Origin of the sequence: Mesorhizobium sp. WSM4307, from assembly GCF_007003945.1 — a bacterium.
Classification (GTDB): Bacteria; Pseudomonadota; Alphaproteobacteria; order Rhizobiales; family Rhizobiaceae; genus Mesorhizobium.
Map to the genome: position 1 here is coordinate 1 of NZ_VFTB01000016.1, position 57,671 is coordinate 57,671.

48 protein-coding genes and 1 pseudogene (1 of these 49 running past the window's edge) are annotated in these 57,671 nt (G+C 61.1%); 29 read left to right on the plus strand and 20 right to left on the minus strand.

Features of this window, described 5'->3' with window-relative positions:
* From FJV83_RS36760 to FJV83_RS31185, 3 genes are all read left to right on the plus strand, one after another.
* On the plus strand, window positions 1–252 hold a 252-nt coding region (locus FJV83_RS36760), incomplete at its 5' end, for a hypothetical protein (RefSeq protein ID WP_210248241.1).
* Between the two features lie 98 nt (window positions 253–350).
* Entirely contained in the window at window positions 351–1,346 is a 996-nt protein-coding gene (galE, locus tag FJV83_RS31180) for a UDP-glucose 4-epimerase GalE (RefSeq protein ID WP_095775209.1), read from the plus strand.
* A gap of 101 nt (window positions 1,347–1,447) precedes the next feature.
* A complete protein-coding gene (locus FJV83_RS31185) occupies window positions 1,448–2,698 on the plus strand; it encodes a D-amino acid dehydrogenase (RefSeq protein ID WP_142886962.1) in 1,251 nt (416 codons plus the stop codon).
* A 7-nt stretch (window positions 2,699–2,705) separates the two neighbouring features.
* On the opposite strand, the gene FJV83_RS31190 is transcribed toward FJV83_RS31185, so the two are convergent.
* Window positions 2,706–2,915 carry a hypothetical protein gene (locus tag FJV83_RS31190; protein WP_095775211.1) on the minus strand — a complete coding sequence of 70 codons (210 nt, stop codon included), beginning with the start codon at window positions 2,913–2,915 and terminating at the stop codon, window positions 2,706–2,708.
* Between the two features lie 144 nt (window positions 2,916–3,059).
* Between FJV83_RS31190 and FJV83_RS31195 the strand changes: the two genes are divergently transcribed.
* Window positions 3,060–4,886, plus strand: coding sequence for an alanine racemase (locus FJV83_RS31195; protein ID WP_095775212.1), 1,827 nt, complete (start codon window positions 3,060–3,062; stop codon window positions 4,884–4,886).
* On the opposite strand, the gene FJV83_RS31200 is transcribed toward FJV83_RS31195, so the two are convergent.
* The 7 genes from FJV83_RS31200 to FJV83_RS31230 form a co-directional block, all read right to left on the minus strand.
* A complete protein-coding gene (locus tag FJV83_RS31200; RefSeq protein WP_142886963.1) occupies window positions 4,887–6,263 on the minus strand; it encodes an FGGY-family carbohydrate kinase in 1,377 nt (458 codons plus the stop codon).
* Window positions 6,260–6,577: an L-rhamnose mutarotase gene (gene rhaM, locus FJV83_RS31205; RefSeq protein ID WP_095775214.1), complete on the minus strand. Its 318-nt coding sequence runs from the start codon at window positions 6,575–6,577 to the stop codon at window positions 6,260–6,262. The genes FJV83_RS31200 and rhaM overlap by 4 nt, the downstream gene beginning before the upstream one ends.
* Window positions 6,577–7,572, minus strand: a complete 996-nt coding sequence (locus tag FJV83_RS31210; protein WP_142886964.1) for an ABC transporter permease — start codon at window positions 7,570–7,572, stop codon at window positions 6,577–6,579. The genes rhaM and FJV83_RS31210 overlap by 1 nt, the downstream gene beginning before the upstream one ends.
* Window positions 7,569–8,546, minus strand: a complete 978-nt coding sequence (locus tag FJV83_RS31215; RefSeq protein ID WP_095789797.1) for an ABC transporter permease — start codon at window positions 8,544–8,546, stop codon at window positions 7,569–7,571. The genes FJV83_RS31210 and FJV83_RS31215 overlap by 4 nt, the downstream gene beginning before the upstream one ends.
* Window positions 8,543–10,084 (minus strand): sugar ABC transporter ATP-binding protein, encoded by a 1,542-nt coding sequence (locus FJV83_RS31220; protein WP_142886965.1) that lies wholly within the window; start codon window positions 10,082–10,084, stop codon window positions 8,543–8,545. The genes FJV83_RS31215 and FJV83_RS31220 overlap by 4 nt, the downstream gene beginning before the upstream one ends.
* Before the next feature lie 84 nt (window positions 10,085–10,168).
* The gene (rhaS, locus tag FJV83_RS31225) at window positions 10,169–11,164 is read right to left on the minus strand and encodes a rhamnose ABC transporter substrate-binding protein (protein ID WP_095775218.1); all 996 of its coding nucleotides are present in this window, start codon (window positions 11,162–11,164) and stop codon (window positions 10,169–10,171) included.
* A gap of 55 nt (window positions 11,165–11,219) precedes the next feature.
* Window positions 11,220–12,023, minus strand: coding sequence for a DeoR/GlpR family DNA-binding transcription regulator (locus tag FJV83_RS31230; RefSeq protein ID WP_142877423.1), 804 nt, complete (start codon window positions 12,021–12,023; stop codon window positions 11,220–11,222).
* A gap of 184 nt (window positions 12,024–12,207) precedes the next feature.
* Between FJV83_RS31230 and FJV83_RS31235 the strand changes: the two genes are divergently transcribed.
* From FJV83_RS31235 to ggt, 3 genes are all read left to right on the plus strand, one after another.
* A complete protein-coding gene (locus FJV83_RS31235; protein WP_142877424.1) occupies window positions 12,208–14,310 on the plus strand; it encodes a bifunctional rhamnulose-1-phosphate aldolase/short-chain dehydrogenase in 2,103 nt (700 codons plus the stop codon).
* A 99-nt stretch (window positions 14,311–14,409) separates the two neighbouring features.
* Complete coding sequence (gene rhaI / locus FJV83_RS31240; RefSeq protein ID WP_142877425.1) at window positions 14,410–15,702, plus strand: L-rhamnose catabolism isomerase; 1,293 nt, start codon at window positions 14,410–14,412, stop codon at window positions 15,700–15,702.
* 99 nt (window positions 15,703–15,801) lie between these two features.
* Window positions 15,802–17,541 carry a gamma-glutamyltransferase gene (ggt, locus tag FJV83_RS31245; RefSeq protein WP_142886966.1) on the plus strand — a complete coding sequence of 580 codons (1,740 nt, stop codon included), beginning with the start codon at window positions 15,802–15,804 and terminating at the stop codon, window positions 17,539–17,541.
* Between the two features lie 45 nt (window positions 17,542–17,586).
* On the opposite strand, the gene FJV83_RS31250 is transcribed toward ggt, so the two are convergent.
* The 6 genes from FJV83_RS31250 to FJV83_RS31275 all read right to left on the minus strand — a co-directional run bounded on the left by FJV83_RS31250 (window position 17,587) and on the right by FJV83_RS31275 (window position 23,272).
* Window positions 17,587–17,928, minus strand: a complete 342-nt coding sequence (locus tag FJV83_RS31250; RefSeq protein ID WP_095775222.1) for a hypothetical protein — start codon at window positions 17,926–17,928, stop codon at window positions 17,587–17,589.
* 382 nt (window positions 17,929–18,310) lie between these two features.
* Window positions 18,311–18,799, minus strand: coding sequence for a hypothetical protein (locus tag FJV83_RS31255; RefSeq protein WP_179296538.1), 489 nt, complete (start codon window positions 18,797–18,799; stop codon window positions 18,311–18,313).
* A 253-nt stretch (window positions 18,800–19,052) separates the two neighbouring features.
* Window positions 19,053–19,493 (minus strand): hypothetical protein, encoded by a 441-nt coding sequence (locus tag FJV83_RS31260; protein WP_095775223.1) that lies wholly within the window; start codon window positions 19,491–19,493, stop codon window positions 19,053–19,055.
* Window positions 19,494–19,706: 213 nt separating this feature from the next.
* Window positions 19,707–20,531, minus strand: coding sequence for an alpha/beta hydrolase (locus FJV83_RS31265; protein ID WP_095793833.1), 825 nt, complete (start codon window positions 20,529–20,531; stop codon window positions 19,707–19,709).
* Between the two features lie 10 nt (window positions 20,532–20,541).
* Window positions 20,542–22,029: an NAD-dependent succinate-semialdehyde dehydrogenase gene (locus FJV83_RS31270; protein ID WP_142886967.1), complete on the minus strand. Its 1,488-nt coding sequence runs from the start codon at window positions 22,027–22,029 to the stop codon at window positions 20,542–20,544.
* A gap of 16 nt (window positions 22,030–22,045) precedes the next feature.
* The gene (locus FJV83_RS31275) at window positions 22,046–23,272 is read right to left on the minus strand and encodes an iron-containing alcohol dehydrogenase (RefSeq protein ID WP_142886968.1); all 1,227 of its coding nucleotides are present in this window, start codon (window positions 23,270–23,272) and stop codon (window positions 22,046–22,048) included.
* Window positions 23,273–23,475: 203 nt separating this feature from the next.
* On the opposite strand from FJV83_RS31275, the gene FJV83_RS31280 reads away from it, so the two are divergent.
* From FJV83_RS31280 to FJV83_RS31320, 9 genes are all read left to right on the plus strand, one after another.
* The gene (locus FJV83_RS31280; RefSeq protein ID WP_142886969.1) at window positions 23,476–24,177 is read left to right on the plus strand and encodes a GntR family transcriptional regulator; all 702 of its coding nucleotides are present in this window, start codon (window positions 23,476–23,478) and stop codon (window positions 24,175–24,177) included.
* 11 nt (window positions 24,178–24,188) lie between these two features.
* Window positions 24,189–24,413 (plus strand): hypothetical protein, encoded by a 225-nt coding sequence (locus FJV83_RS31285; RefSeq protein ID WP_142886970.1) that lies wholly within the window; start codon window positions 24,189–24,191, stop codon window positions 24,411–24,413.
* Window positions 24,379–24,972 carry a DJ-1/PfpI family protein gene (locus FJV83_RS31290; protein ID WP_095775227.1) on the plus strand — a complete coding sequence of 198 codons (594 nt, stop codon included), beginning with the start codon at window positions 24,379–24,381 and terminating at the stop codon, window positions 24,970–24,972. Before FJV83_RS31285 ends, FJV83_RS31290 begins: the two co-directional genes overlap by 35 nt.
* A 478-nt stretch (window positions 24,973–25,450) precedes the next feature.
* Window positions 25,451–26,116 carry a hypothetical protein gene (locus FJV83_RS31295; RefSeq protein ID WP_095775313.1) on the plus strand — a complete coding sequence of 222 codons (666 nt, stop codon included), beginning with the start codon at window positions 25,451–25,453 and terminating at the stop codon, window positions 26,114–26,116.
* A gap of 7 nt (window positions 26,117–26,123) precedes the next feature.
* Entirely contained in the window at window positions 26,124–28,781 is a 2,658-nt protein-coding gene (locus FJV83_RS31300) for an OmpA family protein (protein ID WP_142886971.1), read from the plus strand.
* An 11-nt stretch (window positions 28,782–28,792) separates the two neighbouring features.
* Window positions 28,793–29,287: a Rab family GTPase gene (locus tag FJV83_RS31305; RefSeq protein WP_095775314.1), complete on the plus strand. Its 495-nt coding sequence runs from the start codon at window positions 28,793–28,795 to the stop codon at window positions 29,285–29,287.
* 3 nt (window positions 29,288–29,290) lie between these two features.
* Entirely contained in the window at window positions 29,291–30,361 is a 1,071-nt protein-coding gene (locus tag FJV83_RS31310; protein WP_142886972.1) for an adenylate/guanylate cyclase domain-containing protein, read from the plus strand.
* A 183-nt stretch (window positions 30,362–30,544) separates the two neighbouring features.
* Window positions 30,545–31,612 (plus strand): cyclic nucleotide-gated potassium channel, encoded by a 1,068-nt coding sequence (locus FJV83_RS31315; RefSeq protein WP_142886973.1) that lies wholly within the window; start codon window positions 30,545–30,547, stop codon window positions 31,610–31,612.
* Between the two features lie 853 nt (window positions 31,613–32,465).
* The gene (locus FJV83_RS31320; protein WP_095775231.1) at window positions 32,466–33,635 is read left to right on the plus strand and encodes a porin; all 1,170 of its coding nucleotides are present in this window, start codon (window positions 32,466–32,468) and stop codon (window positions 33,633–33,635) included.
* A gap of 73 nt (window positions 33,636–33,708) precedes the next feature.
* Here FJV83_RS31320 and FJV83_RS36650 read toward each other — a convergent pair whose 3' ends face one another.
* The 3 genes and pseudogenes from FJV83_RS36650 to FJV83_RS31330 all read right to left on the minus strand — a co-directional run bounded on the left by FJV83_RS36650 (window position 33,709) and on the right by FJV83_RS31330 (window position 35,618).
* Window positions 33,709–34,068, minus strand: a complete 360-nt coding sequence (locus tag FJV83_RS36650; protein WP_185973465.1) for a hypothetical protein — start codon at window positions 34,066–34,068, stop codon at window positions 33,709–33,711.
* A gap of 20 nt (window positions 34,069–34,088) precedes the next feature.
* Window positions 34,089–34,396, minus strand: a pseudogene (locus FJV83_RS31325) (transposase); the annotation flags it as partial.
* A 295-nt stretch (window positions 34,397–34,691) separates the two neighbouring features.
* A complete protein-coding gene (locus FJV83_RS31330) occupies window positions 34,692–35,618 on the minus strand; it encodes a RelA/SpoT domain-containing protein (RefSeq protein ID WP_246691942.1) in 927 nt (308 codons plus the stop codon).
* Between the two features lie 897 nt (window positions 35,619–36,515).
* Between FJV83_RS31330 and FJV83_RS31335 the strand changes: the two genes are divergently transcribed.
* Genes FJV83_RS31335 through FJV83_RS31345 form a run of 3 tightly spaced genes read left to right on the plus strand, consistent with a single transcriptional unit; the run spans window position 36,516 to window position 40,166 of the window.
* Window positions 36,516–37,730 (plus strand): glycosyltransferase family protein, encoded by a 1,215-nt coding sequence (locus FJV83_RS31335; RefSeq protein ID WP_095775233.1) that lies wholly within the window; start codon window positions 36,516–36,518, stop codon window positions 37,728–37,730.
* 1 nt (window position 37,731) lies between these two features.
* On the plus strand, window positions 37,732–38,973 hold the full coding sequence (locus FJV83_RS31340) for a glycosyltransferase (RefSeq protein ID WP_095775234.1): 1,242 nt from the start codon (window positions 37,732–37,734) through the stop codon (window positions 38,971–38,973).
* Entirely contained in the window at window positions 38,970–40,166 is a 1,197-nt protein-coding gene (locus FJV83_RS31345; RefSeq protein WP_095789781.1) for a glycosyltransferase family protein, read from the plus strand. Before FJV83_RS31340 ends, FJV83_RS31345 begins: the two co-directional genes overlap by 4 nt.
* 107 nt (window positions 40,167–40,273) lie before the next feature.
* Here the strand turns inward: FJV83_RS31345 and FJV83_RS31350 are convergent, their stop codons facing one another.
* The gene (locus FJV83_RS31350) at window positions 40,274–40,945 is read right to left on the minus strand and encodes a class I SAM-dependent methyltransferase (protein ID WP_095789807.1); all 672 of its coding nucleotides are present in this window, start codon (window positions 40,943–40,945) and stop codon (window positions 40,274–40,276) included.
* Window positions 40,946–41,107: 162 nt separating this feature from the next.
* On the opposite strand from FJV83_RS31350, the gene FJV83_RS31355 reads away from it, so the two are divergent.
* The 3 genes from FJV83_RS31355 (at window position 41,108) to FJV83_RS31365 (ending at window position 45,544) form a co-directional block, all read left to right on the plus strand.
* Window positions 41,108–43,822 (plus strand): ABC transporter ATP-binding protein, encoded by a 2,715-nt coding sequence (locus FJV83_RS31355; protein WP_142886974.1) that lies wholly within the window; start codon window positions 41,108–41,110, stop codon window positions 43,820–43,822.
* 282 nt (window positions 43,823–44,104) lie between these two features.
* Entirely contained in the window at window positions 44,105–44,554 is a 450-nt protein-coding gene (locus tag FJV83_RS31360) for a cyclic nucleotide-binding domain-containing protein (RefSeq protein WP_142886975.1), read from the plus strand.
* 135 nt (window positions 44,555–44,689) lie between these two features.
* Window positions 44,690–45,544 (plus strand): MBL fold metallo-hydrolase, encoded by an 855-nt coding sequence (locus FJV83_RS31365; RefSeq protein ID WP_142886976.1) that lies wholly within the window; start codon window positions 44,690–44,692, stop codon window positions 45,542–45,544.
* A 1-nt stretch (window position 45,545) separates the two neighbouring features.
* Here FJV83_RS31365 and FJV83_RS31370 read toward each other — a convergent pair whose 3' ends face one another.
* A complete protein-coding gene (locus tag FJV83_RS31370; protein ID WP_142886977.1) occupies window positions 45,546–46,310 on the minus strand; it encodes a polysaccharide deacetylase family protein in 765 nt (254 codons plus the stop codon).
* Window positions 46,307–47,395: a glycosyltransferase family 4 protein gene (locus FJV83_RS31375; RefSeq protein ID WP_142886978.1), complete on the minus strand. Its 1,089-nt coding sequence runs from the start codon at window positions 47,393–47,395 to the stop codon at window positions 46,307–46,309. The genes FJV83_RS31370 and FJV83_RS31375 overlap by 4 nt, the downstream gene beginning before the upstream one ends.
* A gap of 91 nt (window positions 47,396–47,486) precedes the next feature.
* On the opposite strand from FJV83_RS31375, the gene FJV83_RS31380 reads away from it, so the two are divergent.
* The 7 genes from FJV83_RS31380 to FJV83_RS31410 form a co-directional block, all read left to right on the plus strand.
* Entirely contained in the window at window positions 47,487–48,647 is a 1,161-nt protein-coding gene (locus FJV83_RS31380) for a DUF3095 domain-containing protein (protein WP_245318313.1), read from the plus strand.
* A 110-nt stretch (window positions 48,648–48,757) separates the two neighbouring features.
* Window positions 48,758–50,101, plus strand: a complete 1,344-nt coding sequence (locus tag FJV83_RS31385) for a nucleotide sugar dehydrogenase (RefSeq protein WP_142886979.1) — start codon at window positions 48,758–48,760, stop codon at window positions 50,099–50,101.
* A 234-nt stretch (window positions 50,102–50,335) separates the two neighbouring features.
* Entirely contained in the window at window positions 50,336–51,676 is a 1,341-nt protein-coding gene (locus FJV83_RS31390; RefSeq protein ID WP_095789806.1) for an adenylate/guanylate cyclase domain-containing protein, read from the plus strand.
* A gap of 157 nt (window positions 51,677–51,833) precedes the next feature.
* Complete coding sequence (locus tag FJV83_RS31395; RefSeq protein ID WP_142886980.1) at window positions 51,834–53,729, plus strand: ABC transporter ATP-binding protein; 1,896 nt, start codon at window positions 51,834–51,836, stop codon at window positions 53,727–53,729.
* The gene (locus FJV83_RS31400; protein ID WP_142886981.1) at window positions 53,726–55,624 is read left to right on the plus strand and encodes an ABC transporter substrate-binding protein; all 1,899 of its coding nucleotides are present in this window, start codon (window positions 53,726–53,728) and stop codon (window positions 55,622–55,624) included. The genes FJV83_RS31395 and FJV83_RS31400 overlap by 4 nt, the downstream gene beginning before the upstream one ends.
* Before the next feature lie 2 nt (window positions 55,625–55,626).
* Window positions 55,627–56,625, plus strand: a complete 999-nt coding sequence (locus tag FJV83_RS31405) for an ABC transporter permease (protein WP_095775245.1) — start codon at window positions 55,627–55,629, stop codon at window positions 56,623–56,625.
* A protein-coding gene (locus FJV83_RS31410) for an ABC transporter permease (protein ID WP_095775246.1) crosses the window boundary here: on the plus strand, window positions 56,622–57,671 show its 5' portion. Its footprint extends 132 nt past the window's final position; only the first 1,050 of its 1,182 coding nucleotides appear in the window; the start codon lies at window positions 56,622–56,624; its stop codon lies off the right edge, out of view. The genes FJV83_RS31405 and FJV83_RS31410 overlap by 4 nt, the downstream gene beginning before the upstream one ends.

Genomic DNA, 57,671 nt, shown 5'->3' on the forward strand with positions numbered 1-57,671 from the left:
GGCGAAGACACGATAGCGCCGCTCCGCGTGGAGCTGGTCGATCGCTTCTTCGAAGAACCGCTGGTAGTTCATGTCCGCTTCCCAATTTTGCGCGGGATCATAATCATTGGCCTATTGGTCGTCCACCGGGCCGTTTTGGTCAAAATGCCACGCCCCGCACCTGTTCCTAACGATGACGGATCGTGGCCTATTCCCACTCCACGACACGCTTTGTGGATCACTTATGTTTCAGCACGATGCCACATTTGGTGAACGCCGGTTACCAAGGGTTCTAATGGCCATGCGGCAGGCTTTCCAGTAAGGCGGTGTTTGAGACAGTTTCCGATAAATCTTGAGATGCGAGGATGCGGATGACGGTTTTGGTGACAGGCGGCGCCGGCTATATCGGCAGCCACATGGTCTGGGAATTGCTGGATGCGGGTGAAAGCGTGGTCGTGCTCGACCGGCTTTCCACCGGCTTCGAATGGGCGGTGGCGCCGGAGGCAAAGCTCGTCGTCGGCGATGTCGCCGACAAGGAATTGGTCGGCGGGATCATCAGGGACAATCATGTCGATGCGATCATCCATTTTGCCGGTTCCATCGTGGTCCCCGAATCGGTCGCCGACCCGCTCGCCTACTACGAGAACAACACCTCGAAGACACGCACGCTGATCGAAACCGCGGTGCGCGAGGGCGTGTCGCATTTCATCTTTTCCTCGACCGCCGCCGTCTATGGCGGCGCCGGGCTGGAGCCGGTGCGCGAGGATGCCCGCCTGGCGCCGGAATCGCCCTATGGCCTGTCCAAGTTGATGAGCGAGTGGATGTTGCGCGATGCCGGCCTCGCGCACGACATCCGTTACACGGCGCTGCGCTATTTCAACGTTGCCGGCGCCGACCCCAGGGGTCGCACCGGCCAGTCGACTCCGGGCGCCACCCACCTCATCAAGGTCGCCTGCGAGACCGCGCTCGGCAAGCGTCCCTTCATGCAGGTGTTCGGCACCGACTACCCGACGCCGGACGGCACCTGCATGCGCGACTATATCCATGTCAGCGACCTGGCAGCTGCGCATCGCCTGGCGCTGCAGCGGCTGCGCGCCGGGGGACAGAGCCTCGTCGCCAATTGCGGCTACAGCCATGGCTATTCGGTGCTCGAGGTCATTGAGAGCGTGCGCCGCGCCTTTGGCCGGGATTTCGAGGTGAAGATGGGCGACCGGCGCCCTGGCGACGCCGCTGCGGTGGTCGCCAATTCAGACCTTGCCCGCGCGGAACTCGGCTGGACGCCACAACGCGACGATCTGGACCAGATCGTTGCCGACGCACTCGCCTGGGAACGCATCCTGACCAGCAAGAACTCCGCCCGCGGCTAAGCCAGCCCCCCAAGGGCTCGCAAGGCGCGCGGCGACGCGCTATGGAAGCAGTCGCGACGCGGCGTGGAGGCGCCGTGCCGCCGAGAGCTTTGGGGGATGGCATGAAGATAACGATGCTCGGCGCCGGCGTTGTCGGCACGGCAGCGGCCTATTACCTGGCCGCCGACGGCCACGAGGTCAACGTGATCGAGCGCCATGCGGCGCCGGCGCGGGGCACCAGCCAGTCCAATGCCGGCCTGGTTTCTCCGGGCGACGCCACCGCCTGGGCCTCGCCAGCGGCGCTGAAGACATTTCTGCGCGGGCTCTACAATCATGATCTCGGCATCAAGGTGCGGCTGCGCTTCGATCCCTATTTCCTCGCCTGGAGCCTGCGTTTCCTGCGCCAATGCACGGTGGCCCGCCTGCGCGCCAACAGCCAGGTCAAGCTGCGCCTGGCGCTCTATTCGCGCGACTGCATCAACGCCATCTCGGCCGACACCGGCATCCACTATGACGAGCGCAAGAAAGGCATCCTCTATTTCTTCCGTTCGCAGCACAGCCTCGACACCGGCACCGACAATTACCGCTATCTGGCCGAGCATGGCCTGCCGATCGAGATCGTCGGCCGCGACCGGCTGGTCCAGCTCGAACCGGGCCTTGCCGGGGTGAAGGAGAAGATCGCCGGCGGCGTCTATTCGCCGATCGACCAGACCGGTGATTCCCGGCAGTTCGTGGAAAAGCTCGCCGCCCATGCCGCCGAAAAGCTCGGTGTGAAATTCCTCTACGGCACGACGGTCGAGGGTCTCGACATTGAGGGCGACCGGGTGCGGTCGGTGATGACTTCGGCCGGACCGGTGACGGGTGATGCCGTGGTCATCTCGATGGGGCCGGAAAGCGGTCTGCTCGGCCGCCGCTACGGTATCGACCTGCCGGTCTATCCGGTGAAGGGCTATACCGCGACCATTCCGCTGGAAGACGAGAGCAAGGGGCCGACCATGGGCGGCGCCGACGAGGACCAGTTGATGGCCTATTCGAGGCTCGGCAACCGGTTGCGGCTGGCTTCGACCGCCGAATTCACCGGCTTCGACCGCACCCACAAACCCAGCGACTTTGTCACCATGTTCAGGACTGCCAGGGACCTCTTCCCCGGCGCATTCGACGAGAAGAAGGCGGAGCTCTGGGCAGGGCTGCGGCCAATGATGCCGGGCTCCGTGCCGGTCATCGGTCAGGCGCGCTACAAAAACCTCTATCTCGACACCGGCCACGGCCATGTCGGCTGGACGATGGCCTGTGGCTCGGGAAAATTCCTGGCCGACCTCGTTGCCGGCCGCAAGCCCGAGATCGACCCGCAGGGACTTGTCTACGTCAACTGATGGAGCACTAGTCGTCGTGCTGGCACCGCGTCCATTGGCCCTGCACCCATTCAGCAAGCCAACCACGCTCAAGCCGCCCAATCTGTGCCAGATTGTCCTGCGTGGTGGTCAGATGGCCGAGGCCGACGACTTCGAAATCTTCGCAGTCCGCAGGATGATCATGTGCGCCGCATGTCAGTTGCCACTCGCCATCGGAATGACGGACGACCAGTGCCACCGGTCTCTCCAATCGAAAGACGTGCCCACATACAATTGCTCTGGTTTCCAACATTGAGACCGTCACTTCTGGCTTTGACAGGTATCAGAAGATGATCTTGAAGATGCACCTGGCCGATAGATTATACAAACCCTGAGAGGAAAAATGTCGGGACCGCAAGTCGCCATCGACCTCGGCCGTATCGAGCGCAACGCACGCACCATTGTTGACCGCTGCGCTTTGTCCGGCATCAAGGTGTTCGGCGTCACCAAGGGCACCTGCGGCATGCCGCAAGTGGCGCGCGCCATGCTGCGCGGCGGCGTCGCCGGCATTGCCGAATCGCGTTTCGAAAACATTCGCCGGCTGCGCGACAGCGGCATCAGCGTGCCGATCATGCTGCTGCGCAGCCCGCCCATGGCGCGCATCGAGGAGGTGGTGCGCACCGTCGACATCAGCCTGCAGTCGGAACTCGCCACCATCCGCGAGATCTCGCGCATCGCCGAGCGCATGGGCCGCGTCCACGACATCATGCTGATGATCGATCTCGGCGACCTCCGCGAAGGCATCTGGCCGAGCGACCTGATCCCCACCGTTGAGCGGATCCTCGAGTTCAAGGGCGTGCGCATCGCCGGCATCGGCACCAATCTCGGCTGTTTCGGCGCCATCATGCCGACGCCGGAAAATCTTGGGCAACTCGTCGCCCACGCCTACAAGACGGAGCGCCTGTCGGGCAAAAGTCTCGACTGGATCTCCGGCGGGGCTTCGTCGTCGCTGACGCTGCTGCTCGAAGGCACACTTCCGGCCGGCATCAACAATCTCAGGGTCGGCGAGGCGATCCTGCAAGGCGGCGTCGAAACCTTTCGCGATGTGCCATGGGATGAACTCGAGCCCGACGCGTGCCGCCTGACCGGCGACATCATCGAGGTCAAGCTCAAGCCGTCGCGGCCGATTGGCGAGTCCGGCTACGACGCTTTCGGCAACCAACCGGTCTTTCCCGACGAGGGCGACAGGCTGCGCGCCATCGCCAATATCGGCCGCGAGGACGTGCTGGTCGAAGGGCTGACGCCGATCGCCAGGGGGATCAGGGTGCTCGGCGCCTCCAGCGACCATCTGCTGCTCGACGTGCAGGACGCCGACCCGCGCCCCGCTGTGGGAGATCGCGTCGCCTTTCGCATGAGCTACGGCGCCATGCTGCTGGCGATGACGTCGGAGTATGTCGAGAAGGCGCCGATGCATGACGTCGCGGACTTTTCCGGCCGCAAGATGGTGTCGATCTCGGCCGAACAGGAAGCCGCCGGCATTCTTGCCCGCGAGGGGACCGGCGCGCGGCTGGAGGCGATGAATTTCGACGTCGTGGAACTCACCGATGTCGAGCGGCCGCCCTCGGGGCTGATCCGGCTGAGTGCCGGCGCCGATCGCCGTATCGCCCACAAGGCGCTGACTGCGACGGGGCGCGCAACGCATTCCTTCGGCCTGATCTGGATCGATTCCATCGCCGCGCTGATGCCGGAAGACGAAGAGGGCATCGACCTGCCGGAAGGTTCGGTGCTGGCCCGTACCCTCGGCCTCGATCACAAGGCCGGCGCGCTGCAGCCGCAGCTGTCGCCGGAAAATGTCGTCATCGTGGGTCTGCGCCATGCCGATCCGGCGGAGGCGCGGGTGCTGAAGGATTCGCGCGTGTCGGCCTTCACCATGACCGATATCGACGCCATGGGCATGCGCGACCTTATGCATGAGGCGATCCGCATCGCCACGTCGGGCACACAGGGCTTTCATCTCAGCTATTCCCCAACGGCGACCGAATTCGCCGGCTGGGCGGCCGGCTCCGGCGGGCTGACCGTGCGCGAGACGCATCAGGCGATGGAGGCGATCGCGCTGTCGGGCGGGCTTTTGTCGATGGATGTTTCGGGGCTGAGCAAGGATATCGAGCCCAGGATCGGCGCTGACACCGTGAACTTCGTCATGTCGGCCTTCGGCAAGCGGATCCTGTGATCAGCCCCGCGACTCGACCGCCGCGCGCCATGCACTGGCATAGTCGGCCCAGGCCGGGTCGGTCGGCGGTTCCGGTCGCTCGCCTTTGCCGTGCGCCGTGACCAGATCGGACGCCAGCAGTGCCGCGCCGATGCTAGTTCCCGTGGCGGCTTCGGAGGCGACCACGGCGCGGCCTGTGCTTGCGGCCAGCATGCCGACGAACAGGCGATTGCGGGCAAACGGGCCTTCGACGGTGGTCGGGCCATCGCCGCCGATCAGGTCGAGGCAGGTCGCCGTCATCAGTGCCAGGTAGAACGAGATGGAGGCAAAGCGCTGGCCATTGTTCATGCCGTCGGCATTGAGCCATGTCGCGGCCTGATGCGGGAACGGCCCTGATCCCTGTTGCGTCGACGGCAGCAGCAATGTCTTCCGCGCGAGCACGGCCCGGACATCATCGTCGGTCCAAGTCTCCGGCCGGCCTTCCGTCAGCACGGAAAACTCGCGGCCGCCCATGAAACGGGCCGAGAGGACGGGGTCGCCCAGCGCATTGACATTGACCAGCGTATCGCGCGCCGCATCCAACGCAATCTCTCTGCCGCCGACCGCCATCGACACCACCCAGGTGCCGGTCGAGACGACCGAGAAGGGTGGCGCGTCGGACAGGAGATGCGGCAGCAGCGAGGCGTTGGAATCGTGCAGGCCGCAGAACACTGGGGTTTGCGCATCAAGGCCGGTGCGCGCGGCAAGCGCTGGCAGGATCGGACCGAGGCGATCCCTGGCCGGCCGCACCGGTGCCATCAGGCGGCGCCAATCCAACCGATCGACCAGCGACGAAAAGTCAGCATGCCATGGATTCCACAGATCGGTGTGGCAACCGAGCGAGGTCACTTCGTTGGCGGCAACGCCGGTCAGGCGCAGCGCCCAGTATTGCGGGTACATCAGAATCGCGGCCGCATGCGCGAACGCGGCCGGAAAGCATTTCTGCTGCCAAAAAAATTGCGCGCCGAGATTGAGGCCGAGCGGCAGGCGCGGTGTGCCGGTCTCGGTGAAGGGCGGTCGAACAGCGTCATAGTCCGCCGCCAGCCTGTCGGGGCCGTCGAACTCATAGTCGAGCATCGGCAGCACCAGTTCGCCAGAGGCGTCGACCAGCGCACCTGTCGCGCCATGCGTGGTGATCGAGATGGCGGCGATCGGCTGTTCGCGGTTGAGATCGGCAAGGCTGTCGAGAATGAATGTCCATAGCGCCTCGACATCGTGATGCGGGTAGGGCGCTTGCCGCACCGGCGCATTCGCCATCCGGCGCAGCGCTACCTCGCTCAAGGTTGCGAGGTCGACCAGCGCCACCTTGGCGTTGGTCTTGCCGATGTCGATGACGGCGATGTGGCGCAGAGCACTCATGCCATCTGGAACACAGTTTCCAGCGGCACGGCCACCGGCTCGTTGTCCGGCTTCGTTTCCATGATGTCGGCCATGTGAGCCCACCAGCGCTGCATCACAGGATGCTTCGGCAATTCGGCCATGCCGTGATCGTCGCGCCGCCACAGCACGCCGAACAGGATGTTGGTCTCTTCGTCGAGATGGATCGAATAGTCGGACACGCCGGCCTGTTTCAAGAGCGCGACCAGCGACGGCCAAATCTCGTCATGGCGCTTCCTGTACTCGGCCTTCATGCCCGGTTTGAGCTTCATCTTGAACGCGTATTTCTCAGGCATCAGCTGCTACCCCGCAGCCGCCGCCAGACGATCGGCAGCGCGATGACGATGATCAGCAGCACGCCGATGAAGATCGACATGACGATGCCGGGCACGTTGAGCAGGCCGAGCCCGAATGTCACCAGCCCCATGATGAACGCGGCGAGCACGACGCCGACAATGCTGCCGGCGCCCCCCAGAATGCTGACGCCGCCGAGCACCACCATGGTGATGACTTCCAGCTCATAGCCTTGCGCGATCGACGGCCGTGTCGAGCCGAGCCGCGAGGTGATCAGCACCGAGGCTATACCCGACATCAGCCCGGTCAGGCAGAACAGGATGAATTTGATACGCCCGACGCGCACGCCGGAAAACTGCGCCGCGACCGGATTGTTGCCGATGGCGAAGACGCGGCGGCCGAAACTCGTGCGATGCAGGAGGAACCAGTAGACGACGGCGGCGACGAGGAAGAGCACCAGCTCGAACGACACCACCCACCAGACATAGCCCTGGCCGAAGAAGGCGAAGCTTTCGGGATAGCCCTTGTAGGCCTGGTCGCCGAGGATGATGAAGGCGATGCCGCGGAACAGGCTCATCGTGCCGATGGTGACGACGATGGACGGCAAGCCGAGCCGTGTCACCAACAGCCCGTTGAAGGCGCCGCAGCCAAGCCCGACCACAATGCCGATCAGCACCAGCACCGGTGTACCCGCACCCGCCTGCACCGCCATGCCCATCATGGTCGATGCCAGCGCGATGATGGCGGCGACCGACAGGTCGATTTCGCCGGAGATGATCAGCAGCGCCATGGCAAAGGCGATCAGGCCCTTCTCAGTGAAGTTGAAGGTCAGATCGGACAGCGAATAGGGATCGAGGAAATAGGGCGAGGCGAAGCTGTTGATGGCGAAGATGGCGACGGCCACCACGACCAGCAGTGCCTCCCAGGAAAAGATCGCCGAAGACAGCGGCCTGTCGAGCCGGTCGGGAATATGGCGTGGGGCAGGGATGTCGGTCATGCCGCCTCCGCCTTTCTCAGGATGATCCGGCCTTGCTGGCGTTCGCCGCGCGCGTTGAGCACGACGGCCAGGATGATGGCACTGCCCGAAATCGCCATCTGCCAGAAGGGCGAGATGTTGATGACCGGGAGCGCGTTGGAGATGATGCCGAGGAACAACGCGCCAAGCACCGCGCCGCCGACCGAGCCGATGCCGCCGGCGATCGAGATGCCGCCGATGACGCAGGCGGCGATGATGTTGAGCTCATAGCCGTTGGCGACCTCGACCGAGGCGATGACGTAGCGCGAGATCCACAGGTAGCCGGCAAGCCCGCCGATCATGCCGGAGATGCAGAAGACAATGAATTTCGTGCGGCCGACATCGATGCCGGTATAGACCGACGCCGTCGGGTTGACGCCGATCGCATAGATCGAGCGGCCGAGCGCGGTGCGCGTCATCAGCACGAAGAACAGCGCGATGACCAGTATGGCGATCCAGGACAGCACCGGAATGCCGAGGAAGGCGGCGCGCTGGAAACCGATGAAATCCGGGCTCATCTTGTCGGCATTGACCCAGGCGCCGCCTGACAGGACGAAGGTGGCGCCGCGATAGATGGTGAGCGTCCCCAAAGTGACCACGATCGAAGGGATGTTCAGCCGCCATACCAGAAGGCCGTTGATGGCGCCGAGCACCAGCCCGACCGTCAGCGCGATGACGATCAGTGCCGGGATCGGGATTGCCGGGTGTGCGGCGTTCAGCATCGCCACCACCATGCCGGTGAAGCAGAGATTGGAGGCCATGGACAGGTCGATCGACCGCGTCAGGATGATCACCATCTGGCCGAGCGCCAGGATCATCAGGATAGAGGTGTCGTTGAATACCTGGCGCAGGTTGCCGGGGTCGGCGAAGGCCGGGAAGCGGGTCGAGATCAGCCCGATCAGCACGATGATGGCCGCGGCCAGCCAGATCTCGCGGTATTTCAGAAAGGCTTTCATGCCGCGATCCCCGCTGCCGTCCGCACCAGCGTCTCGGCGTCCAGCCCCTTATTGTCATAGACCGCCGCGACAAGGCCCTCGCGCATGACCACCACCCGGTCGGACATGCCGAGTATCTCCGGCAGTTCCGACGACACCATGATCACCGACAGGCCCTGCGCCACCAGCTCGGCCATGAAGCCGTGCACGGCGGCCTTGGAACCGATGTCGATGCCCTTGGTCGGCTCATCGAGGATGATCACCTTGGGCGCGGTCGCCAGCCATTTGGCGATGACGATCTTCTGCTGGTTGCCGCCCGACAGCGTGCCGACATCCTGGCTGAGCGACGAGGCCCTGAGATCAAGCCGCTCGGTGTAGGAACGGGCGAGCGAAAATTCTTCGGCCAGCCGCAGCAAGCCAGATTTGGAGGTGCGCTTGAGCGAGGGCAGCGAGACGTTCTGGAAGATCGGCAGGCCGATCACCACGCCTTGCTTGCCGCGCTCTTCCGGCACATAGACGATGCCGGCCTCGATCGAATCCGCCGCCGATTTCGGCGCGATCGTCTTGCCTTCCAGCGTGATCGTGCCGCCCGTGGTGCGGGTGATGCCTGAAATCGCCTGCATCACCTCGCTGCGGCCGGCGCCGACGAGGCCGTAGAAGCCGAGTATTTCGCCTTTGTGTAGTTCGAAGCCGATGTCGTTGAACTCGGTCGGGTGCGACAGGCCGGCGACGGACAGCACCGGCGCACCGATCTCGGCCTTGCGCTGCGGGAAAATATGATCGACCGAGCGGCCGACCATCATGCGCACGATCTGGCTCTGGCCGGCATCCTTGATCAGGCCTTCGCCAACCATCTCGCCGTCGCGGAACACCGTGTAGCGGTCGGCGATGCGGTAGATCTCGTCGAACTTGTGGCTGATGAACAGGATCGCCTTGCCTTCCTCCTTGAGGAATTCGATGAGCAGGAAAAGCTCCTCGATCTCCTTCATCGAAAGGGCGGCTGTCGGCTCGTCCATGATGACGATCTGCGCGTCGATCGACATGGCGCGCGCCACCGCGACCAGATGCTTGTTGGCGATGCCGAGGTCTTTCAGACGCGCATCGGCCTCGATATGGCCGGCATGCATCGTGTCGAGCACTTCGCGGGCATTCTTACGCATCGTGCGCCAGTCGATGGTGCCTAGCCGCGTGCGCGGCGCGTGGCCGAGAAAGATGTTTTCGGCGACGCTCAGATCGTCGAACAGCACGGTTTCCTGATGGATGGCGGTGACGCCATGGCCGAAGGCGGCATGCGCGCTGGGCAAGCTGACGGCCCGGCCGTCGATGCTGATCGTGCCCGAATCCGGCTGGTAGATTCCGGTCATGATCTTGACCAGCGTCGACTTGCCGGCGCCGTTCTCGCCGATCAATGCCGTCACCTGGCCGGGATAGAGCGACAGGCTGACATTGTGCAGCGCGCGCACGCCGGGAAAGCTCTTGGAGATGCCGGACAGCGTCAGCCGTGGCGTGGAGGCCGCTGGCCTCTGCTTAACCGTGCCGTGCTGGGCTGTCGTGTCCATGGTCGTATCAAGCCCTGAAACAAGGTCCGTCTAAAATCGCGGCGGGACGTGAGCCCCGCCGCGACGGCTTGAGAGGGTCCCAGATCAATAGATCTTGGAGAACTTCTCGATGTTGGTCTTGTCGAACTGGAAGGGCGGAGCCATCGCAGCCGAGTTGGTATCGTCGAGCGTGACCTTGCCGACGCGGCCGATCGACAGCGTGGCACCGGGCTTGGCCTCTTCCTTCTTCACCGCCAGGTCGTGGGCGAGGTAGACGGCCGAGTAGCCGAGGTCGATCGGGTTCCACAGCGCAACCGCCTGGCTGGCGCCGTTGTCGATGAACTTCTTGAACTCGGACGGCAGCGCAAGGCCGGTGACATTGACCTTGCCGATCAGCTTCTCGTCGGTGACGACCTGGGCGGCGGCAACGACGCCGACGGTGGTCGGCGCGATGATCGCCTTGAGGTTCGGATAGGACTTCAGCAGGCCCTTGGCTTCGTCGGTGCTCTTGGCCGAATCGTCATCGCCATAGACGGTGGCGACAAGCTTGATCTTGGGGAACTTCTCCGGCAGCACCTTCTTGGCCGCGTCGATCCAGGCGTTCTGGTTGGTCGCGGTCGAGGAGGCCGACAGGATGGCGACATCGCCGCCTTCCGGCAGATAATCGGCGGCAAGCTTGATGATGGTCTCGCCGATCAGGCCGGTGTCGGACGGGTTGAGGTGAAGCTGGCGGCCTTCCTTGGCAACGCCCGAATCCCAGGAGATGACGGTGATGCCGCGCTCCATGGCCTTCTTCAGCACCGGCACCAGCGCGTCGGCGTCATTGGCCGAAATGGCGATGGCGTTGACCTTCTGCGCGATCAGCGAATTGACCACTTCGATCTGCGCTTCGGCGGTTGCCTTGGTCGGGCCGGTGTAGATGATGTCGACATCGCCGAGTTCCTTGGCCGCCTCCTCGGCGCCCTTGTTGGCGGCGTCGAAGAAGCCGTTGCCGAGCGACTTCACCACCAGTGCGATCTTGACGTTCTCGGCATAGGCGGCATTCACGAACATGGCGGCCGAGAATGCGGCCGTCACCATCAATTTCTTCAAAAAGCTCATCGCATATCCTCCCTTGAGCGTTGCATTCCATCGCCGCTGCGGGCGTGAGTTGGTCTCAGGCCTGCAGTGAAGATTCTTCCTTTGCCGTCTTGCGGGCGACGATCAGCGTCACGCCCGCGGTCTCCAACATCTTGGCTTCGTGATCCTCGATGCCGTCGTCGGTGATGACGGTGGCGATGCGCGACAGCCCGCACAGGATCAGGCTGGAGCGCTTTCGGAATTTCGAGGAATCGACCAGCACCACCAGCTCGTCGGCCTGGTCGATCAGCTTCTGCTCCGCCTGGATCAGCAGCGGGTCGCCTTCCATCAGGCCGAGCGGTCCAAGCCCTTGGGCGCCCATGAACATGCGGCGCGCGTAGAAATTGCGGGTCACGTCATTGTCGAAGGGCGACAGGATGATGTTCTGCTCGCGATAGATGGTGCCGCCCGACAGCATCACCGTGTTCTTCGAGTGCTTGAGCAGATGCTCGGCGATCGGGAACGAATTGGTGAAGATCGGCATGCGCCGCCCAGTCAGGAAATGCACCATCTGGAAGGTGGTGGTGCCGCCATTGATGATGATCGGCTCGCCATCCCCGCACAATTCGACCGCCTCGCGAGCGATCGCCCGCTTCTGTGAAGCGTTGATCGTTTCGTTGACGGAAAAGGGCCGACCGGCCAAGCCGATGAATTGCGGCGGCGAGATTGCCTCGGCGCCACCGCGCACCCGGCGCAGGCGCTTCTGGACGTGCAGAGCCGCGATATCGCGCCGGATCGTCGCCTCGGACGACTCCGTCAGGTCGACCATCTCCTGCACCGTCACCACAGGCTTTTCCTGGACGGCGGACAGAATGATCCTGTGGCGCTCTTTTTCGTGCATGGTTCCTCCCTGCCTGGCCATCTAGGCACTCAAAACGAGCAGTGTCAATCATTTCCGATCAAATAATTTCATTGTGCAGTGCAATATGATCGATATTGATCGTTTATGATTGACAAGCGAGGCGCTTGCGTAGACATTCCCGGCAAAATGGACTGCGGCTTTTGCGTCCCAGGGAGGATAACCTATGCTCGACAAGCGCTCCGGCTCGCGCCTTGCCAATTTGTGGGACGATGCGAAGGCCAAGGGGATGAGCGATCCCGAGCTTCTGGTCTATCGCTCGAACACGCTCGGTTCCGACAAGCGCGTCACCAACTATGGCGGCGGCAACACCTCCTCCAAGATATGGCAGAAGGATCCGCTCAGCGGCGAGAACGTCGAAGTGCTGTGGGTCAAGGGTTCGGGCGGCGACAGCGCCTCGATCAAGCTCGACGGTTTTGCCACCCTCTACATGGACAAATTGCGCGCGCTGAAAGGCCTTTATCGCGGCGTCGAGCATGAGGACGAGATGGTGGGATATCTGCCCCACTGCACCTTCAACCTCAATCCGCGCGCGGCCTCGATCGACACGCCGCTGCACGCCTATGTGCCGAAGCCTTTCGTCGACCACATGCATCCCGATGCCATCATCGCCATTGCCGCGGCGAAGGATTCCGAAGCGCTGACCAAGGAGATCTTCGGCGACGCCATCGGCTGGCTGCCATGGAAGCGGCCGGGCTTCGAACTCGGCCTTTGGCTGGAGAAATTCTGCCTCGAACATCCCGCCGCCAAGGGCGTCATCCTCGAAAGCCACGGCCTGTTCACCTGGGGCGACACGCCCAAGGAATGCTACGAGACGACGATTTCGGTGATCAACCAGGCGATCGAGTGGTTCGAACGCCGCTCCGAGGGCCTCGCCATCTTCGGCGGCGAAGTGGTCAAGTCGCTCGATGCCGCTACCCGCCGCGCCATCGCGGCGAAACTGATGCCGAAAATCCGCGGCCTGATCTCGGAAAAGAGCCACAAGCTCGGCCATTTCGACGATTCCGCCGCCGTGCTCGAATTCGTCAACTCCAGGGATTTGCGCCCGCTGGCGGCACTCGGCACTTCTTGCCCGGACCATTTCCTGCGCACCAAGATCCGCCCGCTGGTCATCGAGTTCGATCCGGCGAAGCCCGATGTCGATGCGGTCATTGCACGCCTCGCCGACGACATCGCCGAATACCGCGTCGGCTACCAGGCCTATTACGACAGCTGCAAGCATCCAGACTCGCCTGCCATCCGCGATCCCAACGCCGTGGTCTATCTGATGCCTGGCGTCGGCATGTTCACCTTCGCCGGCGACAAGGCGACGGCGCGAATTTCCGGCGAATTCTACGTCAACGCCATCAACGTCATGCGCGGTGCCTCGACCGTTTCATCCTATGTCGGCCTGCCCGCCCAGGAAGCCTTCGACATCGAATACTGGCTGCTCGAAGATCTGAAGCTGCAGCGCATGCCGAAGCCGAAATCGCTCGCCGGCCAGATCGCGCTAGTCACCGGTGGCGCCGGCGGCATTGGCCGGGCGACCGCCAACCGCCTGCTGCGCGAAGGCGCCTGCGTGGTGCTGGCCGATATCGATGAGGCTGCACTGGCCAGCGCCAATGAGGAACTGGCGAAGGCCTATGGCAAGGATTTCGTCCGCCCGGTGGTGATCAACGTGACCGCGGAAGACCAGGTGGTCTCGGGCTTTGCCGAGACGGCGGTCGAGTTTGGCGGCATCGACATTCTGGTCTCCAACGCGGGTCTCGCCTCCTCGGCGCCGATCGAGGAGACGTCGCTGGCGCTGTGGAACAAGAACATGGACATCCTGTCGACCGGCTATTTCCTGGTCTCGCGGGAAGCGTTCCGGCTGTTCCGGGTGCAGAAGATCGGCGGCAATGTCGTCTTCGTCGCCTCCAAGAACGGTCTTGCCGCCTCGCCCAACGCTGCCGCCTATTGCACGGCCAAGGCCGCCGAAATCCATCTCGCCCGGTGTCTCGCCCTGGAAGGCGCGGAAGCGCAGATCAGGGTCAATGTCGTCAATCCGGACGCCGTGCTGCGCGGCTCGAAGATCTGGACGGGCGAGTGGAAGGAACAGCGCGCCGCCGCCTACAAGATGTCTACGGACGATCTTGAAGAGCATTACCGCTCGCGCTCGATGCTGAAGCGCTCGGTCTTCCCGGAAGACATCGCCGAGGCGATCTATTTCTTCGCTTCCGACATGTCGGCCAAGTCGACCGGCAACATCATCAACGTCGACGCCGGCAACGCGCAGAGCTTTACGCGCTGATTTGGAGCGTTTCCCTTCTCCCCGTCTAAGGGGAGAAGGTGCCCGTAGGGCGGATGAGGGGCGGCGCCAGCCGAACACATTCTTGGGAGGAACCAGCACTTGTCCGAAACCATCATTTCCGCCGAAATCGTCGAAAAAGATAACACCGCGCGCAAGCCCGACCTCGAGCGCGACTACGCCTCGCTCGGCGAACGTCTCGACCGCCGCGGCATCGCCATCGACGCCATCCGCGACAAGGTCGAGAAATTTGCGGTTGCCATCCCCTCCTGGGGCGTCGGCACCGGCGGCACGCGCTTTGCCCGCTTTCCCGGCGCCGGCGAGCCGCGCGATATCTTCGACAAGATCGAGGATTGTGCCGTCATCAGCCAGCTGACGCAGGCGACGCCGACCGTCTCGTTGCACATTCCATGGGACAAGACTGACCCGAACCGGCTGAAGCAGGCGGCCTCGCGCTTCGGCCTCGGCTTCGATGCCATGAATTCCAACACATTCTCCGACGCCAGGGACCAGAAACTCTCCTACAAATTCGGTTCGCTGTCGCACGCCGACGCCGGCACCCGCCGGCAGGCGGTTGAGCACAATCTCGAATGCATCGAGATCGGCAAGACGCTCGGCTCCAAGGCACTGACGGTGTGGATCGGCGACGGCTCGAATTTTCCGGGCCAGGTCAATTTCGCCAAAGCCTTCGAGCGCTACCTCGACGCCATGAAGGAGATTTATGCCGGGCTGCCCGCCGACTGGAAACTGTTCACCGAACACAAGATGTACGAGCCGGCCTTCTATTCCACGGTCGTGCAGGACTGGGGCACCAATTACCTTATCGCCAAGGAACTGGGCGACAAGGCTTTCTGCCTGGTCGACCTCGGCCACCACGCGCCCAATGTCAACATCGAGATGATCGTGTCGCGGCTGATCCAGTTCAAGAAACTCGGCGGCTTCCATTTCAACGATTCGAAATATGGCGACGACGATCTCGACGCCGGTTCGATCGATCCTTATCGGCTGTTCCTGGTCTTCAACGAACTGGTCGATGCCGAACTGTCCGGCGCCGAGGGTTTCGATCCCGCCCACATGCTCGACCAGAGCCACAACGTCACCGATCCGATCGAAAGCCTGATGTTGTCGGCGGTCGAGGTGCAGCGCGCCTATGCGCAGGCGCTGCTGGTCGACCGCAAGGCGCTGGAAGTTTTTCAGGACGGCAATGACGCGCTGATGGCGACCCAGACGCTGAAGGCGGCCTATCGCACCGATGTCGAGCCGATCCTCGCCATGGCACGGCTGAAAACCGGGGGCGCCATCGATCCGGTCGCCACCTACCGGGCGGCGGGCTACCGCGCCAAGGTCGCGGCCGAACGCCCGGCTGTTGTTGGCGGCTCGGGCGGAATTGTCTGACACGCCTGACATCTGAATTGATCCGCCTGGCCCACCGTTGGTGGTGGACTCGGCCGCTGCGACGGGCTCTTCTAGGCTTCCCCGCCAGGAGAACCCGCCATGCACCTCACCCGTCGGACACTGATCGCCGCCAGTCTTTCCATCACCTTCGCGCTGGCGCCATTGACGAGCGTCTTTGCCGCGTCGCCAGCACCTGCCAAGGGCGAGCACGGCATGGTGGTGACGGCCCAGCATCTGGCGTCGGAAATCGGCGTCGAGGTCTTGAAGAAGGGCGGCAATGCCGTCGATGCGGCGGTCGCTGTCGGCTATGCGCTGGCCGTCGTCTACCCCAATGCCGGCAACATTGGCGGCGGCGGCTTTATGACCATCCGTTTCGCCGATGGCAAATCGACCTTCCTCGATTTTCGCGAGCGCGCGCCGCTGGCCGCGTTCAAGACCATGTATCTCGACAAGGATGGCAACCCGGTGAAGGGCGCCAGCCTCGACGGTTATCTCGCCGTCGGCGTGCCGGGCTCGGTGGCCGGTTTCGAAATAGCGCGCGAAAAATATGGCACACTGTCAAGACAAGAGCTGATGGCGCCGGCGATCGCCTATGCCAGGGACGGTTTCATCCTCAATCAGGGCGATGCCGCCTCGTTCGCCGGCAACGCTGAAAGGTTGGCGAAGGACCCGGCGGCGGCCGCCGCCTTCCTGAAACCCGATGGCAAGCCCTATGGCATTGGCGAGCGGCTCACCCAACCGGATCTTGCTGGCTCGCTCTCGGCGATATCCGAGAAAGGCCCCGACGCCTTCTACAAAGGCGCCATCGCTGACGCCATCGTCAAGGCGAGCGGCGCCAGGGGCGGCATCCTGGCCAAGCAGGACTTCGAGCAATATGCGGTGCGTGAACTGAAACCGGTCACCTGCTCCTATCGCGGCTATGAGATCACTTCCTCGCCGCCGCCAAGCTCCGGTGGCGTCATCATCTGCGAAATCCTCAACGTGCTGGAAGGCTACCCGTTGTCCTATCTCGGCGCCGGCTCGGCCGAGACCGTGCATGTCATGGTCGAGGCGATGCGCCATGCCTATGTCGACCGCAACTCCGCGCTCGGCGATCCTGATTTCGTCGACAATCCGGTCTCGAAATTGCTGGACAAGAGCTACGCCAAGGACATCCGCGACAAGATCGACCCATTCCGGGCCGGCGTGTCGCAGGACCTGATGCCGAAGGGTTTTGGCGAGTCGAAGGAGACGACACACTATTCCATCATCGACAAGGACGGCAACGCGGTGGCCGTCACCTACACGCTGAACGGCTCCTTCGGGGCCGGCGTCGTCGCGGGCGGCACCGGCATCTTGCTCAACAACGAGATGGACGATTTCACCCAGAAGCCGGGCGTGCCCAACCTCTATGGGTTGGTCCAGGGCGAGGCCAATGCCATTCAGCCGAAGAAGACGCCGCTGTCATCGATGAGCCCGACCATCGTGGCCAAGGACGGCAAGCCGTTCATGGTCATCGGCAGCCCCGGCGGCTCGCGCATCATCACCATCACGCTGGAAGCGATCGTCAACGTCATCGACCACGGCATGAACATCCAGGAGGCGATCGACGCACCGCGCATCCACCATCAATGGCTGCCCGATAAAGTCTATGTCGAGCCGTTCGGCCTGTCGCCGGACACCGAAAGACTGCTGGCCGGCATGGGCTACCACCTCGATCTGAGTGACCAGACCTGGGGGCAGGCGGCCGGCATTCTCGTTGGTGGCAAGAGCCTGGCGGAGATCGGGAAGGGCGGCGGCGCGCGCTACAATGGCGCCATCGACAGCCGGGCGGCCTCTGGCGAGGCGCTCGGATATTGATGCCGGGGTGGGTGCTTGGACAGGGTCGCGGCCCGGCAAGGACCGTCAGGTAACCAGCGTGATGGTCGATGCGATCAGCATCAGGGCGGCGATGCCGACGAACAGCGCGTAGATGCGCGGCCGGTCAAGCAGAAGCGCGTTTCCGGAGATCCATGCCGAGGTGGCGCCGCCGAGCGCGAAGAGGAACCCGTTGCGATGGCCGAAGGTCAACGACGCGGCCATCAGCCCGCCGATGATCAGGGCGCCGAACACGATGATCACGGCGACCGCGTATTTCTCGAAATCATTGTTGCCGATCCCTGGTCCGATCGCATTCAGATTGGGCAGGTCGTCCGGATCGAAAGGGTTCGCCGACCCATATTCGTCTTGACCGATCGATTCTCGCATCACTCGTTCTCCGCAGACCGGCAACAAACCATCAACACTTGCCGAGTGCAACCCGATCGCACGTCCCTCTCTGTGTCGACCGTCACCTTCAACACGTTCCGGCGGCGCTTGTCACCGATTTTCCGGCCGCCTGGGTCGAATGCAACACGTGTCCGCGTTTGGATGGCGCCCCACCATCCTATTCTATTTGGACCATGTTCGCGGGAAAAAGATGATGCCGCGCGTCAATTTCAGCGCCGCAACGTCCTGCGCGACTGCGGCGGGGAGTCGCAGCGCTGCGTGAGGCGGGCAATTGTCGACTGGGAAGGCGTTCGCGGTGCGGGAAAGGAACACCGCCCTTGCTGAACGCCTGCCTCGGTAGGATGGTGGGCACCTCGCGCCCTCATTCCTGTGAAGGGGAGGCGCTCAATCGACGATAGGGCACGCCATCGAAGCTTGCCGTCACAAAATCCGTGACGGACATCTTGCGCTTGCGTCCGTCGCTGCAGGCGTAGACCGGCCAACCGGCATCGCTGCATTCGCTGGCAGCGCAGATACGCGCCAGGCAGTTACCGATAGTCAATCGGAAGCCGCCCTTGCCGGCGAAGCCTTGCAACAAGCTGCCGTCCGCCGAGCGCCAGGTCCGCGCACGGAATTCCGCCCGCAAAAACAATGGTTCGAGAGAGACCGCAAGATTGGTTTCGCCGGCACGTCCTGAAAACTGCAGACGGAAGCGCGCCATTGCAGTCGTGTATGCGGTCACAAGATCCGATTCGCGAAGATAGGAGATCGGCAGGTTGGAGCGGTCAAGCAGATGAGACATGCGCTCGCTTGCCTCTACCGGCGCCAGCAAGACAACAAAGGTAAGAAAGGCGAAGCAGGCTCGCGACATTTTCCAGCAGCCACATCGATCTCGGCCTGCCGGTTTGGCCCCGGTTGCCCCCAGTAACATCCCGCCAATCGTCGCCCCGTGCAAGCCGCTTGCTGAGGCAGTCCAAGGCGGCCGAGAGCGCAATTCGCAAGGCCACCGAGTTAAACCGCTTGGAACCGAAGGGGGGACCCGCATCGACGAATTTGCGCGGGCGATGGCGCGGTATGCTCGGCGTTTGCGGCAAGGAGGAACACATGCCACCAGCCGGGGTTCCTTAGCTGGCGCGGGCCGGCGGCAGCTCAAACAGGTTGGCGCCGTTCTCCTGACCGCGCTCGGCATAGCCGATAATGCCGAACCATCGGGCGACGTCAGGCCCCTGCAGCCAGCTGCGCGAATGGATGGGAAGGTTGCCGGCGAGCGCCTGGATGTGCCTGATATGTCGCTTGCAGAAGCGCACGGTCGAGGCGCGGAAAAAGTCCTCCTGCGCGGCAAACAGCGTATCGGCGGCGTCGCTGTTCTCATGCCAGGCGATGATTGCCACGGCCTTCTCGCCCTCCACCAGCGCGTGCGCCCGGCCTTCCTTCAGATTCATCATCAGATTGTCGTAGGCGATCTTGCTGTCCTTGCCGGCCGCCGCGTACTCCTCCGACATCCGCTTGGACAGGCCATGAAACACATCCTCGAGATCCCCGAGCGTTGCTGCGCGTGCTCTCATTTCACCTCCTGCAGCCCCGGCAGGGAGTTTGCCCTAAGGGTGAGGGATCACCAAGCAAATCGAATCCGCTGAATGGCCAATGAGAGCAAAGCTGTTTCGCTAGGCGAGTCGCCTGGTCGCGCAATAGGGCCAAGTCCCGAGGTTGCGCAACTGCCCACCGAGCGGTGCACATCACACTGCGACCTCCTCATTCGGGTCGGCTCGGCATTGCCTCTAGAAGAGGGTCGTTTCAATCGTCTGCATCAGGCAATCGCCAGCTTGCGTACCGATGATGCCGAGATCCCGTACGCTCGTCATATGGTTCCGGTCATTCAGGCAAAGGTCGCGGACACCGTGCCCCTGCGCGCGCAGGAGCGTTCCGAAGTCGGCCGCCTGCTGGTGAAAAGGGGGCGTTTCCTGGTCCCCGACGAGAATGGTCACTGCCGTCTTCGGGTCATGCTGCCGCGTCATTGGCGTGAAGGCAGCTGCCTCCTCGTCGGTGATGCCGATCAACGGCTCGAGGAAGGATTTCTGCAGGGGCTTCAGGTCGTAGAGGCCACCCAGCAGCAGCGCTGCGTGGATGCGTGACGGCATTGGCGCCTTTTCAAATAGGAATGTGGCCAGGTGCGCGCCAGCCGAATGGCCGCTGACGCTGATCCGGCCTGGATCGCCGCCATGGTCGACGATGTTGTCCAGCACCCATTGTTTGGCGCGCCGGACCTGCTCCACGATCGCCGCCATCCTGAACTCGGGCATCAGCGCATAATCGACGATGACCGCGATCGCACCGGCTTGGGTGACTGTGTTCGCCACATAGGAATAGTCACCCCTTGAAAACATGCGCCAGTAGCCGCCGTGGATGAAAATATGAACGGGAAGATTCTGACGCTCGCCCGGCGGAAAGAACAGGTCGAGCCTCTCGGCCTCGCCGTTGCCATAGGCGACATCAGCCACCATGGGCAGCGTCGCCCGGGTCGTGGCGCTGCGCGCCACGATATCGGCCACGATGTCATCAAAGTCGGCAACGTGGTCGCGGGTGCGGAAGGGGTCTTTCTGCATGGCTGCCCGATCAGAAGGTAACGGCGATATACTTCGCCTCCATGAACTCGGCGATGCCGTGGTGCTGGCCGCCCTCGCGACCCAGGCCGCTCTGCTTGACGCCGCCGAAGGGGGCCGCGGGATCCGACATCAGCCCCCGATTGAGGCCGATCATGCCGGCTTCGATCCGCGATGCCACCCGCAATCCTCGGCCGACATCGCGCGTATAGATATAGGCGGCAAGGCCGTATTCCGTGTTGTTGGCGTGCATGATGGCTTCGGCCTCGGTCTCGAATCGCGTGATGGGCGCTACCGGCCCGAAGATCTCCTCATGCGCCATGTCGGCATCGGACGGAACCTGCGACAGGACCGTCGGCGGATAAAAGAAGCCTTCCGCTTCCGGGATAGAGCCGCCGCAAAGCACCTTGGCTCCCCGGCCCACGGCGTCCTTGACCAGGCGGTCGATCTTGTCGACCGCCTTTCTGGTGATCATCGGCCCGCACTCGGTATCCGCACTCATGCCTGGTCCGACCTTGAGAGCTGCCATGCGTTTGCGAAGGCCGTCGGCGAACGCGTCATGGATGCCCGACTGAACATAGATGCGGTTGGCGGCTGTACAGGCCTCGCCGGCATTGCGCATCTTCGCGATCATGGCGCCGTCGAGCGCGGCATCGAGGTCGGCATCGTCGAAAACGACGAATGGTGCATTGCCGCCGAGTTCCATCGAGCAGGAGACCACATGCTTGGCGGCTTCGCCAAGCAAGGTTCGTCCGACGCCTGTCGAGCCGGTGAAAGAGAGCTTCCTGACGCGCGCATCGGCCAGCATGGCCGAGGTCAGCGGACCGGGACTGGTCGTGGTGAGCACGTTGACGACGCCGGCCGGAACGCCGGCCTCGCTGTAGAGCGCGGCCAGCGCATAGGCCGTCAGCGGCGTCTCGCTGGCCGGCTTCAGGATCACCGTGCAACCGGCCGCCAATGCCGGCGCGATTTTTCGTGTCGCCATCGCGGCCGGAAAATTCCAGGGCGTGATCAGCACGCAGATGCCGATCGGCTCATAGTCGACCACGATGCGGTTGGTGCCGGACGGCGCGGTGCCGAACTCGCCGGTGATGCGAACCGCTTCTTCCGCGTTCCAGCGGAAGAACTCGGCGGCGTACGCAACCTCGCCGCGCGCGTCGCGCAGAGCCTTGCCGTTCTCCAGCGAGATCAGCATGGCGAGCGTTTCCGATCGCTCGACCATGAGTTCGAAACAGCGCCTGAGGATTTCCGAGCGCTTGCGTGGCGCTGTCCCCCGCCATGCCGTCGCCGCCATGGCCGCCGCATCGACGGCTGCCAAGGCATCCTCGAGCGTCGCGTCGGGAACCGCTGCAATGACGGATCCCGACGCAGGATCGACGACGTCGATGACCCGGCCGTCGGAAGATGGTCGCCATCTGCCGTCGATGTAGAGTCCGTGCGAAAAGCCGCGAACATCATAGTCGTCCTGGTCGATCCACAGCGCATTGGGAGGAAGGTTCATGGTCTTGTTCCGTGGATTACATGGCGCAGGCTGCGAGGTCGCCGTCATGGGCGGCCTGGACCAGGCGTCGCATGGCGGTGAGATTGAAGGGGCGCGGGTTGTTCTTGATCAGGCGATCGATGCCGAGCGCCTGATCGGCGGTCCAGTCGAGCTTGTCGGCGGGAAGGCCGAGATCGGCCAGCGTCGGCGTGATGCCGATCGCAATGAATAGCCGTCGGATTTCCTCGATTGTGGCGTCCGCCATCTCCCCGGTGCTCCGCCCCTTGGCCTCAAGGCCAAGCGCTGCGCCGATCTCGGCCATTTCGGCGGCGACCACGCGGCTGTTGTAGGTCATGACGTAGGGCATCATCGTCGCGACGCCCAATCCGTGCGCCGTGTGGGTGAGGGCGCCCGCGGGATATTGCACGGCATGCGCCGCCGCGGTGCCGGCGGTGCCGAATGCGCAGCCCGCCGCCAGCGCGCCCATCATCACATCGGCGCGCGCATCGGCATCGGTGCCGTCGGTGCAGGCTTTCTCCAGGCTGCGGCCCAGCAGTTTTATGGCCAGCAGGGCGAAATGGTCGGTCAGCGCGGTCTTGCCGATGAAGACATGCTGTTGCGCCAGGCTGGGGTCCTCGCCGCGCCGCTTCGCGGTGAAAGCCTCGATCGCATGGGTCAAGGCATCGGCGCCGGCTATCGCGGTCAGGGCAGGGGGGCAGGTCATCGTCAGTTCGGGGTCGCACAAGGCAACCGCCGCGATCAGATAGGGGCTCGATATGCCGACCTTCAGCGTCCGGTCCGGATCGGAGATCACCGCGACGGGCGTCACTTCGGAGCCGGTTCCCGCGGTGGTGGGCACGGCGATCAGCGGCAGCGTCGGGCCGGGCACCTTGAACTCCCCATAGTAGTCCAGAAGCTTGCCGCCATGGCTGAGCAGCAGGCCGGCGCATTTGGCGAAATCGAGGCAGCTGCCGCCGCCGATGCCGATCACCATCTCGGGCTGGAATTTTTCGGCCTCGTCGACGCAAGTGCCGACGCTGTCGCGTGGCACGTCGGGAAGCACGCGGTCATGCACAAGCACCTCGATCGAGGCGGCCTGGAGCGATTTGACAATTTCCGCGAACACCGCCGTGCCGGCGAAACGCTCGTCCGTACAGACCAGGGCGCGCCGGCCGAACCTGCTGGCGACTGTCGGCAGCACATGGCGCTGGCCTTTCCCGAAAAGGATTTCACGCGGAAGCCGGAGGGCGGCGAAGAGGCTCATGATGATCTTTTGTCCTTTGGCGGCGCCTGAACTGGGATGGGTTGTCGCGACGCATCCGCCATCTGTCCGCAACGGCGCCAGGGACATTCTGCAGCACCATGTAACGGCACGAAAAGCATATTCGCCTTAAAATCGTATAGGATATAGGATTGCATCCGTTGGAGCATCGTGTTAGCGGTCCACACTGTCAATAGGTAAAAAAGATGCAGGCCGCGAACCCAATCGACACGACCGAAACGGCCGCCGGCGGCGGTCGCATCCAGCGCTCCAACAGCCTGGTCGAGGATGTCTATGAAGCGATCTTCGCGCAGCTGATGTCGCTGAAGATCGCGCCGGGTTCGCGCATCACCGTCGACAGCCTGGTCAAGGAATTCAACGTCTCGCACACGCCCATCCGCGAGGCGCTCGGCCGCCTCGAAGGCGAAGGCCTGGTGCTCAAGACTCACCTGATCGGCTATCGCGCGGCACCGCAAATCACACGCCGCCGGTTCGACGAATTGTACGAGATGCGCCTTCTGCTTGAGCCGCATGCCGCGGCGAAAGCCGCCGCTGCCATGGATGAAGCCAAGCTCAACATTTTGCTGGAAGCGGCTGGCGTGATGTCACGGCGCGAAGGCAAGGACGATCGCCTGCGTTATTCGAATTTCGCCCGGCAGGACGCGATCTTCCACGACAAGATCATGGAGTTTTCGCAAAACGAACTCATTCGGCAGACGTTGAGCCACCAGCATGCCCACTTCCATATCTTCCGCCTAATGTATCATGCCCGCGTGACCGAGGAAGCGCTCGACGAACACGAGGCGATCCTCGCCGCATTCGGCGCGGCCGATCCCGACGCCGCCCAAGAGGCGATGCGCGTCCATATCGAGCATTCGCGCGATCGCTTGCTTCCGGCCTTCGATTAAGGTCGGACCCGATGTCCATTGCAGCCAATATCGCCGGAGAGGGAGGAAGCGCGCTGCCCACTGGTGCCGTGCCGGGCGCCGTCGAACCGGTGCTGCGCGCCGAGCGCGTATTTCCCGGATTCGCCATTCCGATCCGATCCGATTTCGAAGACAGGCGAGGCGTGATCCGCACCTCGCCCAGCCGCAACAGGAGGAAGAGCCATGCCAGGCAAGAAAATACTGATGCTTACCGGTGAGTTCACCGAGGAATACGAGATCTTCGTCTATCAGCAGGCGATGGAGGCCGTGGGCCACACGGTTCATGTGGTATGCCCCGACAAGAACGCCGGCGACCTGATCAAGACCTCGCTGCACGACTTCGAGGGCGACCAGACCTACACCGAAAAGCTCGGTCACTACGCGCTGATCAACAAGACGTTCTCGGAAGCCGAAAGACAGCTCGACCAGTATCATGCCGTCTACTGCGCAGGCGGGCGCGGGCCGGAATACATCCGTACCGACAAGCGCGTGCAGGCGATGGTGCGCCATTTCCATGAGACCAAAAAGCCGATCTTCACGATTTGCCACGGCGTCCAGATTCTGATCGCCGTCGATGGCGTCGTCCGCGGCAAGAAGGTCGGGGCTCTCGCGGCTTGTGAGCCGGAGGTGACGCTTGCCGGCGGCACTTACATCGACCTGTCACCCACCGATGCCTATGTGGACGGGACGATGGTTTCCGCCAAGGGCTGGACGGCGCTTGCCGCGTTCATCCGCGAATGCTTGAAGGTGTTGGGAACCGAGATCCGCCACGCCTGACGCCAGACGGCGGGTGCGCGCCAGCGCGCCGGCCATCTGAGCAGTTCCCGGAAAAGCACAGCGCGTGCGCAAACACCCGTGGCGTAGTCGTGAGGCGGTTCTTAACGAGCTTGATCGGATCGCCTCCTCGAGCGCGAAACTTGCGACCTGCCGCCGTCGTTATTCGGTTGATCACCTTGCGGTCGAACGCCGGGATGCCGTGAGCGCAGAGATTGCGGGGCGCCACTGCTTCGACGGCTACGCTTACCGCCTTTGATCCCCGACCAGCCGCGGCTGCCGCTCTTGAAATGGCATCGCTACCAACTTCCATTCCTGCGCCGGCGACTCAGCGCGCGGCTGCCTTACGAATCGGCTCAAGTCAAGACGATACCCGCTTGCGAGCCGGGTATTTTGCTGACATGCTGACTTTCTTATATGCCGACTTTCTTATGTATGGGGTTTTGCACTGTGGCAGGTGTTCAAACGGAAGGGCAAAAGCATGGCAAAGGAATCTTCGAATTCCGCTTCTTCAGACAAGAAAGCGGACGGAAATCTGATAGGTAACGCAGAAGGAAACGGTCTGAACTTCATGGGTGTCCAGGCTCGCGAAAACGGGGGTCCCGGCGACGCTGTAGGTGTCGACAAGATACGTGATCTGCTGTTCGGCAACCAGATGCAGGACTATGACCGCCGCTTCTCCAAGCTCGAAGAACGGGTCTTGCAGCGCTTCAAGGATGTCGAATCCGAGGCCAAGCGCAATCTCGACATGTACGAGTCAAATGCAAAGAAGCAGGTCGATTCGCTTGCGGGGCAATTGCGGAGCGAAAAAGATGCACGAGCCGATGCCGACAAGGAAATTGATCGGAATCTTCGCGAGCAAAACCAGGCGCTTGAAAAGCAGGTGCGCGCGTTGTCGGATCAATTGAGCGCGCTTGAGCGCGACGTTGCGGACCGGATAAATCGGAACGATCATTCACTGCGTGAGGAAATCAAGCAGAAGAATGAAGGCGTTCAGATGCTGATAGAGAAAATGTTTGCCGATCTCAGCAACGTCAAGACCGACCGAAATCTTTTGGCTGGCCTGTTTGTCGAGGTTGCAAAATGTCTTAATCAGGATCCCGTCGGCAGCAAGAGCAATTCGGACCGTAGTTGGAAAGCGAGTTGATGGGACCTTGACGTCGACCGTCGACCCGATCAGCCTACCGCAAAGAACAGCCTCGAACGATACAGAGATTGATCGCGAGGCTCTGGCTCGTCTTTTGATCGAAATTGCCCGGAACGTTGATCCGGACTATCGTGCGCGTTTCGACGGAGTTCCAACCGCCGATCCTCGCATGGAAACGCTGCGCCAGTTGCTGGTCAGCCGCGAAATTTCAGAGCTTTCACGAGTCACGCATCTGCTGGACGAACCGGAGCAGCTCGCGGCAGCCATAGGCGACGTTCTTTCCAGTGCGGCCGCGCGAGCGCCTCACGTGCAACTCGGCGAGGCCCTTGCGCCAGCTGTCGAAAGAGCTGTGCAACGGTCAATCCAGAAGAGCCCGCGCACGCTGACGGACATATTATACCCGGTGTTTCTGCCGGCAATTCGCAAGTCGATCGGGGAAAAGATCGACCAGACCTTTCAGTCGCTGAACGAAACTTTAAGACATATATTTACCTGGCATGGTCTCAAGTGGAGATTTGAATCTTGGAGAACAGGTGCTAGTTTTTCGGAAGTTGTTCTGAAGCATTCTCTTGTATATCGAGTGGAACACGTCTTCCTAATTAGCCGAAATTCCGGACTTCTGATGGCGCATGTAGCTGCTGATAATGCAACGAGCGAGGATCCTCAGCTTATTTCTTCGATGCTTAGTGCAATTCAGGACTTTGTGAAGGACTCATTTAACGAAAAAGAACAGAGCAGTCTGGACACGATCCGTTTTGGCGACCTTCGCCTTTGGTCAGAAGTCGGACAGTTCGCGACCTTGGTTTCGGTGATCCGAGGAAATCCGCCAGAGGAATTGCATGAAATAGTTCGCGATGTATTGCTCCGCATCCATGAGGAATGCTCACAGGCTTTAGGGGAGTTTGACGGCGACAGTTCGCAGTTGGCCGGCGTAGAGGCACAATTGCAGACGTGCGTCGAGCTGAAGCAGGAGGAATCAAACCAGGGGTTTCCGTGGCTGGTGGTGGTTGCAGTCCTGCTGCTTTTGATTCCGGCAGGCGGTTGGTTCCTTCTTTCCTGGCAATCCGGGCAGCGCTGGCAGGCTTATGTGTCGCAACTGGAGATCCAGCCGGGCATCATCGTTGCCGAACAAAAGGTACGTTATGGCCAATTCTACATTTCCGGCCTGAGAGACCCGCTTGGCGCTGACCCGCAGTCGCTGCTGTCGGGAACGCAGGTCGATCCCGCCCGCGTTCATTCGCAGTGGAAATTCTATCAGAGCCTTGAGCCGGAGTTCGTATTGAAGCGGCTGACGGCGTCGCTGGCTCCGCCGGATACAGTGCGACTTTCGATCGTCAAGAATCGCATCGTCGCCGAAGGTGAAGCGAGTGCCGCTTGGATCAGCCAGGCACACGCCGCCGCCCAGCAGCTTTCGGCAGGCGGGCCGATGTTCGATATCTCTGGGGTCCGTGACGTAAGCCTCGAAGAACGCGAGGCGGAGCGCTGGCAGGCCTATGTGTCGCGACTGGAGACCCAGCCAGGCATCATCGTTGCCGAGCAAAACATACGCGACGGCCAATTCTATGTTGCCGGCCTGAGAGACCCGCTTGGCGCCGACCCGCAGTCGCTGCTGTCGGAAACACAGGTCGATCCCGCCCGGGTTCATTCGCAGTGGAAATTCTATCAGAGCCTTGAGCCGGAGTTCGTGTTGAAGCGGCTAACGGCGTCGCTGTATCCGCCGGACACAGTGCGACTTTCGATCGTCAAGGATCGCATCGTTGCCGAGGGTGAGGCTCCCGACACCTGGATAGATCAGGCGCGCGCGGCGGCCCGACAGCTTTCGGCAGGCGGACCGGAATTCGACATCTCCAAGGTTCGTGATGTGAGCCCCGAAGCGCGCGCGGCGGAGCATTGGCAGTACTATGTGTCGCGACTTGAGGCCCAACCGGGAATCATCGTCGCCCAGCAAACAGAGAGGGGCGGACATTTCTACATTTCCGGCCTGAGAGACCCGCTAGCCGCCGACCCGCAAGCTCTGCTGCACGGAACGCAGATCGATCCTGCCCGCGTTCATTCACAGTGGCAATTCTATCAAAGTCTTGATCCGAAGTTCGTGGTGAAGCGGCTGGAGGCTTCGCTGACCCCGCCGAAATCGGTTCTGCTTTCGATCATCCAGGGTCGCATCGTTGTCGTGGGGGAGGCTCCTGCCAACTGGATCAACCGGGCGCGGGCCGCCGCCGATCAACTTTCGGCGGACGGAGTGGTTCTGGATATCTCGCAGCTGCATGAGCTGAACCTTGCAGAACTTAATGATTTGCGAGCGGCCATCCAGGCGACCGATATTTTCTTCTATTCCGGCAAAGTTGTGCCGGGACCAGAGCAGACGCCGGTTCTCGACAGATTGGCGGATCAAATAAAGGAATTCGCCGAAAGTGCCCACAAGTCAGGCGTAACTGCGCGGTTCATGTTGACCGGCCATTCGGACGCTACGGGCCGCGAGACGGCCAACGCGTCGATCAGTGCCGCCCGCGCCGAGACAGTTCGTGCGCTTCTCAACAAGCGCGGCGTCGCTCCGGAACTGCTGCTGGTTCGGGGCGCGGGCACCTTTGAGCCGCTGGTGCCTGAAAATAGTCAAACTGGGAGCTCCACCAATCGCCGGGTTTCGATTACGGTAAACTTGGACTAGTGGAGCTCAAGATGTTGCAAAAAAAGATCTGCATGTTGGGCGGGTTCGGTGTCGGAAAGACGAGCCTGGTCCGCAGGTTTGTGCAAAGCATCTTTTCAGAAACCTACTTGACCACGGTGGGAGTGAAAATCGACAAGAAGAGCGTCGCACTACCGGGCAAAACCGTGGATTTGATTTTGTGGGATTTGGCCGGCGAAGACGATATCGGCTCATTCCGCGTCAGCCATGTGCGAGGTGCGACCGGGCTCGTGCTTGTCGTCGATGGAACCCGCGCCGCTACTCTTGCCGCGGCGCTCACGCTACGCGAGCGGGTCGAGGCCGAATTCGGAACGATGCCGTTTGTATTGCTGTTCAACAAATCCGATCTTGCCGATCGGTGGGCAATATCAGATGGTGATATTAACGAGCTGAGGCAACTCGGATGGCAAATCTATCTAACAAGTGCACTTTCGGGCGAACACGTTGACGATGCGTTTCGTCAACTTGCTTCGATGGTTGCTAGATAGACCATGCATAGATTGCCAAAAGAAGTCGGAAGCTGGATTTACAATTTTTTTTACAACGAGCACTCTATCGCGTATCTGAAAATTGACGCCGAGCTTTGCGTAGCTGCGAAGGGCGGCAACGTCAAACATTACGGGCTCTCATCGCTTCGCATTGGTCAGCCGGTGGCCGATCAGCTTGAATTCATGGAAGGTTTGCTGCCTTCCCCGGAGCTTCCATATCATATGGCCATGGTCGAACTGCCCAGCGGGCGTGTCGCGGACCTTCATCTTTTTGCTGACAGTGCCTACGTGTGGCTGCTCTTTCTCGATGCAACCGTCGAACGCGACAATAGGCAGCGTCTTCAGCAGAAGGCTTATGAAATGACGCTCCTGCAAGAGAGGGAGCGTCAGCTCAACGAGAAATTACAATCGGTGAACGAGGCGTTGAGGGAGAGCCAAGAGGGATTGCAGCGTGAATACCAGCGTGCCGAAACCCTGCTCCTCAACATTCTTCCCGCGTCGATCGCGGAGCGGTTAAAAGCGGACGAACAGATTGCAGACAATCACGCAGAGGTGAGTGTGCTTTTTGCCGACATCGTCGGTTTTACGGAAAGAGCGCGGAGCGTCGGAGCCGTGACGACGCTCGCTATTTTGAATTACTTCTTCAAGGCGGCGGATCGGCTCTCGGAACGATACGGTTGCGAAAAGATCAAGACAATCGGCGATTGTGTCATGGTGGTCGCCGGCTTGCCCGCCGCGCGATCCGATCATGCTGAAGCCCTCGCGCGCTATGCGCTTGAACTGCGCAAGGCGGTTAAGCGCGAACGCTTCACAGGAGGACGGCTAAGGCTCAGAATTGGAATTCACTCAGGACCAATCGTCGCGGGCGTCATAGGCAAAAGGCGGTTTGCCTATGACCTGTGGGGCGAGACCGTTAATCTCGCCGCACGTATTCAAACGTCCGCGGAGCCGGATGAAATTCGTATTTCGGATGCAACTCACAAACTGCTTGGGCCAAATTTTGCTTGCGAGCCACTCGCGGAAACGGAACTGCGTGGCACAGGCCGTGTGCGAATGTGGCGCCTCTCGGCTTGATTTGCCGCTTGGCAGTGCCGACCCGCATTGCATCTTGTGGCCTGTCGGTTGACGACCGGTCACGAAGCCATCCCGGACAATTGAGCTCACCGTGGTGATGCACATCGCAGCGACAGCAAGCACCTTTGCGCTTGCCTTGAAGGCATCCTATTCTGGAGAGTAGTAGCCGCTCGTGGGCATAGAATGTCGGTACTGCCTTTCTTAAGAATCTACGCGCCGCTCAACGCGGTGCTGGCTGCGCCTGGGTTGCTGGCGGTGGCTGCGCTCACGATACCAGGCATGTCCGGACGAAGCAGACTGGCTCTGGCTGCTCTGCTCGCTGTCATCTGGGGCGCCTATCTCCTGCAACTGGCCGCGACGCTCCTCAAGCGCCGGGCGGGAGACGTGCGGGACAGGACGCCCAAAATCGCCATCGATGTGCTCGCGGTCTTCGTTCCACTCGCCGCATTTCTGTTCGTCGGCACGCCCGACCAGAGCCTCTACTGTGCTGTCTGGCTGCTGAAACCGCTGCGCGACTCGACCTTCTTCCCGGTGCTGGGCAGGGTCCTGGCCAACGAAGCGCGCAATCTGATCGGCGTCACCACGCTCTTCGGCGTCGTTCTGTTCGCTGTCGCGCTCGCGGCCTATGTCATCGAGCGCGACACCCAACCGGAAAAGTTCGGCAGCATCCCCCAAGCAATGTGGTGGGCGGTCGTCACGCTGTCCACCACCGGCTATGGGGACACTATCCCGCAAAGCTTCGCAGGCCGCGTCCTGGCCGGTGCGGTCATGATGAGTGGCATCGGCATCTTCGGGCTCTGGGCCGGCATTCTTGCCACGGGCTTCTATCAAGAAGTCCGTCGCGGTGATTTCGTCCGCAATTGGCAATTGGTCGCCGCGGTGCCGTTGTTTCAGAAGCTCGGCCCGGCCGTGCTGGTCGAGATCGTGCGCGCGTTAAGAGCTCGCACGGTGCCGGCGGGCGCCATGATCTGCCGCATTGGCGAGCCCGGTGATCGGATGTTCTTCGTCGTGGAAGGGCGCGTCAGCGTCGCGACGCCGAATCCGGTGGAACTCGGCCCTGGCGCCTTCTTCGGCGAGATGGCGCTGATCAGCGGCGAACCGCGTTCGGCGACCGTCAGTGCTACAACGGCGGTCTCACTCCTGTCACTGCACTCGGCGGATTTCCAGATGCTGTGCAGCAGCAGCCCGGAGATCGCGGAAATCATCCGCAAGACCGCGCTCGAGCGGCGCGGCGCGGCGGCGAGCGCTTGACTGTTTCCTCAGCGCTGCTGTGCGGCTGCGCGACGGAGAGAACGTGAGGCTGTGTTCACTTGTAGGCGCTTACCGAGATGCTGGATTTAGCTCCAGCGGAAGCGGCTGTTCGTGGGAAGGCCGAAGCCGATTTTGCCGCTCATCAGGCGCACTGGGATGCCGCCGACAGGCAGATTGGCAACTCGGCGAAGTTGCGCGCCGAACGCGAGTCGGCCGATCGAGCACAGGACCTGCTTGAGCTATAGTCGAACCCCCCCCCGCAGCTTCCCTTGCCCGGTCGCGATTTGCAGCAGATCGGCCGCAAATTCGGTGGCATAATTGGCCCTGTCGTCCTCAACCGTCTTGAATGCTCGCTGCACAGCGTCTGTCTGGCAAACTATTTGAGACACAATAACCGCAGCCAACTCGGATGCCACCTTCATGGCAGGCAAGCGCATCTTCGGCCCCACCTGTTTGCAGGACACTCTCTATCACTGCAGAGAGCGTCTCCTGCAAAGCCTCTCGGTTGGCCAGCTTCTCTCTGTGATGCTCTTTCGACAGACGCCTTCGGCCGCGGCCCGATTCTCGCCATACAAAGATCATGAAGCCGCGCCCAAGCAAGGCGAATTCGTTACCAAATTGTTTATCAGGAGGCGAAAACGTGACGTTTCTGCAACAGGCAGGGCGGATAGGTGCCGGTCAAGGACACTCCCGCGACGATCTCGGTTGATCACGATGCTCCGATGGGTAATGTCGAATTCGAAGGAGCGGCGCGGTGCGCATCTTTTTCGGTAGTGGGGATGGGGCAGGGAACGCTGTCCTTCAGCAAAGAATACCCAGACCCGTTTTTTAACTTTTGACTGGAGGTCAGAAAATGAACATCAAGAGCCTTCTCCTCGGCTCCGCTGCGGCTCTGCTCGCAGTTTCCGGTGCGCGCGCCGCCGACGCCGTCGTCGTCGCCGAGCCGGAACCCGCTGAATACGTCAAGATCTGCGACGTCTACGGCGCTGGCTACTTCTACATCCCCGGCACCGAAACCTGCCTGCGCATCGGCGGCTATGTCCGTTACGACATCGGCGGCGGCGACATCGGCTCGTTCGACGGTGCGACAAGCGCCGATCACGAGGATGGTGGAAGCAACGACACCTGGTTCAAGAAGGCCCGCTTCACGCTGAAGACCTGGACCGGCCAGGAAACCGAACTCGGTACCTTGAAGACCTACACCGAAACCCGCTGGAACTTCGCCAACCATCAGTCCGACCTGGGTGCTGACCCTGACGGCGCCGGTCCGCTCACCAACGAGATCAATGAGGCCGGCAACAGCACCTCGCTGAACTTCGCCTGGATCCAGCTCGGTGGTCTCCGCGTCGGTAAGGACGAATCGGCCTTCAACACGTTCATCGGCTATGCCGGCAACGTCATCCAGGATACGCTGGTTCCCTATGGTGATTTCGACACCAACGTCATCCAGTACTACTTCGACGCTGGCAACGGCTTCTCGGCCGTCCTCTCGCTCGAAGAAGGCGAGGGCGTGAATACGATCGACAGCTACGTCCCGAATGTTGTCGGCGGCGTGAAGTGGACGCAGGGCTGGGGCGCGATCACCGGTGTCGTCGCTTATGACAGCAACTACGAAGAAGTTGCCACCAAGGTTCGCTTGGATGTCAACGTCAATGACGCTGTGCAGCTGTGGGTCATGGGCGGCTACGGCACCGATGACAACCTCTCCGATCCGACCTGGGCTTTCCCGGCCGGCGGCCGCGGCTACTTCAAGCAGTGGGGCGGCAACTGGGCAGTGTGGGGCGGTGGCACCTACAAGTTCAACGAGAAGACCTCGTTCAACGCTCAGATTTCGTATGACGATTGGAAGAATCTCGGCGTCGCCGCGAACATCGCCTACGACATCGTTCCCGGCATGACGATCACGGCCGAAGTCGACTACCTCAATGCAGGCAAGTTCGACGACGCCGACTTCTCCAACTGGACTAACGCGACCAAGAAGAGCAGCGTCGGCGGTCTCCTCCGCTTCCAGCGCTCGTTCTAATAGATTTCGACAAGTCGAGATCGAAGACCCGGCGGGCAACCGCCGGGTCTTTTCTTTTTCGCTTGCGGTCCTGCTATTTGCACAGGGCTGGAGTTGGAAGCGTCATGGCTTCACCATCGTTGGGCGTAGCGACGCGAAGCGGAGTTCTGAACAGGCCGCAGCGCGTCAAGGTCACGGCATAGGTATGGGGTTTCCGACGCGTCACATCGGCTCCTTGCTCCCTCCCCAGAACGAACCAACCCGTTAGAATTTCTGTGCCAGCAAACTTTCTAAAGCGCGTCGCCTTTACCGGATTCGGGATTCCCGTTTTGCCGGTGTGGTGATTCATTGCGGTCGAAAGGAGAGCCGCGATGGGCAAGCCGCATCCGACACAGTTCCATAGTTGTGGGGTTGCGTTGTAGAAAGACCACAGCAACCGGGAGGCGTCGCGCATTTTCGAGTTTCCCCGCGGTTGTGCGTCGCGATGAAAGCGAACCTCATGTCACTTCCCTCGCGAAGTAGGCTGCGGTCTTTTTAGGATGTCGCGCTCCGCCTTCAGCTTCGCGACTTCCTTGCGCAGCTAGTCGATCTCCTGCTGCTCCGGCTTCATCTGCCCCGGGAAAGGCGTGCTGCGGATCCGTCGACAGATCGCGCACCCATTTGCGCAACACATTCTCGTGGACATCGAGGTCGCAGGCGGCCTGGGTCACCGCAACGCCCCGATCCTTGATCAATCTCACCGCCTCAAGCTTGAACTCGCGGCCGAACTTCCTTCTTTGCACTCCCACTAGCCAGTTCCGTTAAACACCTTATCTCGGTGTCCACGAAACCGGCAGCAGGCCAGTGATCCGGCTACTTCAAATGGAAGCGACGCTTAACCCAAGCATAATCGGGCTTGCGGAACTACCAGCTGTTACGGCGCTGGACCGTACTCGATAGCCGAATTTCCCGTGCAGATGGATTTCAGGTTATGAACAAATAGCGAAACGTCGCCGAAGTAATTCGGATAAATTTCAACTAGTTTGTCTACCTCATCTACCTCGACCAGGACAGCATTTAGGTCGAGGCCCCTTATTTCTATTTTTTCTCTATCTCTTCCAATGTTCGCGCACCTGACATAAGCGTCCAGAACGGCTCAATGGTTACGTTATGATCTCTGCCATATTGGAGCAAATAGTATCGAGATTTTTCCGTTAGCCGTACGAACTTCTCTGAGTAGTGGGTAAAATTCTTGATGTCTTCTAGTATTCTGGTCGCACCTATACGCTCGTTGATATCCCGCAATTCTCGCACCCGGTCATTGTGACCCGGAACACCGATATGAACGGGGCACTGCTCAACGTGCGCGAATTCCGCCGACGTAAGCTGGAAAAGGCGCAGCCAATCCTGCTCGCCCTTTCCGTGCTTCAAATCCTGGCCCTGGAACAGCCCAACAGCCTCAACTGCAGTTGCCCATGAGTGCTGAAGTCTGGTCCGAACTTGCAGTTCGATGCGTCGTCCCTCGAAAGCCTCAGTGTCGGCATCTTTGGGTCGGTACTTGAAAACAATATGGTGACTTCGATAACCGTCCGGCTTCGGCTCATCGATATAGTTAAATTCCCCAGTGTGGATCTCGTGGGGGAACTTCTCTCGCATCGATGCGAGAAGCGAGCGAACACCTTTGATGTCGGCCATGATCGCTCGGCAACCGCCGATGTCGTTCATGGTGTCCATATTGGTGGTAGACTCTCGGAGCTTGCGACGAATGGATGCCATGCGCTTCGGGCGGGATGCCATGTCGCCCTTCAGTCGAAGCGCTCTCATGTGGTGACCGACAGAGAACCGAACGCTCCGCATCGGCAGAAAGTGCGAGTCGCGCCAGCTATTGGCGATTGAGAAGATCTCGAGTGTGTCCACGTACTGGCCGACAGTGGTGTCTCGTCCGAACTGAATAGGTTTTGCCAACTGGTAACCTGCCTTGCGAACGGCTTTCATGCTGTAGGCAGGGCGCGGGTACTCAGTCATTGGACCCCATGAAGCCGAGGTAGTCAGCCTCATTCTGGACTGGCGGGAATAGGGAATCAAATCTCCTGGATGATAGGCCTTGGGATATACGAAGGACAATTGGGGAACCCTTCGCTGCGGCGAACTGCCTTCAACGGGATATCGCCGTGCCCCTAAGCCCCTGGCCGACACCCTGGCCGCTCGACAGACCTCGGCATCGGTGCATTGATAGATGGGCTGGGCCCTGATCACGGCTCGAAGCACCAGGCTCTCATCGGGCTGTTGGGCTGCTCGAATTGCGAGGCAGCCGGCCGCGACCGCTGGCCTGTGTTCTTTACCTTCATCCCCGGTTACGAAGGCCAGTAGCGGGCTGGAACCGCAACGGGGCGCTTCCTGGCCGTCGGGGGGTGGCCTCGATATGCGCGCAAAAAGCCGGACATATGAGCGCAAGCGATCCGATCAAACTATCTCAGCCAATACTTGCACGCAGGGGGCCGTCCACATATGAGATCCAGCGGCACAGCGAGGAGCAAGGATCATGCGGAAGACAGCCTGCGGCTCATGGAACTGGCCCGAGATGCCAGCCGTCTGTTTGCTCAACAGGCTCCAAACGAGAAGAAAGGACTCTTGAATCTGGTGCTGTCGAACTGCGAATGGAATCGCGGCGAAGTCGCGCGAACTCCAGGCAACCTTTTGACTTACTTATAGATTCAGCGGCGGCTGCGACACCAAACGAGCCCTCCGGGGCGAAATTGTCCGCAAGGCAGCCAGTTTGGCTGAGCAATCTGCGGTTTTTTGGTAATACAAATTGAAAATTGCGCCCTCATGTTTCACAACAGGTCGGTAGAGTCAGGACGGTTCCGAAGCCTGCGGGTTTGTCACAGTCCTCAAGGCGAGAATTCGAAAAGACGTTCAACTATGACCCAGCACACAGAAAATGCCCGAATTCTCATGTACAGCCACGACACGTTCGGGCTCGGCCACTTGCAGCGCTGCCGGACGATCGCGCATTCGCTGGTCGAGGATTTTCGCGGACTTCAGGTGCTTATCATTTCTGGTGCGCCTATCGCTGGCGCCTTCGACTACCGCGCCCGTGTCGACTTCGTGAAGATCCCCAGCGTCATCAAGCTGCGCAACGGCGAATACACCTCGCTGGAGAAGGATATCGATCTGCATGAGACGCTAAGGATGCGCCAGTCGATCATCCGCCACACAGCCGAGACCTTCCGGCCGGATATCCTCATCGTTGACAAGGAACCGCTCGGCCTGCGCGGTGAGATTGAGGACACGCTGTCCTACCTCAAGACGCGGGGCACCACGCTCGTGCTGGGCCTGCGCGAGGTGATGGACGCGCCGCATCTGCTCGAAGCAGAGTGGGCACGCAGGGATGTGATGCGCAAGATAGGGCTATTCTACGACAAGGTCTGGGTCTACGGTCCGCCGGATTTCTACGATCCGTTGACCGGCCTGTCTGTGCCGCCGGCTGTCAGAGCAAAGATGAAGTTCGTGGGTTTCCTGCAACGGAGCCTGCAGAAGAACGAGTTGCCGGGCCACCGGCCCGAGGGCGAATATATCCTCGTTACCACCGGTGGCGGCGGTGACGGCGGTGAGTTGATTCACGACGTCATCGATGCCTATCAGCAGGATCCGCAATTGCAGCATAGGGCGCTAATCGTGCTTGGGCCTTACATGCCAGCGCGCAAGCGCAACAAGCTGCTCAAAAAGGGGTCCAAGATCCCCTATATCAACATCATCGAGTTCGACAACCGCATGGAAGAGCTGATTGCCGGCGCCAAGGCGGTGGTGGCGATGGGCGGTTACAACACCTATTGCGAGATACTGTCTTTCGACAAGCCGGCGCTGATCGTGCCGCGCGTCAAGCCTCGCGAGGAACAACTGATTCGTGCACGGCGCGCTGCCGAACTCGGCCTCATCGAGATGCTTTTGCCGGAAGAAGCGGAGGATTCTCAGCGGTTTGCCAAGGCCCTGGAAGGGCTGCCAAACCGGCCCCGCCCATCGCAGAGCAATCCGCATCTGAGGCTGGAGGGGCTGCCTCATATTTCCGAAATCGTCGCGGAACTGCTCGACCGGCGGGCCGGCCATCACCTTTCGGTCGTTGAAGGCATGAGCTGAGTTGCAACATCGCAAGATCGTCGTGGTTCTGAAGGGCTATCCGCGGCTGTCGGAAACCTTCATCGCGCAGGAACTGCTCGGTCTGGAGCGTTCGGGTTTCGACCTGATACTCGTCGCGCTCAGGCGGCCGACCGACGCGGGACGCCACCCCGTGCATGACGAGATCAAAGCGCCCGTCCATTATCTGCCGGAATATCTGCATGAAGAGCCGCTGCGCGTGGTTCGCTCGCTGTTTGCTTATCTGCTGCGGCCGGGCTTCTGGCGCGCGCTCGGATCGTTAGCTGCCGATATCCGCCGCGACTTTTCGCGCAGTCGCGTCCGCCGCTTCGGACAAGCGCTCGTGCTGGCGGCCGAATGGCCGGAAGACGCGGGGTGGTTGCATGCACATTTCGCCCACACGCCGGCATCGGTGACGCGCTATGCCAGCCAGCTTCGTGGCCTGCCCTGGAGCTGCTCGGCCCATGCCAAGGACATCTGGACTTCGGCTGACTGGGATCTGGCTGGCAAGCTTTCGTCGGCGCGCTGGACGGTCACTTGCACGAAAACCGGGTTCGACCGTCTGAAAGAACTCGCTAGCGGCAACGCGCGTGTGCATCTTAGTTATCATGGGCTCGACCTTGATCGCTTCGGCAGTTTCGGCGAGGCTCGGAACCAAAATGACGGCTCGACGCCGGACGAACCGGTTATCGTTCTGAGTGTCGGGCGCGCCGTTGAAAAGAAAGGTTACGATACCTTGCTGGAGGCCCTTGCCCTCTTGCCCGGTGATTTGGCGTGGCGTTTTGAGCATATCGGCGGCGGCGAGGAACTGGAACGGCTCAAGGCGCTGGCACAAAAACTTGGACTGGATGGTCGCGTCTCTTGGAGGGGCGCGCTTGCGCAGCAGGAGGTGCTTGAGCACTACCGTTGCGCCGACCTCTTCGCCCTGGCCTGCAGGATCACCGCAAATGGTGACCGGGACGGTCTGCCGAATGTGCTGGTGGAGGCAGCTAGCCAGCGGCTTGCCTGCGTGTCGACCGATATTTCCGGCGTGCCGGAGCTTTTGTCGCCGGATGAAACCGGGCTGCTGGTTCCGACGGAGAACCCAATTGCCCTGGCACAGGCGCTGGAGCGCCTGATCCGTGATCCCGTGCTGCGTACCCGCCTCGGCGAAGCCGCAGAGCGGCGCGTGCGCGACAATTTCGATCATTTGGCAAGCATTGGACAGCTCAAGGAACTATTCGAGCGGGAGTGGGCCTCCGAATGAAGCGGCTGCGGGCTTTCTTCTATGTCCAGCACCTGCTCGGTATCGGCCATCTCGCGCGCGCCAGCCGCATTGCGGCCGCTCTGGTCGATGATGGGTTCGACGTAACCGTCGTGACCGGCGGAGCGCCGATCGCGGGGTTTCCCGGACGGGGGGTAAAATCTGTAACCCTTCCACCTGTCACCTCCGGTGATGAAGGATTTTCCGGACTTGTCGACCTGCAGGGCAAACCCATCGACGATGATTTCAAGAAACGGCGTTCGGAGATGCTGCTGCAGGCATTCCGGGATTGCAGGCCTGATATCGTCATTGTCGAGGCGTTTCCATTTGGACGCCGGCAGATGCGTTTCGAACTCTTGCCGCTGATCGAGGCCATCGACGCGACGTCGCCCAGACCGCTGCTGGCGACGTCCGTCCGTGATATCCTTCAGGAGCGCGTCAAGCTGGGCCGAAACGAGGAAACGGTCGATCTCATCAACAGGCATTTCGACCTTGTCATGATCCACGGCGATCCGGCTTTCGCAACCATCGGCAAGACATTTCCACTGGCTGGGGCGATCAGGGCCGAGGTCACCTACACGGGGCTCGTTGCCGCGCCGCCATCGCCCGCGGCCTCCGAGCGCTACGATGTTGTGGTGTCGGTTGGGGGTGGGGCTGCCGGAAAGAGCGTTGTCAGGTCCACCGTCGCGGCAGCCCGGAATGCCAACAACGGTTGGAGATGGTGTTTGCTCACCGGCCCCAACCTCCCGAAAGACGAGTTCGACGCGATTGCACGCGATGCCTCACCTGTCCTGTCCATCTTCCGGTTCCGCGAGGATTTCGCCAGCCTGTTGACCGGCGCCCGCCTGTCAGTCTCGCAGGCGGGTTACAACACGGTCTGCGATGTCCTGCGCGCGGGTTGTCGCTCGCTGCTCGTTCCATTTGCAGCCGGCGGAGAAACCGAACAGACGGTTCGCGCCCTGATGCTCGAAGAGCTCGGTCTCGCAACGGTGCTGACGGAAAACGACCTGACGCCTGAGGGCTTGGTGCTCGCGATCGAACAGACACTTGCCGGACCGACGCCATCCGCGCATCGTCTCGACCTGGAAGGTGCCCGTCACTCCGCGCAAATCCTGCGCGAACGGTATCGAACATGGTCCCTAAGAATGGGGTCCGGTTTCGGAAAGGAACATGATCAAACGGACGATGGGTCCTAGACTATTCATCGGCTTTATCGCGCATCTTGTCTGGCCAGTACGGCGCACCTCAAGTCCTTGTTTTATGTAGATGTCCCAAAAAACGCTGCGCTTTTGGGCGAAATGCATCAAACGGTCCCGATCAGCATGAAGCGCGTATAGTTTCTTGTCGGCAATTCGCCGGAGAACCGCACCTCGCTTAGCGCCGCCATCGCTTCGAATGCTGCAAGTGAAGCCACGCAGTTGATGTGCGTTGGCTCGCTGAAATAATCGTTCGATTGCAGCAGTACATTCGTGCCCCGCGGAAGCAGGGCAAGCCAGGCGCGCAGATCGGCTATATGTTCGCAGCTGGTATTGACCGTCAAGTCGGGCCGCCCGGCCGCATAATCGAGCGCGTACATATCTGCCGTCAGCGCCCGGAACCGGTCGCATGCTTCCCGGTTGAGGGTCCGGGCGACCGCCGCGACTTCGGGATCGATGTCGATGCTATCGATCGCCGCGATGTCGAAGCGGGCGTCGTTGAAGAGCATTGCCGGCAATACGCCGTACCATCCACCCAGGACCCATATGCGCCCGAACCGGCCACCGCTGCTTTCGAACAGCCTGTCGAGCGCCCATGTCTTGCACGCAACCTGCTTGTGGTTGAAGGCGTTGGCGATATCGGCCTTCGGATGCTTGGCGACGACGCGTGCAAGCCCTGCCACGAGAGGGTTGTTGACATAAGCAGCAATTCCCCTCGTGAGGTCCAGGGTTTGCTCGTGCCCGTCCGTGCCGACATTGCGTGGTTGCGTGACATCCATCATATTCGCCTTGTATGTTGGGATTTCGGGCGACACAACGCAATCTTGCCAGCAAAGCCGCCCCGCAGGCTTCGAACGTGTCGCCGGCGATGATTGCCGATGCGCCGTTCACCAGCCAGCGCTTCCACTTTTGTTCTTTAAACTGAAGGTCCACAGTCGCATATGGAACCCAGCCTAGCCCGCTATATCTGGAGGCACACCAAGAAGCAGCAGCTCTGGATATTGATGGTCGTCCTGCTTTCGATGATCCCGTATTTCATGTCCTTCGACCTGCCGAAGCTGATCGTCAACGGTCCGATCCAAGGTAGGGGCTTCGAGCAGCCGGGCGCGACCCAGGCATTCATGCGGCTGCACTACAACCTGCCGTTCATTGGCGATGTCCTGTTCTTCTCCGGTTTTCAGCTCGACCGCAAGGCGACGCTGCTTGCCCTGAGCCTTGTGTTCCTCTTGCTGGTCGTGATCAACGGCCTGTTCAAACTCTACATCAACACCTACAAGGGTCGCCTCGGCGAACGCATGCTGCGGCGTATCCGCTTCGATCTGGTCGATCGTGTGCTGCGGTTTCCGCCGATTTACTTCAAGCGGGTGAAATCCGCCGAAGTGGCGACCATGGTGAAGGACGAGGTGGAGCCGCTCGGCGGCTTCATAGGCGATGCCTTCCTGCAGCCGGTACTGCTCGGCGGCCAGGCGCTGACCGCCATGCTGTTCATCATGGTCCAGAATGTCTGGCTAGGGATGATAGCGGTCGTGATCGTGGTGATCCAGATCGTGCTCATCCCGCGAATGCGGCGGCGGCTGATCGTGCTCGGGCGGCAACGGCAGCTGACGGCGCGCGCACTTTCAGGCCGGGTTGGCGAAATCGTCGAAGGCATCGGCGCGGTTCACGTCCACGATACCTCAAACTACGAGCGCGCCGACATAGCCGCGAGGCTCGGGCTCATCTTCAAGATCCGCTTCGATCTTTACCAATGGAAATTCATGGTAAAGTTCCTCAACAATTTTCTCGCGCAGATTACGCCCTTTCTGTTCTACATGATCGGCGGGTATCTGGTCATCGAGGGGCGGCTGGATGTCGGCCAGCTCGTGGCCGTGATCGGCGCCTACAAGGACCTGCCCGGCCCGATGAAGGAACTGATCGACTGGGATCAGGATCGGCAGGATGTCCAGGTCAAATATCAGCAGGTCGTCGAACAGTTCACCGTCGACGGTCTGATCGCGCCGAGAATCGGGGCGTTGACGATTGACGATCCAGATCCGATGACCAAGCCCCTGTCGGCGATCGGTCTGTCCATAGCGGACGATAGCGGTGCAATGCTCCTCAACCGCATCTCCCTGCAGGTCAAGCCGGGTGAGACGGTGGCGCTGGTCAGTACAGCAACAGGTGGAGGGGAGGCGCTTGCAGAAGCCTTCGCGCGGCTGAACTGGCCGGATAGTGGAAGAGTCGCGTCCGGCGCCGACGACCTGCTTGAACTCCCCGAAGCAGTGACCGGCCGGCGCATGTCCTATGCCTCGTCGGATGTTTTCCTGTTCCAGGCAAGCCTCCGCGATAACCTGCTCTACGGGTTGAAGCATGCGCCGCTGACATCGGTGCCTTATGACGGGGCCGCGGCAGTCCAGCACCGCTGGAACATCGACGAGGCACGCCGGTCGGGCAATCCGGATCTTGATATCCACAGCGACTGGATCAATTACGCTTCCGCCGGCGCTAGCGGCCCGCACGACCTCTTTGAAGCCGTGCGCCGGGTGCTCGACGCGGTTGTTCTGTCGCGCGACATTCTCGATCTTGGCTTGCGCTCTTCGGCCGATCTCACGCGTCACACCGAGCTTGCCAGGCGGATCGTCGAACTGCGCGCGGCGCTGCGAACCCGGCTGGAACACGAAGGGCTGAGCGGACTGGTGGTTCCCTTCGAACCGGGCGCCTACAACAAGGAAGCAACGATCGGCCAAAACCTGCTCTTCGGCGCTGCCGCCGGTCCCCAACTGGCCGACAGGGCCCTGGCAGCCAATCCCTATTTTGCTTCTGTGCTGAGGCAAGCCGGCCTCGACCGCACGCTCTACGAAATGGGCATGGAGATCGCCAAACAGGCGATCGAGCTGTTTGCCGACCTGCCGCCCGATCACCAGTTCTTCCAGCAGCTCGCCTTCATGAGCGCCGAGGAGATACCCGCGTACGAAACCTTGCTGCAACGGCTCAAGAACCGTCCTTACGAGACGGTTTCGGAGAACGATCGCGCCATGATCGTCACCTTGAGTTTTGCCTATATCGAGCCCCGGCACCGCTTCGGCCTGCTGAGCGACGAGTTGATGGGCAAGATCGTCGCCGCACGCAACCGGTTCTATGAAAACCTGCCGCACGAACTGCAAAATGCGGTCGAACGGTATGATCCTGCCAAATACATTGCCGCGGCCACCGTCATGGATAACGTCCTGTTCGGGCGTGTGGGCAACAACCATCCCGACGCGCCGGACCGTATACGATCCATCGTCTATGACATTCTTGACGAACTGGGGCTTTATGGCGAGCTTCTGGATGTCGGTCTGGACTTCAACGTCGGCGCCGGCGGCAGGCGGCTTACCAATGGGCAGCGACAGAAGCTCGATGTTGCCCGGGCCCTGCTCAAGCGTCCTGATTTTCTCATTCTCAACCGGCCGCTGTCGGCGCTCGACCAGCGCATGCAGGATAAGGTGCTGCGAAACGTGCTCGAGGAGGCCAGGCGCGACGGCCAATCGCCGGCAATTGTGTGGGTCGTGACGAATCCGGCAATGGCGACGATGTTCGATCGCGTTGTCGTCTTCGACTCGGGTCAAATGGTGGAAGACGGAACACACGAGACTCTTTTGGCAGGGAACGGTATTTTCAAGGAGCTGCTGTCATAGAGCAACGGACATTCAGATGGGATCATTCTGCCGGTGGAAATTTGGTGCAACATCAAGGATTCGGCGAAGGGTGAAGCGGGACGACATCCGCGCCCAAACCCGAAAGCCTTGCCGCGAATTCACCCGGCTCTACGGGTTTCCCGCTGGCGGACGCCCATTTTGTCAGGCTGCATCGCCTGATCGCACGACAGACATCGGGCTCACATCCCGGAAACAGAATTGATTCCATCTGGACGTTCGTTGCTCTAGTCTGGCAGGGCGAATTTGGGAAGGTTTGCGACAATGCTGCTCAAGGATGAAGTTGGAATGCTGCAACGCGTTCCCTTGTTCTCTGGCATCGAGCCGACAAAGCTCAAGCTGCTTGCGTTCACATCCGACCGCGTGAACTACAGCGCGGGCGAGATCCTTTTCCGGCAGGGCGACGAGGGAGATGCCGCCTATGTCATCCTTTCAGGCAGGGCGGATATTCTGGTCGATTCCGACAGCGGACCCATAAAAGTTGCTGAACTGGTGCCAAACTCCATCGTTGGCGAGATTGCCATATTGTGCAACAGCTCCCGCACTGCCACCGTCAGAGCGGTAAGTCCGCTGGAAGCTTTGAGAATCCCCAAGGATCATTTCCTGAGGCTTATGAACGAGTTCCCGGAAATGACCATCGAGATACTGCGGGTTCTTGCCAATCGCCTAAGCCACACGACCGCAGATCTGATCGACGCACGAAGCACCAAATAACGTATGATGTGCGCTCGATCCTCGCCGCTGTGATGGCACTGGCCTCTGGCTGAGAAGATCACCGGGAGGAGACCTGTCTCGCCTGACAGCAGTTGTTTGGCTACGACGGGCGGCGGGGACTGCAAAGAGGTAAGCATGGACGACGACGCTTTCCTGGTCAGGTTTTGGGGTGTACGTGGCAGCATTCCGGTATCGGGGCCGGAATTCTCTCGCTATGGCGGCAACACAACCTGCATTGAGATGCGATGCGGCAAGCATACGCTTTTGTTCGACGCGGGCTCTGGCCTACAGCCTGCCGGCAGGGCGCTTCGGGCGTCGGGGGTGACCGATTTCGACCTGCTTTTCACCCATTGCCATTACGATCACATCATCGGGCTGCCGTTTTTTGCGCCGATCTATGATCGGAGGGTCAAGGTTGCCCTTTGGTCCGGGCATCTTGCAGGACGCATGACGACCCGGCAGATGGTCGACGAGTTCATGCGGCCGCCGTGGTTTCCGGTGAAACTGGATATCTGCAAGGCACGCCTCGACTGCCGCGATTTCGCATCCGGAGACGTGCTTCGTCCGCGCGAGGGGGTGGTGGTCCGGACCGGCAGTCTTATCCATCCGGGCGGCTGCATAGGCTACCGGGTCGAATGGGGCGGCCGCGTCGTGGCGGTAATCACAGACACTGAGCACGAACCGGACAAACTCGATCAGGCGGTGCTCGACCTGATCGAAGACGCCGACCTCGTCGTTTACGATTGCACCTACACCGAGGAGGAAATGGAACGCCGCCGCGGTAACGGGCACTCGACATGGCAACAGGGCGTCAAGCTGTGTGAGGCGGCCGGTGCGCACGGGCTTGCGTTGTTTCACCACGATCCGACACGCCTCGACGAGGAACTGGACGAGATCGAGAAACTGGCCAAAGACAGGTTTGCCGGCGCTTTTGCAGCACGGGATGGCCAGACGCTCAAATTTCCTGCCTCATTGCACAAAGAAGGCTGAGCTACGTTCCTTTGCCGGCGCTGCGCCCGATCAATGTCTTGATCGGAAGCCACACGCAGGCCTCGGTCCGTGCGGTGACTGCGAACAGCCGTTCGAGGAAAAGCCAGGCCGATTCATCATGGACGAGATGGTGGGTGAGCAGGCCGACCGGTTCGCCGCCATCGAATGCATGCTGCAATTGCGCGATAATAGCCTGAACCAATAGACCATGATCGCGGCAACCGCGCGTGCCATGCCAATCCATGATGTCGACATTGCTGTTGATGACCGCCAGTGAAGCCGGCTTCGGCGGCCCATAGACCGACAATGCCGCAAATCCTGTCGATCCAAGGTCGGGTACAAAGCCGGCGTCGATCCGGTTCCAGGGCGGCACCAGCATCGGAACGGCGCGTGCGCCATGCAGGCCGGTCACGTGCGACAGCCCGCGAGCCAGATCATCGAGTACCGCCTCGCGTGGCCGATGCGCGCCGAGCTCCTGCTTTTTGTGGCCCTCGGGCGCATGATTTCGGTGCGCCCAGCCATGGATCGCGACCGTGGCATGCGGCGCCTCGTGAAGCCGGACGACAAGCTTCTCATCGGTCAGGGCCGGAACGACGGCCAGAGTGACCGGAACCGCGAATTCACCGGTCAGGTCGAGCAGCCGATTAAGCGCGGGGGTCGGATCCACGGCGTCATCGTCGCGCAGCCAGAACTCTGCCTTGCGGCCCGCCCGTTGCCGGCACGCCAGTTCGTCCACCAATGGCTGCCAGATCTGATCGGATGTCATGAAGCCGGGATCTTCTGAAGAAGTTCGACCAGACGCGCCGCCGCAGCTCCGAGGGAACGTTCCTCGAGGATGAAACGCCTGGCTTTCACGGACATGATGGTTCTTTCGTCGTTACGGGCCAGCAGCCTTTCGATGGCAGAAGCGAATGCCGCCACATCGCCCGGCGGGGTGAGAAACCCGGTCTGGCCTTCCCGTACGACCTCCGGTACGCCGGCAACGTCCTGAGCCACCACCGGAAGACCGGCGGCCTGTGCTTCGAGATAGGCAATGCCATAGGCCTCCCCGTAACCCGGCCAGACGTAGATTCCCCCACTGGAGAGGACATCCGGCACGGCGGCTGGCTCAATCGCGCCAAGCCATTCGATACGGTCGGCGGGCAACCCGGCGAATTGCGCTTTGACCTCGTCGCGGGCAGGCCCGTCGCCGACGACCGACATGGTCCAAGGCAGGTGGCCGATCGAACCGAGCGCTTGCGCCAGCATGCGATAGCTTTCGGCTTTGTCGCCCGGGCGCATCATGGCGATGGTAACGAGGCGCGTCGGGCAACCCCGTGCCGGCGTTTCCCGGAATACCGATGTGTCGATGAAGGGTGGAAGCATGCCAAGAGCGGCGTCGGGTATCGCATCTGTCAGCCCCCGACGGTCCCTTTGCGTGAAGCAGATATTCAGCGCTGCCTGTTCGACTGCTCGCGCCACCAAGGCTTGCGCATCGGCCCACACGCCGGCGTTGCGCCGCCTCGAATAGGAGGCTTCCGCTGTCACATAGGGGACACCAAACGCCGACGCCAGCTCGGGTCCGATCAGGTCGGGCGCCTTGTAGTAGGGATGATAGGAGAACCAGAGATCGGGCTTGCCGTCACGATCCCAAAGCTTTGCCAGCCGCGCGACTTCCTCTCGGGCCTCGATCTTGAGCGCATCGAAACCTTTCTGCTCCGGTTGGCGTATATAGAAGCGCAACTCGGATGCCAGATCGACGCTATGCCCTCCATGCTCAAGCGCCTTGACCAGCATTCGCGCCATCTGGCGGTCGCCGGAGACAACGGGATGATTGGGTGACTTCAGCGGTGCGTAGAAGGCAATTCGCATCGGCGAACCCTATCATCGGAAAGCCCACGCAAGTCAATTTCCAGGCACGATCTACTCAACTTCAAGCAATGGAGTGTGTTATCTGATGCTCATGGAAACAGCTGTCGCGTCCGATCCGTTTGTCGCTTCCTTGCCGGTCTTCGCGAAGTTCGAAAGCGTTGCCGATATCGATAACTATCGGCCTCTCCCGGATGGCTGGGCGCTGGCCACCGCCGACATCGTCGGCTCGACCAAGGCGATCGAGGCCGGGCGCTATAAAACCGTCAATATGGCCGGTGCTAGCGTCATTTCGGCGCTGCTCAATGCGCTGGGTCGGCAAGATCTTCCCTTTGTCTTCGGTGGCGACGGCGCGCTCGTGGCGTTTCCCGGCTCGGCTTTGGACGTCACCCGCAACGCGCTGGCGGCTGTCCAGAGATGGGTGACGGACGAACTGGACCTGACCTTGCGTGCCGCAATCGTGCCGATCAAGGATATAAGGGCGCAAGGCCTCGACGTTCGCGTGGCGAGGTTCCAGGCCTCCGAAGCGGTCTTCTATGCCATGTTCGCTGGCGGTGGCGGCAGTTGGGCGGAAGCCGAGATGAAAGCGGGACGCTACAGCATCGAACCCGCGCCGGCCGGCGCGCGGCCGGATCTGACCGGCCTCTCCTGCCGCTGGAACCCGATAGAAGCCCGGCATGGCGAAATCGTCTCGATCATAGCCATACCGGGGGTATCGCGCGACTTGCGCGGTTTTCAGTTTCTGGCTTCCGACATCATTGCCCTTGCCGGCAGGCAGGAGCGCGATGGCCACCCCGTGCCGGTGGACGGGCCGGGCTACAGTCTGCTGCCAGCCGGTCTCGATGTCGAGGCGCGGGCCACGGCGCCGCCAGGGCGGCGATGGCTGGCGAAGCTGTGGGTGATCTTCCTGATGACGCTTACTGCGGTCGCCGATAGATTTGGCTGGACCATCGGTCGTTTCGATCCGAAGGTCTACAAACGCGAGGTGGCAAGCAATTCGGATTTCCGGAAGTTCGACGACGGCTTGAAGATGACCATCGACGTTGACGCGGATGTGTTGCAACGCATCGAGAGCCGGCTGAAACAGGCGGAAGAGGCGGGCATCTGCAGCTACGGCCTGCACCGCCAGAAATCGGCCTTGATGACATGCCTCGTCGCCTCGCCGCTGCAGCGCGATCACATTCATTTCATCGATGGCGCCGCCGGCGGCTATGCGATGGCTGCCGCAAGCCTGAAGGCGAAGGTGCCGGTCTGATGAAGGCTTGCGGAAATCGACCTTCCGCAATATGCCTCCGCCATGGTTGTTGGGACCAGGTGAGCCTCGCCATGGAAGCGACCTGTCCGAATTGACGGAAGAGCAGATTTTTGGACGCCTCACGATCGCCATATGACCGTCTTCTCAACCGGATTTCGACGCGCGCCGCGCAAGTCGGAGTGATCGGACTGGGCTATGTCGGGCTGCCGCTGGCGGTTGCGATCGCGCGCGCCGGCTTCCCGGTTTCCGGTTTCGACATCGAAGCCCGGAAGGTCGAGTGCCTGAACAACGGCCAATCCTACATTGAGGCGGTAACGTCGACTGCCCTTGCCGGCGAGGTGGCTAGCGGTCGGTTCCGTGCCACTGCGGATTTTGTCGAACTGACTGTCTGCGATGTTATCATCATCTGCGTTCCAACACCGCTGACCAAACATCGTGAGCCGGACCTCTCCTTCGTCAGGAACACGGCGGGCACCATCGCCAAGCATCTGCGTCTCGGCCAGCTGATCGTGCTGGAATCGACCACCTATCCCGGCACCACCGACGATGTGATCAAGCCCATATTGGAAGAAACCGGATTGCAATCGAAGATAGACTTCTTCCTCGGTTTCTCGCCCGAACGCGAGGATCCCGGCAACCGCAGCTTTGAAGTCGCGACGATCCCCAAGGTCGTGGCAGGCGACGGTATCGAGGCGGCGACGCTCGTGCAGGCATTCTACCAGGGCGTGATCGAGACCGTCGTTCCGGTTTCCACCACGGCGACCGCCGAGGCGGTCAAGCTCACGGAAAACATCTTCCGCTCGGTCAATATAGCCCTTGTCAACGAGTTGAAAATCGTGCTCGGTGCGATGGGCATCGATATCTGGGAGGTGATCGAGGCTGCAAAGACCAAGCCCTTCGGCTACATGCCTTTCTATCCTGGCCCCGGACTTGGCGGGCACTGCGTTCCGATCGATCCCTTCTACCTGACGTGGAAGGCGCGCGAATACGAACTGCCGACCCGCTTCATCGAGCTGGCGGCAGAGATCAACACGGCCATGCCGAGTCATGTCGTCGATGAACTGGCCAAAGCTCTGGACCGGCGCTGCGGCAAGGCGCTCAGCCGCTCGCGCATTCTCATCATCGGGCTGGCCTATAAAAAGAATGTGCCCGACATCCGCGAAAGCCCCTCACTACGGCTCATTGAACTCATCGAGGAATGGGGCGGCAAGGCGGAATTCCACGACCCGCATGTTACCGAGATCCCGAGCACACGGGAGCATATGGCGATCAAGGGGCGTCGCTCGGTCGAATTGACCGAAGCGGTCTTGAAGGATTTCGATGCTGTCCTCGTTGCAACCGACCATGATGCGATCGACTATCAGGCGATCGCCGATCACGCCCTTCTGATCGTCGACACACGAAATGTTTTTGGCCGTCTCGGACTAGCCCGAGAGACGGTGGTGAAGGCCTGACGGCGTCCGAGCCGGCGAAATTTTTTGCCCGATGTCAGGATCGGGATTGCACTCCGCCGGGAGCCTCGCCAAATATGTGTGCCAGGAGATAGATGCAGTTACGCCTGCTGCTTGCCTGCAACGACAGTCATCCGGGAATTCTTCGCCGGCTTTGCCGCCGAAGCCGGTTTCATTCACTTCGAGGGTCTGGGGGATCAAAGGAGATGGCTCGTCTTCGACGGGTTTCGAGATAGCATGAGCACAGCGCAAGCAGAAATTTCCACCATTCTCATGGACAAGGTTGCCGATTGGCTGACCCAATCGGCGCTGGCCGGCAACGACCTGGAAACATTGGTACAAGGCTTTTGTGAACGGCTGGCTGCCGCCGGCCTGCCGCTGAAGCGGGTGCATTTGAGTTTTTCGATGCTTCATCCGCTTTATGATGCGCTTGGCTTCACCTGGCTTCGCGGCCAGGGCATGGAAATGGAAGGCTTCCGCAAGGAGAGCGGCGTGCATTCCGACAGATTCCTGACCAGCCCATACTACCATCTGCTCAGCAACAAGCTCGACCATCTGCGGCGCCGGTTGAACGCGTCGGTGCCCTCCGAGTTTCCTGTTTTCGATGAACTCAAGCTTATGGGCGTCACCGATTACATGGCTTTCGTCCATCCCTTCAACGGCAACACCGGTCAGGGTATGTTGGGGTCCTGGTCCACCGACAGTGCCGCAGGCTTCAGCGACAGCATGATTTCGGCGCTGCTGCGAATCCAGAACCATCTCGCTATCGCAACCAAGATGGCGGTACTCACGAAGCTCGCCGACAACATGATGACAACTTATCTCGGCGGCGACGCCGGCAGGCGCGTGCTCGACGGCCAGATCAAGCGCGGCGAGGGTGATACAATCCGGGCCGCGCTGGTCATGGGCGACATGCGCGGGTCGTCAAGACTTGCCGAGACCTCCGGCCGCGAAGTCTATATCGATACGCTGAACCAGTTTTTCGACGCCGTTGCTGCACCGTTCAATCGCAAAGGCGGGCAGATCATGAGTTTCATAGGGGACGGCTTCATTGCCGTCTACCCTTGCGAAAGGCACCGCTCGCAGTCCGAGATCGCCTGCCAGGCTGCTCTTGCGGCAGCGCGCAAGGCCAGCGCACGCATGATGGATCTCAATCAGCGCAGAAAGAAGCAGGGATTGGGCCATATAAAATTTGGTATCGGCCTGCATGTCGGCAATGTGATGTTCGGCAATGTCGGGCTTACCGACCGGCTGACATTTTCTGTCTTCGGCTCGGCTGTAAACGAGGTCCAGCGCCTCCAGACCCTGACCAAGAAGTATCCGCACAGCGTTCTCGCCAGCAAGGACTTCGCCAGCTATTGCGGCGCCGACAGCTGGCTGACGCTCGGCAACGAGGAACTGGCGGGCATCAAGCAGAAGCTGACGGTGCTTTCACCCGATCTGTCGGGTGCTCTCGCACTCGATGAAGATGCTGCGCTGGAGCCGATTCACGATCGAAGATCGGAAGCCGAGCAGCTCATGCTGCTTCATCGCGATGCCGCCCGGCTGTCGGAGGGCGACCGGAGGAAGCTTCAGTAACCGCCACGATCCGATCCGTACGCCTTGCTGTGCAGTCCATCGCCGGCTCCGCCTCTGGCGACCGTTTCGAATCCACGTTGCTCTAGGCTGGCAATGCGCTAGTCTTAATTTCTGGGCCTGCCGCCTGGCAGGCCTCCAGAGTGGGGCTGGTGTGAGAATGAATACAGGCGTTGACCTGCTGCGGATCGAGGATGTTGGCATCTCATTTGCCATTATCGGGGGACCGTTACATGCCGTCAGGCGTGCAAATCTTCGCGTCCTGCCCGGCAAGGTTACCGCGCTTGTGGGCGAGTCCGGTTCGGGAAAATCGGTTCTCAGCCAGGCAGTGATGGGCATTTTGCCGAGGACAGCCCATGTTCGCGGCCGTATCCTGTTTTCCGATCCTGAAAAGCCCGGCACGACGCAGGACATCCTGCAGATGCCGCGTGACGGACCCGAAATCCGGGCGCTGAGAGGCAGCCGCATCGGCAAGATCTTTCAGGAGCCGATGACATCGCTGTCGCCGCTGCACACGATCGGCAACCAGGTCAGCGAATCCCTGCAGATTCATACGCCCATGGCTCGGGCGGAGCGCAAGGCGCGGACCGAGGAAATGCTCGGCCTTGTCGGCTTTCCCGATCCCAGGCGTGCCTATGACATGTACCCTTTTGAACTTTCGGGAGGATTGCGTCAACGCGCCATGATCGCGATGGCGCTTATCTGCCGGCCCGCCCTGTTGATCGCCGACGAGCCGACGACGGCGTTGGACGTCACCATCCAGGCGCAAATCCTGCAATTGCTGCGCGGGCTTCAGACCAAACTGAACATGGCGATGCTGCTGATCACGCACGACCTCGGCGTGGTCGCCAATGTCGCAGACGAGGTGGTGGTCATCTACCATGGCGAGATCATGGAAGCGGGACCTGTCGAGGCGATATTCCGCCGGCCAAGTCACCCTTACCTGAAGGGCCTGATGGCAGCCGTTCCACATTTCGACCTGAAGCCTGGCGAAAGGCTAAAGGCGCTCCGCGACGTGCCGGTCAATGTCGGGAACCTGCTCGGCAAGCAGACGGCGCCGGCATCGAAGGGGCCGGACGACATCCTGCTTTCGGTCAGGGATTTGATAAAGACCTTCACCACCCGCAAGTCCGGCTGGTTCGGCGGAGATCATCAAACCCTTGTTCGCGCCGTGGACGGCGTGAGCTTCGATATCAGACGGGGTGAGTGCCTGGGTCTGGTTGGCGAAAGCGGCTCCGGTAAAACCACCGTCAGCAAGATCCTCATGCGGGCCGTCACCCCTAGCGGCGGCTCTGTGATCTTCAACGGCCGCGATGGACCGATCGACGTCTTGGAGGCCGAGAGAGGCGCCTTGCGCATGCTGCGTGCGAAAATCCAGATGGTCTTCCAGGATCCGGTTTCGTCGCTTTCACCTCGCATGACGGTGGAGAACATCTTGAGCGAGCCGCTGGAAATCCATCAACGTGGCAATGCCGCGTCCCGACTGGCCACGGTCAAGAGCCTGATGCAGGCAATCGGGCTCGATCCGCGCTTCATCAAGCGTTATCCGCACAGTTTCTCCGGCGGGCAGCGTCAGCGTATCGGCATCGCGCGCGCGTTGGCACTGGGGCCCGAACTGCTGATCTGCGACGAACCGGTTTCGGCGCTCGATGTCTCTGTCCAGGCGCAGATCCTAAACCTTCTGAAGGACTTGCAGAAGGAACTGGGCCTGACTTACCTATTCATATCCCACAACCTGGCGGTCGTGGACTACATGGCCGATCGCATCGCGGTGATGTGCGGCGGGCGTATCGTCGAGCTTGCGCCGCGCGAAATTCTGCTTAGGAAACCGGTCCACCCCTACACGCGCTCGCTGGTCGCCGCAGTCCCTTTCCCCGATCTCGACAGGCCGATGGATTTCAAGACGCTGAAGCTCAGCGGCGCTTCGGACACCAGCGCATGGGGACCGCAATTCCGCGACGAGGGCGACGAGGACAAGTTGTCGCCGCTCGATCTTGGCGGCGGCCACCTCGTGCTGGCCCGACGTTCGGCCGATGTGAGCGAGCTACGCCATTGATCAGCCGGCGCACCGTCCTTGGCCTCATGGCTTCGGCATTTCTGCCGGGCACGTCGCGCGCCGGCGATCTGGAGCCGGAATTTCTTCAGCCGCAGTTGAAGGCCAGGGCGCTGCCGGCACTCGCCGAACGCCTGCCCAAGAGCCCGCGCGCGTTGAATCTCGCTGCGATGGGCCGGCAGCCCGGCCAGTATGGCGGCACGCTGCGCACGATCATCGGCAGCCAGAAGGATATCCGGATGATGACGATCTATGGGTATGCTCGCCTGGTCGGCTATGACGACAAGCTTAACATGCAACCCGACATTCTCGAAAGTTTCAACGTAGCGGATGACCGCGTGTTCACTTTCAAGATACGGGAAGGACATAAATGGTCCGACGGTAGCCTGCTGACGCCGGAGGATTTTCGCTATTGCTGGGAGGATGTCTGGCTGAACGATGAGCTTTCGCAAGGCGGGCTCGCCCCGGCCCTGCTGGCGGACGGCAAGCCGCCTCGCTTCGACATCGTCGATCCGTTGACGGTCCGCTATAGTTGGGATGCGCCCAATCCCGACTTCCTGCCAAAGCTCGCCGCTGCTTCGCCTCTACCGCTTGTTCTGCCGGCCGCCTATCTCAAGCAGTTTCACAAAAAATACCAGGATCCATTCCGGCTGGCCGGTCTCATGAAGGAGTACCGGGCCAAGAAATGGACGCTCTTGCATATCCGCATGTCTCGGCAGTATCGCCCGGAGAACCCGGAGTTGCCGACGCTGGATCCTTGGCAGAACCGGACCAAGCCGCCGGCTGAGCAGTTCATTTTCGAGCGCAACCCGTTCTTTCATCGAATTGACGAAAATGGCCGGCAACTGCCCTATATTGACCGGTTTGTCATGAATGTCAGTTCGTCGGCGATCATTTCCGCCAAGACTGGTGCGGGCGAGAGCGACCTGCAATGCATGGGAATTGACTTCGCCGATTACTCCTTCCTGAAGGACGCGGAGAAGCGCTACCCGGTGAAGATGCATCTGTGGAAACGCACGCAGGGCTCGCGGCTGGCGCTGCTGCCCAATCTGAATTGTGCCGACCAGGTGTGGCGCGGCCTTTTTCGTGACGTGCGCGTGCGCCGCGCGCTTTCGCTCGCTGTGGACAGGCGCGAGATCAATTTGGCCGTGTTCTACGGATTGGCGCAGGAAAGTGCCGATACGGTCCTGCCGGAGAGCCCGCTCTACCGGCCGGAATTCGCGAAAGCCTGGGTCGCCCACGATCCCGACAAGGCCAATGCGCTGCTCGACGAGGTCGGGCTTCAGACGCGTGACGATGACGGCTTGCGGCTACTTCCCGACGGACGCCCGGCGCAGGTCATCGTGGAAACGGCCGGCGAAAGCACCCTGGAAACCGACGCGCTCGAACTCATCACCGATCACTGGCGCAAGATCGGCATTGCTGTGTTTATCCGGACTTCGCAGCGAGACATCTTCCGCAGCCGCGCACTTGGCGGCGAGATCATGATGTCGATGTGGTCGGGCATCGACAACGGCGTGCCGACCGCCGACATGAACCCGTACCAGTTGGCCCCCACCATCGACGACCAGCTGCAATGGCCGCTCTGGGGTGCTCACTACTTGTCTCATGGCACGGTCGGTGAAGCGCCCGATCTTCCGCCTGTGGTCGAGCTGATCGCTTTGCTCAAGCGCTGGAACGCATCAACCGAAGCCGCGGAGCGCGCCGAAATCTGGAATTCAATGCTATCGATCTACACCGATCAGGTGTTTTCAATCGGGACGGTGAACGCAACGTACCAGCCGGTTCTGGCGTCCTCGCGGCTGCACAACCTGCCTGACAAGGCGCTCTACGGCTACGACCCGACTGCCTATTTCGGCGTCTATATGCCCGATACATTCTGGCTTGGAGAGACCTGAGCGTGCTTCGATATATTGTCTGGCGCATTGCCGTAATGGTTCCAACGCTGCTGGTCATATCGGCGCTGGTGTTCACGATCATCGAACTTCCGCCAGGCGACTATTTCGACAGCTATGTTGCCGAGCTTCGAGCTCAGGGCGAAGCGGTGGATTCCGATCGCATCCAGATGATGCGCAAGGAATATGGTTTCGACCAGCCGCCGGTCATTCGCTACTTCTACTGGGTCGGCGGGATGCTGCACGGCGATTTCGGCTATTCCTTCGAATATGAGCTGCCGGTTCGCGACGTCGTCGGGGACCGAATGTGGCTGACCGTACTGGTTTCCTTCGTCACGATCATCTTCACCTGGCTCATCGCCTTTCCGATCGGCATGTACTCCGCCACGCATCAATATAGCTGGGGCGACTACGGCCTGACTTTCTTCGGCCTTCTCGGCCTTGCCATTCCGAACTTCATGCTAGCGCTGATCTTGATGTATTTCGCCAACATTTGGTTCGGCACGTCCATCGGCCATCTCATGGACCAGCAATATCTCGGAGAGCCGATGAGCTGGGCCAAGGCGAAGTCGATCCTCGCCCATCTCTGGATCCCGGTCTTGATCATCGGCACCGGGGGCACGGCAAGCATGATCCGACGGCTGCGCGCCAATCTGCTTGATGAGCTACACAAGCAGTATGTCGTGACCGCGCGCGCCAAAGGCCTTCATCCCTTCAAGGCGCTGGTCAAATATCCGCTGCGCATGGCGCTCAATTTCTTCATTTCCGACATCGGCTCTATCCTGCCGGCCATCATCTCCGGCGCCGAAATCACCGCGATCGTCCTGTCCTTGGAAACGACCGGGCCGATGCTGATCAGGGCGCTGCAGAGCCAGGACATGTATCTGGCGGGGTCGTTCCTGATGTTCCTTGCCTTCCTGACGGTCATCGGTGTCCTGATTTCCGACCTGGCGCTGGCGCTGCTTGATCCACGAATTCGTTTGCAAGGCGGCAGCACCAAATGAACACACCTTCGCCGCTGCCCGCTCCAGGTGCTCCACTGCAACACTACGTTTCCATCGCGCCCTTTGACCTGGAGTCGGTCGAGGCGATGACGCCGGAGCAATCGAAGGTCTTTCAGGCGTCGCAGTTGCGGCTGATGTGGTGGAAATTCCGAAGGCACCGGCTTGCCGTTGTTTCCGGCATATTCCTGGCAGCGCTTTATTTCGGGATACTGATCTGCGAGTTCCTGGCGCCCTACAATCTGCACACGCGCAACATGGACTACATCTATTCGCCGCCGCAGGGGGTGCACCTGTTCCACAACGGCCAGTTCGTCGGGCCATTCGTCTATGGCCGCCACATGACGCTGGATATGGACACACTCAAGCGAAACTACATCGAGGAGCAGGATGATGTTCAGCGGATCCGTTTCTTCTGCAAGGGCGACAGTTACCGGTTCTGGGGCCTGATCGAAGGTGACAGGCATTTTGTCTGCCCTGCCGAAAACGGCCAACTCTTTCTCGCCGGCACCGACAGGCTGGGGCGGGATGTGCTCTCTCGCATCATCTATGGCGCACGCATTTCACTGACAATCGGCCTCGTCGGCATCATTTTCAGCTTCCTGCTCGGCATAGTCATCGGCGGACTGGCCGGCTATCACGGCGGTCTCTTCGACCTGATCGTTCAACGGATAATCGAAGTTCTGCAATCGATCCCCAGCATTCCACTATGGCTGGCTCTGGCGGCGATCATGCCGATAACCTGGAGCCCGATCCTGATCTACTTCGGCATCACCGTCATCCTCGGGCTGATCCACTGGACCGGACTGGCGCGGGCCGTTCGTTCGAAGCTTCTAGCCCTGCGCGAGGAGGATTACGTTCTGGCCGCGCAATTGATGGGCGCCAACAGCAGCCGCATCATCGGGCGTCACCTCATTCCCGGCTTCATGTCGCATTTGATCGCGACGGCGACGATCTCCATACCGGGCATGATCCTTGGCGAGACGGCGCTGAGCTTCCTCGGGCTCGGCCTGAGGGCGCCGACAACCAGCTGGGGCATCCTGCTCACC

What these genes read in the sequence shown, in the direction of transcription:
- rhaS (WP_095775218.1), bottom strand. Translation starts at nt 11,164, where the DNA reads ATGAGCTTTTTGAAGAAATTGATGGTGACGGCCGCATTCTCGGCCGCC.
- FJV83_RS31230 (WP_142877423.1), bottom strand. Translation starts at nt 12,023, where the DNA reads ATGCACGAAAAAGAGCGCCACAGGATCATTCTGTCCGCCGTCCAGGAA.
- FJV83_RS31275 (WP_142886968.1), bottom strand. Translation starts at nt 23,272, where the DNA reads ATGAGCCTCTTCGCCGCCCTCCGGCTTCCGCGTGAAATCCTTTTCGGG.
- FJV83_RS31395 (WP_142886980.1), top strand. Translation starts at nt 51,834, where the DNA reads ATGAATACAGGCGTTGACCTGCTGCGGATCGAGGATGTTGGCATCTCA.
- FJV83_RS31390 (WP_095789806.1), top strand. Translation starts at nt 50,336, where the DNA reads ATGAGCACAGCGCAAGCAGAAATTTCCACCATTCTCATGGACAAGGTT.
- galE (WP_095775209.1), top strand. Translation starts at nt 351, where the DNA reads ATGACGGTTTTGGTGACAGGCGGCGCCGGCTATATCGGCAGCCACATG.
- FJV83_RS31215 (WP_095789797.1), bottom strand. Translation starts at nt 8,546, where the DNA reads ATGAAAGCCTTTCTGAAATACCGCGAGATCTGGCTGGCCGCGGCCATC.
- FJV83_RS31355 (WP_142886974.1), top strand. Translation starts at nt 41,108, where the DNA reads ATGGAACCCAGCCTAGCCCGCTATATCTGGAGGCACACCAAGAAGCAG.
- FJV83_RS31210 (WP_142886964.1), bottom strand. Translation starts at nt 7,572, where the DNA reads ATGACCGACATCCCTGCCCCACGCCATATTCCCGACCGGCTCGACAGG.
- FJV83_RS31220 (WP_142886965.1), bottom strand. Translation starts at nt 10,084, where the DNA reads ATGGACACGACAGCCCAGCACGGCACGGTTAAGCAGAGGCCAGCGGCC.
- FJV83_RS31255 (WP_179296538.1), bottom strand. Translation starts at nt 18,799, where the DNA reads ATGTCGCGAGCCTGCTTCGCCTTTCTTACCTTTGTTGTCTTGCTGGCG.
- FJV83_RS36650 (WP_185973465.1), bottom strand. Translation starts at nt 34,068, where the DNA reads ATGCGCGACGCCTCCCGGTTGCTGTGGTCTTTCTACAACGCAACCCCA.
- FJV83_RS31265 (WP_095793833.1), bottom strand. Translation starts at nt 20,531, where the DNA reads ATGCAGAAAGACCCCTTCCGCACCCGCGACCACGTTGCCGACTTTGAT.
- FJV83_RS31370 (WP_142886977.1), bottom strand. Translation starts at nt 46,310, where the DNA reads ATGACATCCGATCAGATCTGGCAGCCATTGGTGGACGAACTGGCGTGC.
- FJV83_RS31280 (WP_142886969.1), top strand. Translation starts at nt 23,476, where the DNA reads ATGCAGGCCGCGAACCCAATCGACACGACCGAAACGGCCGCCGGCGGC.
- FJV83_RS31235 (WP_142877424.1), top strand. Translation starts at nt 12,208, where the DNA reads ATGCTCGACAAGCGCTCCGGCTCGCGCCTTGCCAATTTGTGGGACGAT.
- FJV83_RS31320 (WP_095775231.1), top strand. Translation starts at nt 32,466, where the DNA reads ATGAACATCAAGAGCCTTCTCCTCGGCTCCGCTGCGGCTCTGCTCGCA.
- FJV83_RS31250 (WP_095775222.1), bottom strand. Translation starts at nt 17,928, where the DNA reads ATGCGAGAATCGATCGGTCAAGACGAATATGGGTCGGCGAACCCTTTC.
- FJV83_RS31200 (WP_142886963.1), bottom strand. Translation starts at nt 6,263, where the DNA reads ATGAGTGCTCTGCGCCACATCGCCGTCATCGACATCGGCAAGACCAAC.
- FJV83_RS31345 (WP_095789781.1), top strand. Translation starts at nt 38,970, where the DNA reads ATGAAGCGGCTGCGGGCTTTCTTCTATGTCCAGCACCTGCTCGGTATC.
- FJV83_RS31375 (WP_142886978.1), bottom strand. Translation starts at nt 47,395, where the DNA reads ATGCGAATTGCCTTCTACGCACCGCTGAAGTCACCCAATCATCCCGTT.
- FJV83_RS31260 (WP_095775223.1), bottom strand. Translation starts at nt 19,493, where the DNA reads ATGAGAGCACGCGCAGCAACGCTCGGGGATCTCGAGGATGTGTTTCAT.
- FJV83_RS31270 (WP_142886967.1), bottom strand. Translation starts at nt 22,029, where the DNA reads ATGAACCTTCCTCCCAATGCGCTGTGGATCGACCAGGACGACTATGAT.
- FJV83_RS31285 (WP_142886970.1), top strand. Translation starts at nt 24,189, where the DNA reads ATGTCCATTGCAGCCAATATCGCCGGAGAGGGAGGAAGCGCGCTGCCC.
- FJV83_RS31185 (WP_142886962.1), top strand. Translation starts at nt 1,448, where the DNA reads ATGAAGATAACGATGCTCGGCGCCGGCGTTGTCGGCACGGCAGCGGCC.
- FJV83_RS31295 (WP_095775313.1), top strand. Translation starts at nt 25,451, where the DNA reads ATGGCAAAGGAATCTTCGAATTCCGCTTCTTCAGACAAGAAAGCGGAC.
- FJV83_RS31290 (WP_095775227.1), top strand. Translation starts at nt 24,379, where the DNA reads ATGCCAGGCAAGAAAATACTGATGCTTACCGGTGAGTTCACCGAGGAA.
- FJV83_RS31330 (WP_246691942.1), bottom strand. Translation starts at nt 35,618, where the DNA reads ATGACTGAGTACCCGCGCCCTGCCTACAGCATGAAAGCCGTTCGCAAG.
- FJV83_RS31380 (WP_245318313.1), top strand. Translation starts at nt 47,487, where the DNA reads ATGGAAACAGCTGTCGCGTCCGATCCGTTTGTCGCTTCCTTGCCGGTC.
- FJV83_RS31365 (WP_142886976.1), top strand. Translation starts at nt 44,690, where the DNA reads ATGGACGACGACGCTTTCCTGGTCAGGTTTTGGGGTGTACGTGGCAGC.
- FJV83_RS31195 (WP_095775212.1), top strand. Translation starts at nt 3,060, where the DNA reads ATGTCGGGACCGCAAGTCGCCATCGACCTCGGCCGTATCGAGCGCAAC.
- ggt (WP_142886966.1), top strand. Translation starts at nt 15,802, where the DNA reads ATGCACCTCACCCGTCGGACACTGATCGCCGCCAGTCTTTCCATCACC.
- rhaM (WP_095775214.1), bottom strand. Translation starts at nt 6,577, where the DNA reads ATGCCTGAGAAATACGCGTTCAAGATGAAGCTCAAACCGGGCATGAAG.
- FJV83_RS31350 (WP_095789807.1), bottom strand. Translation starts at nt 40,945, where the DNA reads ATGGATGTCACGCAACCACGCAATGTCGGCACGGACGGGCACGAGCAA.
- FJV83_RS31310 (WP_142886972.1), top strand. Translation starts at nt 29,291, where the DNA reads ATGCATAGATTGCCAAAAGAAGTCGGAAGCTGGATTTACAATTTTTTT.
- FJV83_RS31305 (WP_095775314.1), top strand. Translation starts at nt 28,793, where the DNA reads ATGTTGCAAAAAAAGATCTGCATGTTGGGCGGGTTCGGTGTCGGAAAG.
- FJV83_RS31360 (WP_142886975.1), top strand. Translation starts at nt 44,105, where the DNA reads ATGCTGCTCAAGGATGAAGTTGGAATGCTGCAACGCGTTCCCTTGTTC.
- FJV83_RS31315 (WP_142886973.1), top strand. Translation starts at nt 30,545, where the DNA reads ATGTCGGTACTGCCTTTCTTAAGAATCTACGCGCCGCTCAACGCGGTG.
- FJV83_RS31335 (WP_095775233.1), top strand. Translation starts at nt 36,516, where the DNA reads ATGACCCAGCACACAGAAAATGCCCGAATTCTCATGTACAGCCACGAC.